Annotated in this window: 52 protein-coding genes (1 of these 52 only partly in view); 28 read left to right on the top strand and 24 right to left on the bottom strand. The window is 45.3% G+C overall.

Going from position 1 to position 57,671, the window contains the following annotated elements:
• Positions 1-247 precede the first annotated feature (247 nt).
• Positions 248-1,210 (bottom strand): hypothetical protein, encoded by a 963-nt coding sequence (locus AB4Z08_RS02990; protein ID WP_441572287.1) that lies wholly within the window; start codon positions 1,208-1,210, stop codon positions 248-250.
• A gap of 137 nt (positions 1,211-1,347) precedes the next feature.
• Here AB4Z08_RS02990 and AB4Z08_RS02985 point away from each other — a divergent pair, with 137 nt between their 5' ends.
• Genes AB4Z08_RS02985 through AB4Z08_RS02975 form a run of 3 tightly spaced genes read left to right on the top strand, consistent with a single transcriptional unit; the run spans position 1,348 to position 3,634 of the window.
• A complete protein-coding gene (locus AB4Z08_RS02985; RefSeq protein ID WP_441572286.1) occupies positions 1,348-2,037 on the top strand; it encodes a ribonuclease H-like domain-containing protein in 690 nt (229 codons plus the stop codon).
• A gap of 52 nt (positions 2,038-2,089) precedes the next feature.
• Entirely contained in the window at positions 2,090-3,085 is a 996-nt protein-coding gene (gene holA / locus AB4Z08_RS02980; RefSeq protein WP_441572285.1) for a DNA polymerase III subunit delta, read from the top strand.
• A gap of 30 nt (positions 3,086-3,115) precedes the next feature.
• Positions 3,116-3,634: a hypothetical protein gene (locus tag AB4Z08_RS02975; RefSeq protein WP_441572284.1), complete on the top strand. Its 519-nt coding sequence runs from the start codon at positions 3,116-3,118 to the stop codon at positions 3,632-3,634.
• Here AB4Z08_RS02975 and AB4Z08_RS02970 read toward each other — a convergent pair.
• Positions 3,631-4,572 (bottom strand): bifunctional riboflavin kinase/FAD synthetase, encoded by a 942-nt coding sequence (locus AB4Z08_RS02970; RefSeq protein ID WP_441572283.1) that lies wholly within the window; start codon positions 4,570-4,572, stop codon positions 3,631-3,633. The two genes, AB4Z08_RS02975 and AB4Z08_RS02970, sit on opposite strands and share 4 nt — an antisense overlap.
• 136 nt (positions 4,573-4,708) lie before the next feature.
• Here AB4Z08_RS02970 and AB4Z08_RS02965 point away from each other — a divergent pair, with 136 nt between their 5' ends.
• Positions 4,709-5,884: an AIR synthase related protein gene (locus AB4Z08_RS02965; protein ID WP_441572282.1), complete on the top strand. Its 1,176-nt coding sequence runs from the start codon at positions 4,709-4,711 to the stop codon at positions 5,882-5,884.
• A 48-nt stretch (positions 5,885-5,932) separates the two neighbouring features.
• Here the strand turns inward: AB4Z08_RS02965 and AB4Z08_RS02960 are convergent, their stop codons facing one another.
• The 3 genes from AB4Z08_RS02960 to AB4Z08_RS02950 are packed head-to-tail and all read right to left on the bottom strand — an operon-like array spanning position 5,933 to position 8,507.
• The gene (locus tag AB4Z08_RS02960) at positions 5,933-6,445 is read right to left on the bottom strand and encodes a TonB family protein (protein WP_441572281.1); all 513 of its coding nucleotides are present in this window, start codon (positions 6,443-6,445) and stop codon (positions 5,933-5,935) included.
• A 23-nt stretch (positions 6,446-6,468) separates the two neighbouring features.
• On the bottom strand, positions 6,469-8,139 hold the full coding sequence (locus AB4Z08_RS02955) for a TonB family protein (protein WP_441572280.1): 1,671 nt from the start codon (positions 8,137-8,139) through the stop codon (positions 6,469-6,471).
• The gene (locus AB4Z08_RS02950; protein WP_441572279.1) at positions 8,136-8,507 is read right to left on the bottom strand and encodes a BlaI/MecI/CopY family transcriptional regulator; all 372 of its coding nucleotides are present in this window, start codon (positions 8,505-8,507) and stop codon (positions 8,136-8,138) included. The genes AB4Z08_RS02955 and AB4Z08_RS02950 overlap by 4 nt, the downstream gene beginning before the upstream one ends.
• Positions 8,508-8,679: 172 nt before the next feature.
• Here AB4Z08_RS02950 and AB4Z08_RS02945 point away from each other — a divergent pair, with 172 nt between their 5' ends.
• The 3 genes from AB4Z08_RS02945 to AB4Z08_RS02935 all read left to right on the top strand — a co-directional run bounded on the left by AB4Z08_RS02945 (position 8,680) and on the right by AB4Z08_RS02935 (position 12,263).
• The gene (locus tag AB4Z08_RS02945) at positions 8,680-9,375 is read left to right on the top strand and encodes an ATP-binding cassette domain-containing protein (protein WP_133810138.1); all 696 of its coding nucleotides are present in this window, start codon (positions 8,680-8,682) and stop codon (positions 9,373-9,375) included.
• A gap of 94 nt (positions 9,376-9,469) precedes the next feature.
• Positions 9,470-9,796, top strand: a complete 327-nt coding sequence (gene rpsO / locus AB4Z08_RS02940; protein WP_441572278.1) for a 30S ribosomal protein S15 — start codon at positions 9,470-9,472, stop codon at positions 9,794-9,796.
• A 124-nt stretch (positions 9,797-9,920) separates the two neighbouring features.
• Complete coding sequence (locus AB4Z08_RS02935; protein WP_441572277.1) at positions 9,921-12,263, top strand: polyribonucleotide nucleotidyltransferase; 2,343 nt, start codon at positions 9,921-9,923, stop codon at positions 12,261-12,263.
• Positions 12,264-12,605: 342 nt separating this feature from the next.
• Here the strand turns inward: AB4Z08_RS02935 and AB4Z08_RS02930 are convergent, their stop codons facing one another.
• A complete protein-coding gene (locus AB4Z08_RS02930) occupies positions 12,606-13,178 on the bottom strand; it encodes a hypothetical protein (protein WP_441572276.1) in 573 nt (190 codons plus the stop codon).
• Positions 13,179-13,353: 175 nt separating this feature from the next.
• Between AB4Z08_RS02930 and prmA the strand changes: the two genes are divergently transcribed.
• From prmA to AB4Z08_RS02915, 3 genes are all read left to right on the top strand, one after another.
• A complete protein-coding gene (prmA, locus tag AB4Z08_RS02925; protein ID WP_441572275.1) occupies positions 13,354-14,178 on the top strand; it encodes a 50S ribosomal protein L11 methyltransferase in 825 nt (274 codons plus the stop codon).
• 118 nt (positions 14,179-14,296) lie between these two features.
• Positions 14,297-14,938, top strand: a complete 642-nt coding sequence (gene plsY, locus AB4Z08_RS02920; protein WP_441572274.1) for a glycerol-3-phosphate 1-O-acyltransferase PlsY — start codon at positions 14,297-14,299, stop codon at positions 14,936-14,938.
• A 107-nt stretch (positions 14,939-15,045) separates the two neighbouring features.
• Positions 15,046-15,849, top strand: coding sequence for a M48 family metallopeptidase (locus AB4Z08_RS02915; protein ID WP_441572273.1), 804 nt, complete (start codon positions 15,046-15,048; stop codon positions 15,847-15,849).
• Between the two features lie 96 nt (positions 15,850-15,945).
• Here AB4Z08_RS02915 and AB4Z08_RS02910 read toward each other — a convergent pair whose 3' ends face one another.
• Both AB4Z08_RS02910 and AB4Z08_RS02905 read right to left on the bottom strand, forming a co-directional pair.
• Entirely contained in the window at positions 15,946-16,896 is a 951-nt protein-coding gene (locus tag AB4Z08_RS02910) for a LysR substrate-binding domain-containing protein (RefSeq protein WP_441572272.1), read from the bottom strand.
• Between the two features lie 135 nt (positions 16,897-17,031).
• Positions 17,032-18,360, bottom strand: a complete 1,329-nt coding sequence (locus tag AB4Z08_RS02905) for a hypothetical protein (protein ID WP_441572271.1) — start codon at positions 18,358-18,360, stop codon at positions 17,032-17,034.
• A gap of 185 nt (positions 18,361-18,545) precedes the next feature.
• Here AB4Z08_RS02905 and AB4Z08_RS02900 point away from each other — a divergent pair, with 185 nt between their 5' ends.
• The 3 genes from AB4Z08_RS02900 to AB4Z08_RS02890 are packed head-to-tail and all read left to right on the top strand — an operon-like array spanning position 18,546 to position 20,925.
• Positions 18,546-19,283: a glycosyltransferase family 2 protein gene (locus AB4Z08_RS02900; protein WP_441572270.1), complete on the top strand. Its 738-nt coding sequence runs from the start codon at positions 18,546-18,548 to the stop codon at positions 19,281-19,283.
• 14 nt (positions 19,284-19,297) lie between these two features.
• Positions 19,298-20,095, top strand: coding sequence for an O-methyltransferase (locus AB4Z08_RS02895; protein WP_441572269.1), 798 nt, complete (start codon positions 19,298-19,300; stop codon positions 20,093-20,095).
• 35 nt (positions 20,096-20,130) lie between these two features.
• Positions 20,131-20,925 carry an alpha/beta hydrolase-fold protein gene (locus AB4Z08_RS02890; protein WP_441572268.1) on the top strand — a complete coding sequence of 265 codons (795 nt, stop codon included), beginning with the start codon at positions 20,131-20,133 and terminating at the stop codon, positions 20,923-20,925.
• A gap of 143 nt (positions 20,926-21,068) precedes the next feature.
• Here the strand turns inward: AB4Z08_RS02890 and AB4Z08_RS02885 are convergent, their stop codons facing one another.
• The 11 genes from AB4Z08_RS02885 to hemA form a co-directional block, all read right to left on the bottom strand.
• Complete coding sequence (locus AB4Z08_RS02885; RefSeq protein ID WP_441572267.1) at positions 21,069-22,499, bottom strand: efflux transporter outer membrane subunit; 1,431 nt, start codon at positions 22,497-22,499, stop codon at positions 21,069-21,071.
• Entirely contained in the window at positions 22,492-25,632 is a 3,141-nt protein-coding gene (locus tag AB4Z08_RS02880; RefSeq protein WP_441572266.1) for an efflux RND transporter permease subunit, read from the bottom strand. Before AB4Z08_RS02880 ends, AB4Z08_RS02885 begins: the two co-directional genes overlap by 8 nt.
• A gap of 33 nt (positions 25,633-25,665) precedes the next feature.
• Entirely contained in the window at positions 25,666-26,784 is a 1,119-nt protein-coding gene (locus AB4Z08_RS02875; protein ID WP_441572265.1) for an efflux RND transporter periplasmic adaptor subunit, read from the bottom strand.
• 129 nt (positions 26,785-26,913) lie between these two features.
• Complete coding sequence (locus AB4Z08_RS02870) at positions 26,914-27,336, bottom strand: hypothetical protein (RefSeq protein ID WP_441572264.1); 423 nt, start codon at positions 27,334-27,336, stop codon at positions 26,914-26,916.
• 143 nt (positions 27,337-27,479) lie between these two features.
• Complete coding sequence (gene hemL, locus AB4Z08_RS02865) at positions 27,480-28,766, bottom strand: glutamate-1-semialdehyde 2,1-aminomutase (RefSeq protein ID WP_441572263.1); 1,287 nt, start codon at positions 28,764-28,766, stop codon at positions 27,480-27,482.
• Between the two features lie 36 nt (positions 28,767-28,802).
• Positions 28,803-29,774, bottom strand: a complete 972-nt coding sequence (gene hemB, locus AB4Z08_RS02860; protein ID WP_441572262.1) for a porphobilinogen synthase — start codon at positions 29,772-29,774, stop codon at positions 28,803-28,805.
• 22 nt (positions 29,775-29,796) lie between these two features.
• A complete protein-coding gene (gene hemF, locus AB4Z08_RS02855) occupies positions 29,797-30,717 on the bottom strand; it encodes an oxygen-dependent coproporphyrinogen oxidase (protein ID WP_441572261.1) in 921 nt (306 codons plus the stop codon).
• A 6-nt stretch (positions 30,718-30,723) separates the two neighbouring features.
• A complete protein-coding gene (gene hemE, locus AB4Z08_RS02850; RefSeq protein WP_441572260.1) occupies positions 30,724-31,752 on the bottom strand; it encodes a uroporphyrinogen decarboxylase in 1,029 nt (342 codons plus the stop codon).
• Positions 31,749-32,531 carry a uroporphyrinogen-III synthase gene (locus tag AB4Z08_RS02845; RefSeq protein WP_441572259.1) on the bottom strand — a complete coding sequence of 261 codons (783 nt, stop codon included), beginning with the start codon at positions 32,529-32,531 and terminating at the stop codon, positions 31,749-31,751. Before AB4Z08_RS02845 ends, hemE begins: the two co-directional genes overlap by 4 nt.
• Positions 32,521-33,441 carry a hydroxymethylbilane synthase gene (gene hemC, locus AB4Z08_RS02840; protein ID WP_441572258.1) on the bottom strand — a complete coding sequence of 307 codons (921 nt, stop codon included), beginning with the start codon at positions 33,439-33,441 and terminating at the stop codon, positions 32,521-32,523. The genes AB4Z08_RS02845 and hemC overlap by 11 nt, the downstream gene beginning before the upstream one ends.
• A gap of 4 nt (positions 33,442-33,445) precedes the next feature.
• Complete coding sequence (gene hemA / locus AB4Z08_RS02835; protein WP_441572257.1) at positions 33,446-34,699, bottom strand: glutamyl-tRNA reductase; 1,254 nt, start codon at positions 34,697-34,699, stop codon at positions 33,446-33,448.
• A gap of 306 nt (positions 34,700-35,005) precedes the next feature.
• Here hemA and hemH point away from each other — a divergent pair, with 306 nt between their 5' ends.
• From hemH to AB4Z08_RS02800, 7 genes are all read left to right on the top strand, one after another.
• Complete coding sequence (gene hemH, locus AB4Z08_RS02830; protein WP_441572256.1) at positions 35,006-36,052, top strand: ferrochelatase; 1,047 nt, start codon at positions 35,006-35,008, stop codon at positions 36,050-36,052.
• Positions 36,053-36,061: 9 nt separating this feature from the next.
• Positions 36,062-37,408 (top strand): protoporphyrinogen oxidase, encoded by a 1,347-nt coding sequence (gene hemG, locus AB4Z08_RS02825; protein WP_441572255.1) that lies wholly within the window; start codon positions 36,062-36,064, stop codon positions 37,406-37,408.
• A 60-nt stretch (positions 37,409-37,468) separates the two neighbouring features.
• Positions 37,469-38,599, top strand: coding sequence for a Re/Si-specific NAD(P)(+) transhydrogenase subunit alpha (locus tag AB4Z08_RS02820; protein ID WP_441572254.1), 1,131 nt, complete (start codon positions 37,469-37,471; stop codon positions 38,597-38,599).
• 30 nt (positions 38,600-38,629) lie between these two features.
• Positions 38,630-38,941, top strand: a complete 312-nt coding sequence (locus AB4Z08_RS02815; protein WP_441572253.1) for an NAD(P) transhydrogenase subunit alpha — start codon at positions 38,630-38,632, stop codon at positions 38,939-38,941.
• A gap of 121 nt (positions 38,942-39,062) precedes the next feature.
• Positions 39,063-40,529 (top strand): NAD(P)(+) transhydrogenase (Re/Si-specific) subunit beta, encoded by a 1,467-nt coding sequence (locus AB4Z08_RS02810; protein ID WP_441572252.1) that lies wholly within the window; start codon positions 39,063-39,065, stop codon positions 40,527-40,529.
• A 64-nt stretch (positions 40,530-40,593) separates the two neighbouring features.
• Complete coding sequence (locus tag AB4Z08_RS02805) at positions 40,594-41,997, top strand: methyltransferase RsmF C-terminal domain-like protein (protein ID WP_441572251.1); 1,404 nt, start codon at positions 40,594-40,596, stop codon at positions 41,995-41,997.
• A 296-nt stretch (positions 41,998-42,293) separates the two neighbouring features.
• Complete coding sequence (locus AB4Z08_RS02800) at positions 42,294-43,268, top strand: LysM peptidoglycan-binding domain-containing protein (protein WP_441572250.1); 975 nt, start codon at positions 42,294-42,296, stop codon at positions 43,266-43,268.
• A 79-nt stretch (positions 43,269-43,347) separates the two neighbouring features.
• On the opposite strand, the gene fmt is transcribed toward AB4Z08_RS02800, so the two are convergent.
• Entirely contained in the window at positions 43,348-44,280 is a 933-nt protein-coding gene (fmt, locus tag AB4Z08_RS02795; RefSeq protein ID WP_441572249.1) for a methionyl-tRNA formyltransferase, read from the bottom strand.
• 133 nt (positions 44,281-44,413) lie between these two features.
• Complete coding sequence (locus tag AB4Z08_RS02790; protein WP_441572248.1) at positions 44,414-45,580, bottom strand: exo-beta-N-acetylmuramidase NamZ family protein; 1,167 nt, start codon at positions 45,578-45,580, stop codon at positions 44,414-44,416.
• Positions 45,581-45,684: 104 nt separating this feature from the next.
• Between AB4Z08_RS02790 and AB4Z08_RS02785 the strand changes: the two genes are divergently transcribed.
• The gene (locus tag AB4Z08_RS02785; protein WP_133810109.1) at positions 45,685-46,113 is read left to right on the top strand and encodes an FKBP-type peptidyl-prolyl cis-trans isomerase; all 429 of its coding nucleotides are present in this window, start codon (positions 45,685-45,687) and stop codon (positions 46,111-46,113) included.
• A 119-nt stretch (positions 46,114-46,232) separates the two neighbouring features.
• Here AB4Z08_RS02785 and AB4Z08_RS02780 read toward each other — a convergent pair whose 3' ends face one another.
• Positions 46,233-46,451: a cysteine-rich CWC family protein gene (locus tag AB4Z08_RS02780; protein WP_441572247.1), complete on the bottom strand. Its 219-nt coding sequence runs from the start codon at positions 46,449-46,451 to the stop codon at positions 46,233-46,235.
• Between the two features lie 103 nt (positions 46,452-46,554).
• Entirely contained in the window at positions 46,555-48,855 is a 2,301-nt protein-coding gene (gene metE / locus AB4Z08_RS02775) for a 5-methyltetrahydropteroyltriglutamate--homocysteine S-methyltransferase (RefSeq protein WP_441572246.1), read from the bottom strand.
• 194 nt (positions 48,856-49,049) lie between these two features.
• Between metE and pepT the strand changes: the two genes are divergently transcribed.
• The 3 genes from pepT to AB4Z08_RS02760 all read left to right on the top strand — a co-directional run bounded on the left by pepT (position 49,050) and on the right by AB4Z08_RS02760 (position 51,506).
• Positions 49,050-50,297 carry a peptidase T gene (pepT, locus tag AB4Z08_RS02770; RefSeq protein ID WP_441572245.1) on the top strand — a complete coding sequence of 416 codons (1,248 nt, stop codon included), beginning with the start codon at positions 49,050-49,052 and terminating at the stop codon, positions 50,295-50,297.
• Positions 50,298-50,382: 85 nt separating this feature from the next.
• Positions 50,383-51,099, top strand: a complete 717-nt coding sequence (locus AB4Z08_RS02765; RefSeq protein WP_441572244.1) for a MotA/TolQ/ExbB proton channel family protein — start codon at positions 50,383-50,385, stop codon at positions 51,097-51,099.
• A gap of 11 nt (positions 51,100-51,110) precedes the next feature.
• Complete coding sequence (locus tag AB4Z08_RS02760) at positions 51,111-51,506, top strand: ExbD/TolR family protein (protein WP_441572243.1); 396 nt, start codon at positions 51,111-51,113, stop codon at positions 51,504-51,506.
• A 100-nt stretch (positions 51,507-51,606) separates the two neighbouring features.
• Here AB4Z08_RS02760 and prmC read toward each other — a convergent pair whose 3' ends face one another.
• The gene (gene prmC / locus AB4Z08_RS02755) at positions 51,607-52,464 is read right to left on the bottom strand and encodes a peptide chain release factor N(5)-glutamine methyltransferase (RefSeq protein ID WP_441572242.1); all 858 of its coding nucleotides are present in this window, start codon (positions 52,462-52,464) and stop codon (positions 51,607-51,609) included.
• Between the two features lie 107 nt (positions 52,465-52,571).
• Between prmC and ribD the strand changes: the two genes are divergently transcribed.
• From ribD to AB4Z08_RS02735, 4 genes are all read left to right on the top strand, one after another.
• Positions 52,572-53,612 carry a bifunctional diaminohydroxyphosphoribosylaminopyrimidine deaminase/5-amino-6-(5-phosphoribosylamino)uracil reductase RibD gene (gene ribD / locus AB4Z08_RS02750; RefSeq protein WP_441572241.1) on the top strand — a complete coding sequence of 347 codons (1,041 nt, stop codon included), beginning with the start codon at positions 52,572-52,574 and terminating at the stop codon, positions 53,610-53,612.
• Positions 53,613-53,641: 29 nt separating this feature from the next.
• Positions 53,642-54,244 (top strand): IMPACT family protein, encoded by a 603-nt coding sequence (locus AB4Z08_RS02745; protein ID WP_441572240.1) that lies wholly within the window; start codon positions 53,642-53,644, stop codon positions 54,242-54,244.
• 331 nt (positions 54,245-54,575) lie between these two features.
• Positions 54,576-56,384 (top strand): type VI secretion system Vgr family protein, encoded by a 1,809-nt coding sequence (locus AB4Z08_RS02740; RefSeq protein ID WP_441572239.1) that lies wholly within the window; start codon positions 54,576-54,578, stop codon positions 56,382-56,384.
• Positions 56,385-56,401: 17 nt separating this feature from the next.
• Positions 56,402-57,671: the 5' portion of a hypothetical protein gene (locus AB4Z08_RS02735; protein ID WP_441572238.1), read on the top strand. 104 nt of this gene lie beyond the right edge of the window; only the first 1,270 of its 1,374 coding nucleotides appear in the window; it begins with the start codon at positions 56,402-56,404; its stop codon lies off the right edge, out of view.

Raw genomic sequence — 57,671 nt, 5'->3', positions numbered from 1 at the left:
CAGTGGCCTCCGGCTATCTTTAATTGTGGTAGCAAAGAACGTTAATTTAATTTTATTTTTATATATATCTTTTTGTCAATAACTAATCATTAACAAATTAGATAAGTGAAAAAAACATCAAGAAAGAGCGTAAAGCTGAAGGCATAAAGCAAAAAGCTATTAAAGCGAATGACCAGAGCGGACTGTTAATCCTTCCTCTGGTCATTCGCTTTAATAGCTTTTTGCTTTATGCTTTTCGCTTTATGCTCTAAAACAGACCACCTTTTTTCAAGGTCACTTTTCCCTGGCCAATTTTAAAGCCATTGTGATAGATCTCTACTGCATAATCGCCTGGTTTGAAATCAGAATTCTGTTTCCAGTCCATGCTGATAGTTTGTTTCTGACCAGTTACATAAGCCACTGTTTTCTTGGCAGTATATAACTTTTCAGTACCGTCTTCCAGTGTAAAACGGCCGGAACCCAGTGCTTCTACAGCTAATGGCGCACCATCAGGAGCAGTGATTGCTACAAAAATTTCTTTGTCGCCGGTTGGAGCAATACGGTTATCATCCAGGTCAAAGGTTACACGCATCATATCTGCACGTTTCGCTTTGCTGGTTTCTACTTCTTTGCCATTGTGCTTAACACGGATAGGCAGCAGCTTAATATTAGAAGCATGCAATACAGAACCCAGGTCTACTTTTTTATTCAGACTGTCCTTAACAGTAGACACAGAGTCACGTTCTTTACGTGCTACATCCCTTTCTCCTGCCAGTACAATTTTTTCACCTTCCAGGCGCTCAATTGTTTGCTGGTAGCCTTCGATATTGGTTTTCAGTTGCTCAATCAAACGACGGGCTTCTGCCAGCTGTGCCTGTGTAGCATTTTTGTTGGTCAGGATACTGGAGATCCTGGCTTTCATATCCTGTATTTCCTTATCTTTTGTTTTAACAAGACTATCCATCCGGGTGTTCTGTGAAATCAGATCATCCAAACGGGCATTGGCTGCATTATATTCCTGTTGTAAGGCATCACGTGAAGAAGAGATAGAATCTATCTGTGTGTTTTTTTGTACGATCTGATCGCTGGTTTTGTTCTTATCGTATAACATATATATCCACGTGCCGGCTAATGCTGCGATTAAAATACCGTAAATTAGACCATTGCGGCTACGTGGTTTTTCTGGTCCGGGTGAGCCCGGCGCAGGGGTGTTAAATGTGTTCTCCGTCATAGTTGTGAGTTTTATGTTTATTGTTATATGGTTAAAAATTGTTATTCAAAAGTACTTATAATATTCTTATTTTATAACAGATATAAAACAGTTTTCCAATCGTGCTTCCAAATATTGCGTTAGATCAATTATTACTGTTGGACATAGAAACAACCCCGGCTGCTCCTACCTTGGAGCAATTATCTGATGATATGCAACAACTCTGGCGGGACAAAATTGCAAAAACTGCGCCAGTTTCCGGAAATGAGGATTCGGCATACGCTGACAGGGCTGGCATCTACGCTGAATTCGGCAAAATCGTGTGCATTTCCGCCGGCTTCTTCAGCCTGGAGAATAACCGATATACTTTACGGCTGAAATCGTTTTATAATGATGATGAATCAGTTGTGCTATCTGGTTTTTTAGAATTAATTAATAAATTCTATGCGAAACACCCCCGGTTTCAGTTCGCCGGACATAATATTAAAGAATTTGATATTCCTTTTATTTGCAGGAGGTCTGTTATCCATCAATTATCTTTGCCGCAGCCTTTACAGCTGCATGGTTTCAAACCCTGGGAAATTCCCATGCTGGACACCCTGCATCTGTGGCGTTTCGGGGACTTTAAACATTATATCTCCCTGAAACTGCTGACGGCCGTTATGGGTATTGACACGCCTAAAGACGATATAGACGGCAGCATGGTCGCTAAAGTATACTGGGAACAGAAAGACCTGGAACGCATTGCCGCCTATTGCCAGAAAGATGTGCTGGCGGTGGCGCAACTGCTGCTGAAGTTTAAACGTGTACCGGTACTCAAAGAAGAAGATATAATTATCGTAAAATAAAAGCACCGGCTAAAAGCTACCAGCTAATAGCTAACTGCCAAAAGCTAAAGCAATGGATTACCAGGATATCATCAGGGATTGGAAACAACAGAAATTTAAGTCGCTATACTGGCTGGAAGGAGAGGAAGACTTTTTTATTGACCAGGTGACCAGTTACGCGGAACATGAACTGCTGCCGGAATCCGAAAGAGGATTCAACCTCACCGTGTTATACGGAAAAGACACCGACTGGAGCACCGTAATTAACGCCTGCCGCCGTTACCCGATGTTTGCAGAAAGACAGGTGGTACTGCTCAAAGAAGCACAGGCCATGCGAGACCTGCTCAAACTGGAAACCTATATCGATAACCCATTGACTTCTACCGTTTTTGTAGTAGCACACAAACAGGGCAAAATCGATGGCCGGAGTAAAATGGCCAAACTCATTAAAGACAAAGGGGTACTCCTGTCTACCAAAAAATTATATGACAACCAGCTGCCTGCCTGGGTAGAATCCTATGTGAGCAACCGGGGACTGGCGATCTCCCAAAAAGCTGCCATCCTGCTGGTAGATCATATCGGTAATGACCTGTCCCGTATTGCCAATGAAATAGATAAGCTGCTGGTCAACCTGCCCGCTCAGAAAAAGATCGATGAAGGTGATATTGAAAAGTATGTAGGGATCAGTAAAGAATATAACGTATTTGAATTACAGAATGCACTCGGGCAGAAGAATACCGCCAGGGTATTTAAGATCATCAGCTACTTTGCGGCCAACCCTAAAGCCGCGCCCATGCAAATGACCTTGCCCGCTCTCTATAATTTCTTCGCCAAAGTAAACCTCATTTTCAGCGTGAAAGGAGCTGAGAAGGATGTTGCCGCTGCATTGGGCGTACACCCCTTTTTCGTGAAGGACTATATGAGTGCAGCCAGACAATATGGCCCTGAAGGCACCGAGAAGGCAATCCTGCTGTTACATCAATACAATCTGCGGAGTATAGGCATTAACGATAGTGGAGCAGAAGATGGAGAATTGATGAAAGAACTGATGTACAAGGTGATGCATTAATACATTATTATTGCATTATAATTATTCCCTATGCAACGCCTCTATGCTGTACTGAAATGTATTTTAGCCTTTTTCTGCCTGCTGTTCAGTGTTATAATAGTCTTTACTATTGGTAAGACAGCATTTTTCACGGACTACTTTGAAAAAATGGATAGCCTGGCCAAAAAGATAGGCGGAGCATTCGTTTTATTAACTTTTCTGTGGCTTGCCTTTATCCTGTGCCGGTTTGGCTACCGCCTGTTTATGCGGGTGAAAGCCTCCGGGAATCTGCAACGTAAAACAAGTGTGTCGCTATGGGAAGGAATAATACGGACGATCGTATGTTCCTCTTTAGGTGCCGTACTGATGCTGAGTTTTCTCTTTAGACTGGGAACAGATCCTGCTGTATTTTATCGTACAGGGGAACATATGCTTACGTCTTCTGCCGTGGTCGACTTTTGGATAGCTATGACACTTAGCAGCATAAGTGGCTTTCTCCTGCTGAGAGCAGGTTACAGGATGTTGAACCAGGTGAAGAAAATAGTGGATGCAGAGGGAACAAAGATTTAGACTTCTTTCGCCAATATCTCTTTCGCCTGTGCGGAATCCTTATCCATCTGCACTATCAATGCATCTACATTATCAAACTTGAGATTGGAACGGATATACTCCACAAAGTATACGGTCAGCTCCTGCCCGTAAAGATCTTCATTAAAATCAAAGAGATGTACTTCGAGGCGGAGGTCTGTGCCATTGAAAGTAGGGCGGAAGCCTATGCTCATCACTGCCGGCAGCAACTCCTTATGGCCACTGAGTCCAACCCGAACCGCATAAATGCCTTCTGCCGGAATCAGTTTTCTTTCATCGCTTAAATGCAGATTAGCGGTGGGATAGCCCAGCTGACGGCCCATTTTGTCGCCATGCACTACGGTGCCGGTTAAAAAATAAGTATAGCCGAGTAGTTCGTTGGCCAGGCTGCAGCCGCCTTCCTGCAGGCTTTTACGGATTTTGGTAGAACTTACTGTGAGGTCATGTACTACCTGCTGCGGAATTTCTATGAGCTTAAACCCGTATTGCTGTTGCTCTGCTTCCAGCAGTTCCAGTCCGCCTTCCCGGTTATGACCAAAACGGTGATCATAGCCAATGATAATGGTGTGCGGCTTGAAACGTGCTACCAGGAAGTCTTCCAGGTAACCGCGGGCAGGCATTTCAGAAAATGCTTTGGTAAAAGGCACCACTACGAGGTGGTCTATACCGGCAAGTTCCAGTAAAGCTATCTTTTCGGGTAAAGTGGTGAGTAGCCTGATGTTATTGGGGCTGGGTAACAATACCTCCCGGGGATGCGGGTCAAAGGTAACGATCACGGTTTCCCCGCCACAATCAATGGCAGCCTGCTCCAGTTGCTGGATAATGAAGCTATGTCCTGCATGTACTCCATCGAAAGTGCCTATTGTGATAACAGCATTTCGGAATTCCGGTAAGTGGTCTAAGTCCCTGTGAACCTTCATATAATTCAATACTATCAAAAACGCCGTGCAAATCTAACACATTCGGCGGGCATTCTGCATGGAATCTGTTACTTTTGCAGCCTGAAGAGCATCTTTAGTTACTTTATTTTTTATTTACATATTTATTTATTTCCCGGTGGATAATAATATTTACGCCAAGCGCGGTGTTTCAGCAGGCAAGGAAGATGTGCATAATGCCATTAAAAACATTGATAAGGGTCTTTTCCCTAAAGCATTCTGCAAAATAGTACCCGATATTTTAGGGGGCGATGATGCATATTGTAATATTATGCACGCAGATGGTGCCGGCACCAAATCATCCCTGGCTTACATTTATTGGAAAGAAACCGGTGATCTGGGCGTATGGAGAGGCATCGCCCAGGATGCTATCATCATGAACATGGACGACCTGCTTTGTGTAGGCGCTACCGATAATATCCTGTTGTCTTCCACTATTGGCCGTAACAAACAGTTGCTGCCAGGTGAAGTAATAGCTGCCATCATTAATGGCACCGAAGAAATTCTTGCAGAACTGCGTAACCATGGTATCAGCATCTATTCCACCGGTGGTGAAACCGCCGATGTAGGGGACCTGGTACGTACCATCATCGTGGATTCTACGGTCACCTGCCGCATGAAACGTGAAGACGTTATTTCCAATGATCGTATTCAGGCGGGAGATGTAGTGGTTGGTCTGGCTTCTTACGGACAGGCTACCTATGAATCCGAATACAACGGTGGGATGGGCAGTAATGGTCTGACAAGCGCCCGTCATGATGTATTCAACAAAGCCATCGCGGAAAAATATCCGGAGAGCTTTGATCCCAAGATTCCTTTTGAACTGGTATTCAGCGGTAAGAAATCACTGACAGATAAAATAGATATTGAAGGTTTTGGTGCAGTAGATGCAGGTAAACTGGTATTATCTCCCACCCGTACCTATGCACCCGTGATCAAAAAAGTGCTGGAGCAATTCCGCCCGCAAATACACGGTATGGTGCATTGCAGCGGTGGCGCACAAACCAAAGTGCTGCATTTTATTGAGAAACTGCATGTGATCAAAGATAACCTGTTCCCGGTACCTCCTTTGTTCAGCCTGATCCAGGAACAATCAGGTACGCCGTGGAAAGAAATGTACCAGGTGTTTAACATGGGACACAGAATGGAATTGTATGTGCCGGCAGAAATTGCAGCAGATATCATCGCCATTTCCAAAAGCTTTAACATCGATGCACAGATCATAGGCAGGGTAGAAGCGGCAGAAGAGAAGAAAGTAACTGTCGTAGCGCCGGCTGGTACGTTTGTGTATTAATCAGAAAATTATAAAAGGAAGCAGTTCTCTTTAACGGGGACTGCTTTTTTATTTGGGTTTGTGTGGAGGGTATACAAAGCGGATAGGTAAATGAAGTAATACCTCTGAATACTTACCTACCATGTTAACGGGCTTCCATTTCGGCATCTTACTTACTACTCTTACAGCTTCTGCTTCCATGCCATATCCTTTGTAAGGCCCAATTGTACGGACGTTCCGGATAAGCCCTGTTTGGTCAACTATGAATTGCACAAAGATGGTTCCTCCCACCTGGGCTTTTAATGCGGCAGCTGGGTATTTTAAATTTTTTTTCAGGTAGGTAGCGAGTGCCTCCTCTCCACCAGGGAAAGTGGGGGCAGGTTCTTCCAGGAAACAAGGGATTATATCTTCTCTGTCGGAAACTACAGGCTTATCTGCTGCCGGTGTTTTCGCGGTATCTGCCGGAAAAGCAGTCATAACAGCCAGTAAACAGGAAAGGAGGAGCATAGTGGAACTTTTTATATAGACGTCCTCTCCGCTATAATCCATAAAAAAGTCCCGGTAAAAACCGGGACCCTCCATGATTGTTGATTGTTTTATAAGTGTTATTGCTGTAAACTAAATCGTATCGGCAAATTGAACTGCACATTTACTTCCCGGCCATTCTGTTTGCCGGCCTTCCATTTAGGCATATCTTTCGTTACTCTGATGGCTTCTTCTTCCAGGCCACCGCCCTTGAGGGCACCAACTGTTTTAACATCAGCGATGGTGCCGTCATTTCTTACCTGGAACTGTACAAACACAGTACCTTGAGTATTGTTTTTTTGCGCCTCTGCCGGATAGTGAATGGTTTTAGAAAGGTATTTGGCAAGGGCTTCTTCTCCGCCCGGGAAAACAGGGGGCTGTTCTACAAAGGTGAAGACTGCCTCACTGCGAGCCGGGGCAACTACTGCATCACCTTCGTCAAGGACAAAGCGAATCGGCAGATTAAATTGTACCGCTACATTTTTCTTGTTTTGCTGGCCTGGTATCCATTTAGGCATACCCTTTACTACCCGGATGGCTTCTTCTTCAAGACCACCGCCGCGTTCGGCGCCTATAATTTTAGGTTCTTTAATGGCACCGTCTTTATCTACTATAAATTGAACGAACACAGTGCCTTTAATACCATTTTCCTGGGCAACTCTCGGGTAGCGGATGTTACGTGACAGGTATCTGGACAGGGAATCTTCACCACCTTTAAACATAGGAGGTTGTTCTACAAAGGTGAATATCACATTGGCGTCTGGTTTAATCATTTTTGGCTTTCTGGTGGTATCACCTGGTGTGGCTGTGACGGCGGCTTCCGGATGAGGAGTAAAGGTGGCGTTGGCAGTGGTGGTAAGCACCCGAATGGCGGATGGGTGCTTATCAGCCACAAACGCCAGTGAACAAAAAATGAATGCGGCCAGCGGTAGTACGAGTATACGTCTGAGATAACTGAACCTGGGCGTGTGGAATTGTGTCAGCATAAGGATTCTTCGTTTTATTGGCGGATGGAAAAAATCGTTGGTAAAGCTGAATTGTTTGCTTTGAAAGGCCATCTGAAGAATGGTTTGGGCATAACCCGCTACTTCTTCTCCTGCGGCTTTTTTGTCGGCGAGGAATTCATGTACGAGCGCCAGTTCGCGTTTGATCAGATGAAAGAAGGGATTGATCCAGCAAACAGCGGTAACGACTTCCATAAATAGTTTATCCGTGCTGTGTTTTTCCTGGAGGTGTACGAGTTCATGTTTCAGGATCTGTTGTCCTTCCTGGCTGTTCAGCGAAGTATTGGGATCCCAGAAGATATATGTAAAGAAGGAAAAGGGCGCTTTGATGTCATCGTTTTTTACAAAACGGTAGGGTGGTACCTGTTGTACCTGGCTGCTGCGAATTAGTTTTTTAATCTTAAAGAGGCTCACCAGTATACGGGTCATCAATAGTGCGATGATCAGCATATATGCCAGGTTAATCAGCGTTCCGGAGCTGATCACAGGACTGGCTACCACCGGCATTACTGATTCCCGCAGGGTAATAATGCGGTTAGTGTAGGAGAGTACCGCAGAAGGTTCTGGCGTTTGCCCTGGCAAAGGTATTTTTAACAGGGGCGTGAGTAGGGACACGATGGTAATCAGTACCAGGTAATAGCGGTTCCATTGATGGAAGCGGTTATTGCGCAATGCTATATAATAATATGCATATAGTACAGCAGAGCATACGATTACTTTGGCCAGGTAGGTGAGCAGCACTGTCATTGTTTTGGTTTTTGCGCGTCTTTAATCTTTTGTACCAGTTTTTCTAACTCAGAGATGCTTAATTCCTTTTCTTTCACAAAAAAAGATACCATGTTACTAAAAGAACCATCGAAATATCCTTTTACGATATTGTTGACGGTTTTATGGCTATAGGCATCTTTGGTAACCAGGGCAAAATATTGGTGTGATTTGCCGTAGGCTTTATAATCCACAAAGCCTTTTTCTATCAGAATTTTGATGAGGGTAGATACCGTATTGTAATGTGGTTTTGGTTCCGGCATCACTTCTATCATATCTTTCACAAATGCAGGACCTGTTTCCCATAATGCCTGCATGATCTGCTCTTCGGCTTTGGTAAGCTGTTTCATATGTTTGTTTTAATCGCTGATTCTAAGGTATAACTAATTGTTTAGTTTTACGACTATTTTTTTAGTTTTGATAAGATGAACACCGGAGAGGATATTTGATATATTATCACAACGAGTTATTTTTTAATTAGTTATTTTTGTTCGTAACTGATCGTAAAAAAATAGAAAGGACATGACGCCTGAACAACCTATCATACAATTAACTAATGCCAGCATATACCAGGGGCAATCCTTGATTTTATCTGATGTGAATATCACGGTGAATAAGGGAGAATTCGTTTATCTCATTGGGAAAACCGGTACTGGTAAATCCAGTCTCTTAAAGACGTTGTATGGTGATTTGCCTTTAAACGATGGTACAGGTCAGGTAGTTGGTTTTGACCTGAAGAAGATGGATTGGAAAAAAGTGCCGTATCTTCGCCGGAATCTGGGTGTGGTGTTCCAGGATTTTCAGTTATTAACAGACCGCAATGTGCATGATAATCTGAAATTTGCGTTACGGGCTACCGGCTGGCAGGATCCAAAGGAGATGGAGAACAAGATTTCGGACGTATTGGACAAAGTGGGATTAGGGACCAAAGGGTTTAAGATGCCTTATGAGCTTTCAGGTGGAGAGCAGCAGCGTGTGGATATTGCCCGTGCCATGTTGAACTCGCCTAAGCTGATCCTGGCAGATGAGCCTACGGGTAACCTGGATCCGGAAACCTCCGATGGTATTATGCAGTTATTATTCCGTATTTGCCGGGAGGGAACTGCCATCGTAATGGCCACACATGATTATATTGTATTACAAAAATTCCCGTCAAGAGTACTACGTACGGAAAACGGGTATGTAACGGATAATGCCGCAGTGAATTTTTCTTCTTAGGAGTTGTTGAAGAAGAAATATTTACAAATGGTCATTATCACTCATTTATTATTAATTTCCTGTTAATTGGTAATTCCTATTTTTTAAATTACCTTTGCACCGGAAAAATAGCGACAAAAAACATTATTATTACTTATTATTTTTAAAGATGTCTTACTTAACTGTTGAAAAGAAAGCCAATATTTTTAAGGAATTTGGTGGAAGCGAAAAAAATACAGGCTCTTCGGAAGCACAAATTGCACTGCTGACTGAGCGTATCAACAGCATTTCCGGTCACCTGAAACAAAACAAAAAAGATTTTTCTACCCACCGTGGTTTGATGAAGATGGTTGGCCAGAGAAAGCGTTTGCTTTCCTATTTATCTAAAACCAACCTCACAGGCTACCGTGCCCTCATCGAGAAGTTAGGTATCAGAAAATAACCATGACTTATTTATAGCGCTATTCCCAACTTTTTAGGTTGGGAATAGTTTTTTTGTATGTATACCTTTTGTTATCCTTTAGCGATCAAAAAAGGATAACTTTATATTTAATCCTCACTTTATTATGAATCTGACACCTATTTCAGTGAAGTTCGATATAGGAGACGGTCGTATGGTGACCATCGAAACTGGCAAGTTGGCCCGTCAGGCTGACGGTGCTGTTACGGTGCGTTTAGGGAATGCCATTTTGCTGGCCACTGTGGTAGCAAATAAGGAGCCCAAACCAGGCCAGTCGTTCTTCCCCCTTACAGTTGATTACCAGGAAAAATTTGCTTCTGCCGGTCGTATACCCGGTTCCTTTTTCAAACGTGAAGGCCGGTTGTCTGATTCAGAGGTACTCATTTCCCGTCTGATTGACCGCGCTCTGCGTCCCCTGTTCCCCGATAACTACTTATGCGAAGTACAGGTATTAGTTTCCCTGATTTCTTCCGATCCTGAAGTAATGCCTGATGCACTGGCTTGTTTGGCTGCATCTGCTGCACTGGCCGTTTCTGACGTGCCTATCCAGGAAATTATTTCTGAAGCCCGTGTTGCCCGTATCGATGGCAAATACGTTATCAACCCTAACCGTACTGAGCTGGCTAAAGCTGATATGGACTTCATCATTGGTGCTACTGACAAGAACATCATGATGGTGGAAGGTGAAAGTAAAGAGTGCCAGGAAGAAGACCTGATCCTCGCTATTGAGGCAGCACACGCTGCTATCAAGGTGCAGGTGAAGGCGCAGGAACAACTGCGTGATCTGAAAGGTGTAACCGGTAAACGTGAATACACCCAGCCTCATCAGAATGAAGAACTGAAAGCGAAAATAGCAGCTTTTGCTACTCAAAAAATATACACAGTGGCTAAGTCAGCTTCTGCCAAGCACGATCGCAGCGATGCGTTTGCAGCTATCGGCGTAGAACTGAAAGAGCACCTGGGCGAATTGCCTGAAGAAGATCAACCGCTGGTAAAAGAATACCTGCATGATCTGGAAAAAGAAGTGATCCGCAACATGATCCTGGACGAATCTGTTCGTTTAGATGGTCGTGCGCTGGATCAGGTTCGTCCGCTGGCAATGGAAACAGACATTCTGCCTTCCCCGCATGGTTCTGCCCTGTTTACACGTGGCGAAACACAGTCCCTGACTACTGTTACCCTCGGTACACCGGAAGATGAACTGCTGGTAGAAAGTGCAGCTGTTTCCAACTACTCCAAATTCATTCTGCATTACAATTTCCCTCCATTCTCTACAGGTGAAGTGAAAATGATGCGCGGCCCTGGTCGTCGTGAAGTTGGACATGGTAACCTGGCGATGCGCTCCCTGAAGCAAATGATGCCAGGCAGCGATTACGCTTACACTGTGAGAGTAGTTTCTGATATCCTCGAATCTAATGGTTCTTCCTCCATGGCTACTGTTTGTGCTGGTTCACTGGCACTGATGGACGCAGGTGTGCCTTTGCCTAAACACGTATCTGGTGTGGCAATGGGTCTTATCTCCCGCGCTTCCGATGGTAAATGGGCGGTATTAACCGATATCCTTGGTGATGAAGATCACCTGGGTGATATGGACTTCAAAGTAACCGGTACCCGTGATGGTATTGTGGGTATACAGATGGACATTAAAGTAGATGGTTTAAGCATGGACGTTATGCGCTCCGCTCTGGCTCAGGCTAAGAAAGGTCGCTTACACATCGTGGAAGCCATGTACGAAGCATTCCCTGCTGCACGTCCTGAACCTAAACCACATGCACCACGCATGGAGAAGATTATCATCGACCGTGAATTTATCGGCGCTGTAATCGGACCCGGTGGTAAAATTATACAGGAGATTCAACGCGAAACCGGTACTACTATCAACATCGAAGAAGTTGGTGAAACCGGTGAAGTTAGCATCTTCTCTGCTCAGAAAGAAAGCCTGGATAAAGCAGTTGCATGGGTAAAAGGAATCATTGCTATACCTGAAGTAGGTGAAGTATATGAATCTGTTGTTAAATCCATCATGCCTTACGGTGCTTTTGTTGAGTTCATGCCTGGTAAACAAGGCTTACTCCACATCTCTGAAGTTTCCTGGAAACGCCTGGAAACAATGGAAGGTGTGCTGACAGAAGGCGAAAAAGTGAAAGTGAAGCTGACTGGTACTGATCCTAAAACCGGTAAGTTTAAGCTGAGCCGCAAAGTGCTCATGCCTAAACCAGAAGGTTATGTAGAAAGACCAGAACGCGAAGAGCGCGGCGAACGTGATTTCCGTGACGACAGACGTGGTGGTGGCGACAGACGCGGTCCCCGTGACGACAGACGTGGCGGTGATGACAGACGCGGTGGCGGCGGCGACAGACGTGATTTCAACCGCGATGGCAACCGTGGCGGCGGAGATTACAACTCCCGTCCGGAAAAACCACAGGAGCCTACCTTTGATGCCGAATAGGCGCTGTTATAGCTAGCAGATAACTGGAATTAAATACGAAGAAAAGCAGTCTCTACGGAGGCTGCTTTTTTAGCTTCAGGTAGTACCTGCTGGTATTAAAAAAGCAGGGAAAATGAAATCATCATTTCATCTTCCCTGCTTTTTTTAATACGGTAGTAAAAAATGGGTGAAATTTCCGTTTTTGCGCCATTTTTTACTTTTAGCCGGATTCCAGCTAAGGAATGGCTCAAAAATTCCTTTTTTCGGCATATACTTCCCTTTTCATCCAATTTATCCCGGTAATTGCCTGAAACTTCCGTTTTTGAGTATTTTTTCAGATTGATTGTTAGCTAAGTTTGCGCTTTATCGCTTTGTTAGCTGCTCTACCCGGAAGGTACTTTCACGGAAAATCTCCCGGCCGCTGTTTAAACGGAACACCCGGTAGTTGTTACCATCAATAGGCTCCGCAATCATTTTATAGGCGGGTTGCAATGCTTTCGTACTTCTGTCGATCACCCTTACGGTTCCTGCAGCCAGCAGATCCGGTAGTATTTCTTCTACGTATGGTAACATGATACCACCGTCTTCGGCCCATAACATGTTCATTCTGCCCGTACTATAGCTGAAGTCCTTATTGGTGGTATCTTCCAGGTAGCAATAAGCTTTACGGAAGTGATTACCCATATCGATGGCATTCAGGCGGGTAAACTGCACACTGTTGAACACTTTGTTGCTGTATTTGGCGTTACGGAGCGTAGTGTCCATACTTACCATATAATCGCGGAGATTGCTCCGTTCGAAGATCAGTGTTACATTCTCGGTTTGATACACAATAGAGTCGATGATCGGTTCTACAGGTTGTCTTACTTTGATAACCTGGGCCATTCCGGATATGGACAACGCCACGCCGGCCAGCAGGAGGAATAGTGCTTTCATAGGATATTTAATATTATTTATTAATCAAATATAATACTATTCACATTAATACGTATAAAGACAGTCCCTTTGTCGGGCGGAGACAGGCAAGCCGCCTATAAATTATCGTTATATCAACCGATTAGCTACCTGTTAACCGCTGAAAGCTAGCAGCTAATGGCTATCTTTGCCCTCTATGTCTTACATTGCTATTACGATGCGTGCAGGTGCAGAGCAGTCTGACCTGTTGATTGCGCAATTATCTGTGTTGAATTATGAGGGATTTGAAGAGCAAACGGATGCCCTCATCGCTTATATTCCGGAAACTGATTTTGATGAAGCAGCGTTGCAGGACATCCTGCAGCCTCAGGGTGTTACCTATACAAAAGAAACTATTTTACCTGCTAACTGGAATGCGTTATGGGAGAGTAATTTTGAGCCTGTGCAGGTAGATGATTTTTGCGGAATCCGGGCGGATTTTCATCCTCCTTTTGACCCGAAACCGGCCTACGAAATTGTGATTACACCTAAAATGGCCTTTGGTACGGGGCATCATGCCACTACTTCTTCCATGATAAAGCTGATGGAGGACATCGGTTTTGTGGGTAAAAAAGTATTTGATTTTGGCACGGGTACCGGTATACTGGCTATTCTGGCTGAAATGATGGGAGCGGCCACAGCAGATGCTATTGACTATGATGAATGGGCCGTAAACAATACGCTGGAGAATATTACCGCTAACCAGATGAGTAAAGTAAAAGTATGGCAAGCGGATCGGCTTGATGCCATTACCGAAAAATATGATATATTGCTGGCGAATATCAACTGTAACATCTTATTACAATTTATGGGGGATATGCACGGCCTGATTCAACCTGGTGGCAAATTACTGTTAAGTGGCATCTTACCTACCGATGAAGAAAATATTGTAGCCGCTGCTGTTTCACAGGGATTTGTAAAGGAAAAGCGGATCGAGAAAGATAATTGGCTCGCCCTGCAATTTGAAGTACCTGTACCATAATAGAGTAAAAGTTACATATAAAAAGTGTTGATAATCCAACTTTTGTGTTATAATCTTTTCTAATATTCTCTCTATTTTAACACAGAATTTGTTATCTTAGCATTCCTAACTTGTAGTGATGGTAGAAATTTTATTGCTTATTGGTGCTTATCTGATCGGATCTGTTCCCACAGCTGTCTGGGTAAGTAAAGGCGTTTTTGGTATGGATATCAGGGAGTATGGTAGCGGCAATGCCGGTGCTACCAATACTTTTAGGGTACTGGGTCCTAAGGCCGGTACTTTTGTAATGGTAGTTGACATGCTGAAAGGCGTGTTAGCAGTACGTTTAGCTTATCTGGCCCCTTATTATCAGGACCATGCTAATCTCACGCAGCTGGTGAATCTTCAGATCGGACTTGGTCTGGCTGCTGTAGTAGGTCATATTTTCCCAATCTGGGCAAATTTTAAGGGAGGCAAAGGTATTGCCACCCTGTTTGGCCTGGTACTGGCTATTCAGCCACTGGTTGCTTTATGCTGCGTAGGTGTTTTCTTAATGATCCTGTTTTTGACAAGATATGTATCTCTCAGTTCTATTATTGCCAGTATCGCATTTCCGATACTGATCCTTTATATTTTTAATGAGCCTGAGATATTTTATCGCATCTTCGCAATAGCTGTGGCGCTGATGGTAGTATTAACCCATCAGAAAAACATTACACGATTGTTGAAAGGAGTTGAGAGTAAAGTACCGTTATTTAAGAACAAAAAGGACAAAAACTAGTTATAGTTATATAGTAAAAGCATGAAGCAGGAAGCGATGGCCAATAAAATGTGCATGCTTTTTGCTTTGTGCTTTTTGCGTTTAACGCAATTTAAATTAATGCTCCCATGAAAAAGTATGTCTTGTTCTTTACTGCTAGCCTTGCATTAGCCGCGTGTTCGCGCGTTCCTATTACCGGCCGCAGTCAGCTGAACCTCCTTCCTGAAAGTACTATGCAGTCGATGGCGCTGCAGGAGTACCAGAGTTTTTTATCGTCCAACAAGGTGGTGGCTCAAACAACCAGTAAAGATGCTGAAATGGTAAAAAGAGTGGGGCAGCGTATTGCTGCCGCTGTTACCAGGTACATGACCCAAAACAATATGGGCAACGAAGTAGCCAGTTATAAATGGGAGTTTAACCTCGTAGATAATAAAGAAGTGAATGCCTGGTGTATGCCAGGTGGTAAAGTAGTAGTATATACCGGACTGCTACCCGTTACACAAAATGAAACGGCACTGGCCTGCGTAATGGGACATGAAATAGCACATGCTATTGCCCGTCACGGTAACGAGCGTATGAGCCAGGGACTGGTAGTGCAGGGTATTCAGGTTGCAGGTGCTGTGGCGCTGAATAAAAATCCCACTGCCGTAAACCTCTTTAACCAGGCTTTTGGTGTAGGTGGTAATATGGGCATGCTGGCGTTTTCACGTGCCAATGAACTGGAAGCCGATCACCTGGGTGTTATATTTATGGCGATGGCCGGATACAACCCACAGGAATCCATTCCTTTCTGGACACGCATGGCAAATATGAGCAAGGGACAGAAGCCACCTGAGTTTCTGAGTACGCATCCCAGCGATGCTACCCGCGTACAGAAATTGCAGCAGCTGATGCCGGAAGCAATGAAGTATTATACACCGGGAAAAGCGTAAGGCATAAAGGATAAAGCAAAAAGCTATTGAGGCGAATAATTAGAGCGGAACATATTCGCTTTAATTATTCGCCTCAATAGCTTTTTGCTTTATCCTTTATGCTTTCTCCGTAATAATATCTATTACTTTTTTATTCTTCTGTACTTTCATTTTCTCTGGTACGTGCGCCAGGATTTCTTTCTTGAAAGCCTCTATCAGCGCTTGTTTTATAAAGTGGCGGTGGGTAACGAGACTGATTTCCCGTACTGGTTCCGGCGCCTTAAAGTAGCGTACCATATTCAGTTGCCGGGTAGTAAGATCCTGTAAGGACAGCTCTGGCAAAATGGTATATCCTTCGTTCAGGTCCACCATTCTTTTCAGTGTTTCCACACTACCCGTATTGTATTCCAGGTTTTTGTTATCGCCCATGGTGAATTTATCTTTACAGATATTCAGCACCTGGTTGCGCATACAATGCCCTTCATTCAGCAGCCATACATCTTTGATGTCCAGCTCTTCTGCTTTCACTATTTTCTTCTCGTATAAAGCATTGCTTTTGGCAGTGTATACCACAAAGGACTCGTAGAACAGGGGATGTTCTTCCAGGTGAGGGTTGTGCAGGGGAGTGGCCAGTAAACCGCAATCCAGCAGTTCCTGTTTCAGCTGTTGCATAATCTGTTCCGTCGGGTATTCCCATATTTCCAGTTTTACCTTCGGATATTTTTTCATGAACCCGGTGAGAATGCGGGGCAGCAGATAGGGAGCCAGTGTAGGGATAATACCTACTTTCAGGTTGCCCTGTACTTCTTTTTTCTGGTCTGCAATGATTTCCCGGATGCGGGCATTTTCCTTGATAATAATCCTTGCCTGCGCTACCACAGAAATACCTATTTCAGTAGGGACTACCGGTAATTTGCTACGATCAAACAATTTAATGCCTAATTCATCCTCCAGTTTTTGTATCTGCATGCTTAGCGTTGGCTGGGTCACAAAGCATTTCTCTGCTGCCATGATAAAACTTCTGTAAGTATCTACCGCAACAATATACTCCAATTGAACTGTCGTCATTTTCCTCTAAATTGATCCCACGAAGGTATCAATAAAATCTATAGGAAGGGGAAAAGAATTACGGATTTGAGAGAAGACATCCTATGGGGCATCTTCTTACAAATCCGTAACATATTACCGGTATTATCCCGGATGCTAGAATATTCTGTATCTGTATTTGATCTTTTCTGTATTGCTATACAGTTCACGGATATTGATAGAGGCTTGGATTTCGCCCACCGCTTCTGTTTTCAGGTTTCTGAATTCAGCCTGTTTGGTGTCAATAATGCTCTTATCTGCCAGTCCGTTATCCTGGGCAATCTTCAGGGAGTTATTTACTTTGGTGTAGTAAGAATCCAGCAAAGTGAAATATTCATTATAAAGATTTTCGAATCTTTTGGTTTGCAGTACCAGGTCTTCCAGTTGGTTGTTGACTTCTTTCAGGGAAGAATTTTCACGCAGCAGGGATTCATAATCTATCCGCTTGCCTTTGGAATATTTTTCTTCCAGTTTATTGAAATAATCCACCACTTTTTCTTTTCTGAAATCAATGAAATATTCGTTCATTGTCTGGCTCAGGCTCTGATTGCCTTTTTGAGGGGCGGGGAACTTCATGGAAGTAGCCGTGAAGGACAGGTGATCAAATAAGTTGTCCTGCAGGAGACTTAACTGATCTTTATTAAAGTTGAGGCCATATTCGAATTTCTGGTTGGCATCATTTAATGCGGTGTAATACACTACATATTTGTTCAGCTCTTTTTCGAAATCCTGTAATGACTTCTGATTAATCTGTTTGTTGTTTACGCTCACACTGTGCAGGAAGTTCATCACCGAGTTGGCGATGGCCAACGGAGGTGTGAGGGAAGTAAAGCTTTGGAAAATAGGGCTGTTGATAATTGACTTGGTAGACTCTACGATTTTAGAATTCTTCTCGCTTTTATCCCCTTTATTTTTAAGAATAATTTTTTCTACCAGCTCAACAATGCGATCGCTCAGTGAAAACCCGAGTGCTTTACTTTCGGGGTTATTCAATGAAGTGATGAATACATCCAGGTTGTTGGTAGTGGTGCGGGACTTGAGATCAATTATTTTTTTGTTAAGCAGGTAATAAGTTTCGCTGGCATTGATAATATTATTTTTGATCAGGTCATATTTGGTCATATTATCGAAGTCCTTTCCCTGCAACAATGCCTGTATGGCATTGGAATTTTGCTTGTCATTATCCGTGATCCGCTGTACTTCTTCCAATAACTTACGGATAGTGGTATCCTGGGTTTTGATAACAGGAGCAACGGTTCCTTTCAGCTCCGGATCCTGTGCATACACCGTTTGAAAAGTAAAAAGTAAAACAAGAGGTGCTGGTATAAATTTAATCCATCCTGTAGTGAAGAATCTTTGGGCCAGGTGTACTAACGGTAATGACTCATCGGGCTTGGCAGTCAAGCGTTTATCATGCTTCATTTCCGTTGGTAGGTGTTTTAACATGTTGTTTTTGCTTTTTGTTAACAAAAATTTAAGAAAATATGATGCCAAAAACATCATCAGGCAAAGATAAATAATTAATAACAGTTAAAATTAAATCATGATAGGTGGTGAAATAATGCTTTTCCATATATATTTTGAATTATCGGCAGGTGACTTACCTTTGCGTCCAAATTTGATCCACTTTCATGCTTAATAACAAAAAGATTGTGGTTGTATTACCGGCCTACAACGCAGCGCTTACGCTGGAAAAAACATTCCGGGAAATCCCTTTTGAAATTGTTGATGATGTAGTACTGGTAGATGATGCCAGTAAAGATGAAACCCTGGAAGTAGGGCGACAGCTGGGTATTAAACACCTGATCCGTCATGATAACAACAAGGGTTATGGCGGTAACCAGAAATCCTGCTATAATAAAGCCCTTGAATTAGGTGCTGATATAGTAGTGATGCTGCATCCCGACTATCAATACACGCCCAAGCTCATTATGGCGATGTGTAGTATTATTGCCAATGACGTGTATCCGGTAGTATTTGGCTCCAGGATCCTTGGCAAAGGCGCCCTGAAGGGTGGGATGCCTATGTATAAGTATATATTTAATCGTTTCTTAACGTTGACACAAAACATCCTGATTGGTCAGAAGCTGAGTGAATATCATACCGGCTACCGGACATTTTCTGCGGAGGTACTGCGTAATATCAACTATATGGCTGATAATGACGATTTTGTGTTTGACAATGAAATGATTTCGCAGATATTTATGAAAGGATACGATATTGCAGAAGTAACCTGTCCTACCAAATATTTTGACGAAGCCTCCAGTATTAATTTCAAGCGCAGTGCTATTTACGGCCTGGGTGTATTGAGAGTATCCCTGCAGCATCGTTTGCATATGTGGGGCATGATGAAAGGAAAGATTTATTAAAATTAATATAGCCAGTGGGTTTAGCGCAACAGTATAATTTAGCCGGGAAATATCTCAAATATTATTTCACTTCAGGCAATCGCCACGATGTACATTCACCTTTTGTATATGCATTGATAGAAGATGTATTGCTGGATAAAAAGCAGCATGCCGCTTTTGGAGAAATAGAACAGTTGCGCAAACAACTACTGCAAAGTAATGAAACGCTACAGGTCACTGACCTGGGAGCGGGCTCACTGATATCAGCCGGTAATGAACGTCGGGTGCGGGACATTACCCGTTATGCGGCAAAACAGCCTAAATTCGGCCAGTTATTCTACCGGCTGATACAATACCTCCAGCCGGGGCGTATCCTGGAATTGGGGACTTCTATGGGCCTTTCTACGGCATATATGGCAAAAGCGGCTCCGCATGCCAAAATATTTACCATTGAGGGGTGCCCTAACATAGCGGCCCGTGCAGCCAAGAATTTTGAAGCCCTGCATATTAAGAACATTGAGCAGGTAACCGGTAATTTTGATACCGTTTTACCCGATGTATTAAAGCAGATGCAGCTGCCTGACTGGGTGTACATAGACGGTAATCACCGTAAAGAGCCTACACTGGCTTATTTTGAGCAGTGCCTTCAGTTTGCAGACGAGTATTCCGTTTTTATTTTTGATGATATCCACTGGACACCTGATATGGAAGCCGCCTGGCACACTATACAGGAGCATCCGCAAGTCACGATGACTATCGACCTGTTTTTCATAGGGTTGGTGTTTTTCCGGAAAGATTTTAAGATCAAACAGCACTTCACGCTGAAATACTGATTTTCCGGTAGTATATTGGGTATAAAATTCCCGATATGCGTTATATGAAAATCTTTCTCCTGGGCTGCCTGCTGATGACCGGTATGGTAGCGGCTGCACAGGACCTTTCGCAGTATACTTATCAATCGTTTAGCCGTAAAGGCGATACCCTCCGTTATCGTTTACTGTTGCCAGCCAACTACGATGCTCATAAAAAATACCCTCTGATTATTTTTTTACATGGAGCAGGGGAAAGAGGTGCTGATAATAATGCCCAGCTGCTGCATGGCGGTGATATGTTCCTGCGCGATAGTATCCGCACCAACTACCCCGCCTTTGTACTCTTTCCGCAATGTCCGCCCAATCAAACCTGGGCACCCATGAAATTTGACCGCGACAGCACCGGGAAAATCATCCGAGGTGATTTTCCGCTGAATGAGGGACCCACGCCACCTACAGCCTTACTTAATCCCTTACTGGACAGCCTGCTGGCCAGCGGGAAAATTGATACGAAACGCGTTTACATAGGCGGTCTCTCCCTGGGTGGTATGGGTACTTTTTATATGATCAGCACAAGGCCTAAATTATTTGCGGCTGCCTTTCCTATTTGTGGAGCAGGCAATGTAGCTGAAGCGGGCCGGTTTGCTAAAAAAGTACCGGTTTGGATCTTCCACGGTGGTGATGATAAAGTAGTGCCTGTAGAAGCTTCCAGAGCATATGATGCCAAACTGAAAGCACTGGGTGCGGAAGAAAAATATACAGAATATCCCGGGGTAGGACATAACAGCTGGGACAATGTATTTGTAGAACCAGGATTAATGACCTGGTTGTTTGAACATAAAAAGAAATAGCAATAGAGAATAGCGCTGCGAGTTGTTGTCTTACCCAGGATTATACTGATTTTGATGATTTTTCTTTTGATTTTAAGAAATCAAACAAAATCTGGCAAATCATCAAAATCAGTATAATCCTGGGTAAGACAAAATCCGCTGCATTACCCACCCCCAAGTGCACGGTATAATGATACCATCCCCTGGTATACATTCCGGCGGGTAGTCACCAACGCCAGTTCGGCTTCCAGTACACTTTTTTGAGCTGTAATGACTTCCAGGTAATTGGCATAACCGGTAGTAAATAATACATTGGCAGTAGATACTGCTTCCTGCAATACCAATACCTCTTTGTTTTTCAGCGTAAATGCCTGCTGCTGGTTTTCTACTTTGTTCAGTGCAGAAGCTACTTCCTGATAGCCATTTACAATGGCCTGCTGATAATCATAGAAAGCAGTAAACGCAGTGGCCGTGCTGATGTTGTATTGTGCCTTTATCTGTTTTTTATTGAAGACGGGGGCCATTAAGTTGCCTGCAGCGCCCCATGCGATGGAAGCAGGTGACTGGAACAACATTCCCGCTTTAAATGCATTGAAACCTACATAAGGCGTAATAGTTAATGAAGGCAGGAACGCAGCCCGCGCTGCTTTTACATCTGCTTTTGCGGCCAATAATTCCAGTTCTGCACGTTGTACATCCGGGCGTTGCAGCAGCAAACCGGCGGGGATACCATTTTTTACAGCACCGGGTAGGGCCTGCGCATCCTTTACAGTTGTGCGTACAATCGTTTGTGGTAGTCTGCCCAGGAGTGCATTGAGCTGGTTTTCGAGTGAAGCAATTTCCTGTTTTACGCCAAATTCCAATGCCTGTGTGCTCAGCAGCTGTGCGGTAAACTGTTGTACCGCCAGCTCTGTGGCGCGACCGCCGGCTTTTTGAATATGCACAGTGGCCACGGCAGTTTCCTGTAATTTGATGTTGCGTTGTATAATCGCCAGTTCATTATCCATGGCGGTGAGTTCGTAATATAAGCCGGTAACACCTGCGACTATCTGCGTCATTAGCAGCCGGCGTCCCTGCTTACTGCCAAGAAAGCGGGCATAGGCGGCCTGCCGCTGATTTTTTAATTTACCCCAGAGATCTATTTCCCAGCTGCTTCTCAGGCCGGCAAAATACTCCGGTGTAGGACCGGGGATGCGCTGATCTTTGCTGATATTGGGCGACAGGTTGGTGTCGTAGTTACCCACACCGTTCAGCGTATAGTCTGCATATTTATCCACCCCGACAGATAAAGCCACATTCAGCGTTGGCAGCCACGCATTTTTGGCCATCATCAGGTTGGCCTGTGCTGTGGTTACCCGTTGTGCAGCGGATAACAAATCGAAATTATTATGCAGGGCAGTATCAATGAGTGTACGCAAATACGGATCATTGAACACCTGGGTAAAGTTGCTTAATGACAGCGTATCACTGTTATTACCGGAGCTAACTGGTACGTTTATACGTTCGGGAAGTGATAATTCCTTTTGTGTGCTGCAGGCCATTGCAGTAGCGGCCAGGCAGGCGTATAATGTATATTGATAAATATGTTTATTCATTGGTGTAAGCTTTTAGTTCTACAGATTTTTTGGGGATCATGGAGGCAAACAGCACATATAATCCAGGTATGATCAATACCCCGAAAATGGTTCCGATCAGCATACCGCCCGCAGCGGCAGTACCAATGGAACGGTTACCCATAGCACCGGCTCCGGAGGCAATGCATAACGGAATCAGCCCGGCAATGAATGCGAAGGAGGTCATGAGAATAGGGCGCAACCTGGATACTGCGCCTTCTTTGGCAGCTGCGAGCACTGTAGCTCCATGTTTATTTTTCAGGATCGCAAATTCTACAATGAGGATCGCGTTTTTACCCAGCAATCCTATCAGCATCACCAGGGCTACCTGTGCATAGATATTATTTTCCAGTCCCAGTAACTTCAGGGACAGGAAGGCGCCGAAAATGCCTGCCGGTAGTGACAACAACACCGGTAGTGGAAGCAGGAAGCTTTCATATTGGGCTGCCAGCAACAGGTACACAAACACGAGTACAATCATGAAAATGTAGATAGCCTGGTTACCGGAAAGAATCTGTTCTCTCGTCATACCGCTCCACTCATAGCTATAACCCCTGGGTAATTCTTTGGCAGCTACTTCCTGTACTGCTGCAATTGCCTGACTACTGCTGAAGCCTGGCTTGGCATCTCCATTGATCATGGCAGCGGTATACATATTATAGCGGGTTAGTTGTTCGGGTCCGTATACGCGTTCCAGTTTCACGAAGTCGGAGTAGGATACCATTTCGCCCCGGTCGTTTTTAACGTACAGGCGTAACAGATCATCTGGCTTGGTGCGATAGTGGGGATCTGCCTGTACCATCACTTTATACATTTGCCCGAAGCGGATAAAATTGGAGGCGTAAAAGCTACCCATCAATGTTTGCAGATTGCTCATCGCATTTTCTATGCTCACACCTTTTTTGGCCGCCATGGCCTGATCCACATGAATGAGGTATTGTGGAAATTCTGCGTCAAAGCTGGTGAAGGCACTTCCTATCTCCGGTCTTTTTTTCAGTGCATCAATGAACTGATTGGTGATTTGAGCCGTTTGCCGTAAGTCACCACTGCCACTTTTATCCAGTAAACGCAATTCAAAGCCGCTGGAGTTACCAAATCCGGGAACAGTAGGAGGCGGGAAGAATTCAATGCTGGCATCTGCAATGCCGGCAGTTAGTTTTTGCAGTTGTTCAATGATATCCTGCACGGATGCTTTTCTCAGATCCCAGGGTTTGAGGTTTACCATGCCCATACCGTAGGAGGCACCGGCTACTTCATTCACGAGGCTGTATCCTGCCAGGGTAGATACGGATTCTACTTCGCCCAGCTGTGCAGCAATGGCTTGTACCTGGTCGAGTACTTCTTCCGTACGCTCCACAGTAGCACCCGGTGGTGTGGTAACATTCACGTAGATCATGCCCTGATCTTCTGTAGGAATAAAGCCGGAAGGTAGTATGGCACTAATGCCCCAGGTAGCGGCAAAAAAGAATACCAGTGCAGCCAGTGTGATAAGTCTTCTGCCGGCGATAAAGCTGATCAGCTTTGAATATTTGTTTTCTGTAGCATTGTAACCTTTGTTGAAGCCATTAAAGAAACGTTGTAGCAAATTATTTTTACGGGGCTTGCCATGTGTATCCTTCAGCATAATAGCACAGAGTGCAGGCGTTAACGTTACAGCGTTGATACCGGAAATCACAATGGAAATAGCCAGTGTCAGCGAAAACTGCCGGTAGAATACGCCCACCGGGCCGGATAAAAATGCCACTGGAATAAATACGGCCGACATCACCAGCGTAATGGCCACGAGTGCGCCGCTGATCTCTTTCATGGCAGCCAGCGTGGCTTCCATAGGAGGGAGATGTTCCTCACTCATTTTTACGTGAACGGCTTCTACTACTACAATGGCATTATCTACCACAATACCAATGGCCAGTACCAGGGCGAAAAGGGTCAGCAGGTTAATGGAAAAGCCCATCATCTGCATAAATGCCAGTGTACCTATCAGCGCCACTGGCACCGCCAGTGCGGGAATGAGTGTGGAACGGAAATCCTGCAGGAAAATAAATACCACGATGAATACCAGCAGGAATGCTTCAAACAGGGTGCGTACTACTTCATGAATAGACGCATCGAGGAAGCGGGATACATCATAGTTGAAATTGAAGGTCATGCCGGGAGGGAAGGAGGTATTTTTCATTTCTTCCATCTTCGACTTCACATTGTTAATAACTTCGCGGGCATTGGAGCCAGGACGCTGTTTGAGCATGATAGACGCAGAGGGCTTGCCATCTGTTTTTGATACCATGCTATATGTGAGGGAGCCGAATTCCACATCGGCTACATCTTTCAGATGGAGAACGGAACCATCCTGACCTGCACGCAACACGATCTGCTGGTATTGTTCCGGTTCGAAAAACTTGCCGGTGTAGCGCAATACATATTGCAGCATCAGTGGATTTTTATCGGAGCTTTCGCCTGTTTTACCGGGAGCAGCTTCAATATTCTGTTTGCGGATAGCCTGGATCACCTCTTCTGCGGATACATTGTAAGCCAGCATGCGATCGGGTTTTAGCCAAATACGCATGGCGTATTCTTTGGCGCCCATGATTTCTGCACGGCCTACCCCATCAATACGCTTCAGTTCCTGGAGTACGTTGATGTCTGCAAAGTTGTAGATGAATTGTTCGTTCAGGGTGGTGTCTTCACTCATCACGTTGAGGTAAAGCAACATACTGTTCACCTCTTTTTCTGTGGTTACCCCGGCTTTGATCACTTCTTCCGGCAGTTCATCAATGATGGTGGCTACGCGGTTTTGGACGTTTACCGCCGCCTGATCGGGATCTGTGCCTACCTGGAAAAATACCTGGATAACTGTGATGCCATCGTTGCTGGATACAGACGACATATATGTCATGCCCGGTACACCGTTGATGGCTCTTTCTAATGGTGTGGATACGGCTTTGGCAGATACTTCTGCATTGGCACCGGTATATTTAGCCGTTACTGTTACAGAAGGCGGCACGATATCCGGAAACTGTGTAACGGGTAGTGTAAACAGGGCCAGCAAGCCTACCAGGGTGATAATAAGCGATATGACCAGTGATAGCACTGGCCGTTTTATAAAAGTTTCAAACATTGGTTCCTTTATTTCAGCTGAAAAGCCGGGTGATTATAAACTCAGTAAACTATCCATGGGCAGGCTGCGTGGTGAAATTTCGATTCCATCGCGGATGTTGCGTACGCCTTCACATACAATTCGTTCGCCGGGTTGCAATCCGGATTTAACGATGTAGAAATGTGCGAAACGTGCCGCCGGAATAAAGTTTTTCATCTTTACTTTATTCGCTGCATCTACTACAAATACGTAGTTTTTGTCCTGCATTTCGAATACTGCTTTTTGCGGAATAATCACTGCGCTGTCCATTTCAGTGGTCAGTCTTACTTTGCCGCTGGCGCCATGTTTGAGTAGTTTGGAAGGGTTGGGGAAACGTGCACGGAAGGCGATGGAGCCTGTATTTTCTTCGAATTCGCCTTCTATGGTTTCTATTTGTCCGGTATGATGGTAGTCGGTACCATCCGCCAGTACCAGGGCTACCTGCCGGTAACTGTTGTCGCCTTTGGCGATGGCCTTATTGTATTGGAGGTATTCTGTTTCTGATACGTTGAAGTAAGCGTATATTTCACGTGTATCCGATACCGTAGTCAACAGGGATCCTTCGCTGATCAGGCTGCCTTTCTTTAAGGGGATACGGTCTATGATGCCATCAAATGGTGCACGGATGCTGGTGTAGGATAAATGCATTTCCGCGTTGGCAGCAGCAGAACGTGCTTCTTCAATTTTGGCTTGTGCTGCCGCCAGCTTTGCATTGGCTACTTCCAGTTCAGAAGGGGCCACTACTTTTTTATCCACCAGCATCGTAACACGATCCAGTTCCAGGGCAGCGGCCTTGCTTTCCGCTACCATGCTGCTGAGAATGGCTTTGGCTTTGGCCAGTTCTGCGCGGTATTCTGCATCACTGATACCAAAAAGTAACTGTCCTTTTTTTACTTCCTGGCCCTCATCGATATATATTTTATCAAGAAATCCGTTTACCCGTGCACGTATTTCCACATTTTGTACGGCTTGTATGTCTGTTACATAAGAGCGGTGCAGGATGGTATCTTTTGTAACCAGTACCGTTACTGGCAATGTTTTTAATTCGGCATTATCAGTGCTTTCTCCTTTGGTGGCACATCCGGCCATGAAAAGAACGATCAGCGATGTAAAGATCCCTGTATATTGACGCATAGCAATAAGATATTGATCCCGGTTTGTCCGGAATAAGTGAATACAACATAGTAAGATGCTATTCCGCTATGGTAGCAGAAAAGGTAGGCATCTCCCTGAAAAAAAATACAAACGAAAATGTTGCTGTACTCAGAAGGGGGTAAACCGGAAGAGGAAAGAATAGTACGCCGGCCGGAAGGATTTCTGCCGTTCGTATTCTCCGGTTTTGTTAACAGGAATATAAATACTACGTGCAGTATTATCTGCATCGAGGTATACAATACGTGTAGCGGTACTTACCTGTGGTGCAGTAGCGGAAAGATACCAGCGGGTTTTGCGGCGATGTTTGGTGATATGCCATACATCCGTTCCTTCATCATCTGCTTCCAGGTGCACCGGAATGTTATGAACGAGATTTTGCAGTCTGTTTGCCTGCGCCTGTTGTATATTGATATCATGCAGCGAAAAATGGCGATGTGCTGCAAACGTGGGCAGGGTAACGGTTACCAGCTGTAAGCACAGCAGGAAACAGACCATTGTCCAGCGTTTTAATATGTGTATACGTTCGTTCATTAAACCGCAAAATTAATCGTTTTAGAATTATTTATAGGTTAGTTTATTGTAAAGGAAATATTTTTGGATGGCCGGTAAAAAATAAAAGGCCGTCTCTTTTAAAGAGACAGCCTTTTCCACTCAGCACAGGATTGAATTGTTAACTATTTGATTGCCTGCATGGCAGATTTAGCGGCAGCTATTGTTTTGTCCAGGTCTTCGGTAGTGAGTGCATTACTCATAAACCAGCTTTCGAAGGCGGAAGGTGGCAGATATACACCACGTTCCAGCATGGCATGGAAGAAACGTTTAAATAATTCATTGTTGGCAGCAGAGGCAGCGGAGAAATCCACGATAGGATATTCTGTGAAATGTGCACTCAGCATAGATCCCATCTGGTTGATGCTGTGTACAACACCTGCGGCGCCAAATGCTTCTTTTAATCCGTTTACGAGGTAACTGGCTTTTTCTTCCAGTTGCTGGTAAATAACAGGATTGTCGTTGAGTGTTTGAAGCAGGGTATATCCGGCAATCATGGCGATAGGGTTACCGCTTAATGTGCCTGCCTGGTATACCTTTCCGGCCGGGGCCAGATTTTCCATGATTTCTTTCGGACCAGCTACAGCACCTACCGGCATACCGGCGCCGATGATTTTTCCGAAGGTCACCAGGTCGGCTTTGATACCCAGTAGTTCCTGTGCACCACCACGTGCCAGCCTGAAGCCGGTCATCACTTCATCAAAGATGAGGAGTATATTATTTTCATCGCAGATTTTGCGCAACCCGTCCAGGAATCCCGGTTGTGGCAGAATACAGCCCATGTTACCTGCTACCGGTTCTATAATAATAGCACAGATATCGGCACCATGTTCCGCTACGAGTTGTTCTACCGCAGGTAAATTATTATAGGGAGCAGTAAGTGTATCCTGTGCAACGGAGGCTGTTACACCAGGAACAGATTGTATTCCGAGGGTAGCTACACCGCTGCCGGCGCTTACCAGGAATGCATCGGCGTGACCATGGTAACAACCTTCAAATTTGATAAACTTGTTACGGCCGGTATAGCCTCTGGCCAGTCTCAACGCTGTCATACAGGCTTCGGTGCCGGAGTTCACCATGCGTACCATATCAATATTTGGCACCATGGAAACGATCAGTTCTGCGATCTTTATTTCCAGTTCAGTGGGCGCACCAAAAGAGGTGGAGTAAGTGGCATATTCCTGTATGGCTTTTATCACCGGTTCATAGGCATGACCGAGGATCATCGGGCCCCAGGAATTGATATAATCAATATACTGATTGCCATCTACATCGTACATGTAGGCGCCTTTTGCGCGTTCCATAAATACGGGTGTGCCGCCTACACTTTTAAATGCTCGTACGGGAGAGTTAACACCGCCGGGAATTACCTGCTTTGCTTTCCCGAATAACATTTCACTTTTGCTGTACATCTGTTGGTGGTTTATTATTTTACGCAATATAGGGAATTATGCATTCAGCAGTTTTACGGCATCTTTTGCAAAGTAGGTAGCAATCAGATCCGCACCCGCACGTTTCATGCTGGTCATGCTTTCCAGGATCGCTTTATTTTCATCCAGCCATCCTCTTTCTGCTGCTGCTTTAATCATCGCATATTCACCGCTTACATGATATGCACTAACGGGAACGGTAGTACGATCTTTAATGATGCGCATGATATCAAGATAAGCCATCGCTGGTTTTACCATTACAATGTCGGCGCCTTCTTCAATATCCATCAGTGTTTCCTTGATGGCTTCGCGGGAATTGGCGTAGTCCATCTGGTATGTTTTTTTATCGCCGAAGCCGGGAGCAGAATCCAGTGCATCCCGGAAAGGACCGTAAAAGCAGGACGCATATTTGGCACTGTAAGCCATGATACCTGTTTTGTCGAAACCATTTTCTTCCAGGATATTACGGATAGCGAGAATGCGGCCGTCCATCATATCGCTGGGGGCTACAAAATCGGCACCTGCCTGTGCATGGCTCAGACTCATGCGGGCGAGGACTTCCACAGTAGGATCGTTCACAATTTCAGTACCATCTACGATACCATCATGACCGTAAGAAGAGTAAGGGTCCAGGGCCACATCTGTCATCACAATCATGTCGGGGATGGCATTTTTGATGCCACGGATAGCACGTTGCATTAATCCGTCCGGATTAACGGCTTCAGTTCCTTTGTTATCTTTTACACTATCCAGTGCTTTTACAAACAGCAACACACTTTTAATACCCAGGCTCCAGAGTTCTTTGGCTTCCTTAATGGTAAGGTCCAGTGAATACCTGAAATAACCTGGCATAGAGCTGATCTCTTCCTTCACATTTTCTCCTTCGGTAACAAATAGCGGTGCGATGAAATCGCTGGGCCTTACAATTGTTTCCGCTACCATTGCACGGATGGCGGGAGATACTCTTAAAATTCTGTTTCTTCTGATCATCTTTATAAAAATTTTATTGTTTTTATATAGTGGGCTTTATCCAGTCACGTGGTTTTAAAAACTCCTGCAGTTGCGCTTCAGGACTTCCCGGTGTGGTATGAAAGTCATACTCCCAGCGGGCTACCGGCGGAAGGCTCATCAAAATTGACTCAGTGCGGCCATTGGTTTTTAAGCCAAAAAGTGTCCCTCTGTCGTGAATGAGATTGAATTCTACATAACGGCCACGTCTATATGCCTGCCAGCTTCTGTGTGCTTCTGTGTAGGGCAGGTTTTTAGTTTTTTCCACAATAGGGATGTAGGCTTCCAGGAAAGCGTTGCCATTGGCTTTGGAGAAGGCCAGCCTTTGGGCAGCCGTGGTGTTTTCATCGGGGCGCAGGTAGTCGAAAAATATACCACCTATGCCACGTGCTTCATTATTACGATGTTTATTGATAAAATATTCATCGCAGTGTTTTTTATATTTTGGATACAGGTCTGCGCCAAAAGGATCACAGGCATTTTTGAAGGTCTGGTGAAAATGAATACCATCTTCTTCGGCCAGGTAGTAGGGCGTAAGATCAGCGCCACCACCAAACCAGCTGTCTTTCAACGTTCCGTCCTGTTCATATAGCTCAAAGTAGCGGAAATTGGCATGTACTGTAGGCACAAAAGGATTCAGCGGATGAATCACCAGGGAGATACCGCAGGCCATAAACTGGCTGTTGGTAACACCAAACTGTTGTGCCATGGCTTCGGGTAATTCACCGTGTACGATAGAGGTGCTTACGCCACCTTTTTCAAATACGTTGCCGTTAGCGATTACACGTGATTTGCCGCCACCACCACCGGGGCGTTCCCACTGGTCTTCGCGGAAGGTAGCTTTACCATCTGCTTTTTCCAGTGCGGCACAGATATCGTCCTGCAAGCCGTGTATGAATGCGATGAAGTCGTTTTTAATGCTCATGGTAAATTATCCGTGTGCTTTAACTGTTTCCACAAATGCTCTGGCATGATCTACCGGTACATTTGGTAAAATGCCGTGACCGAGGTTAGCAATGTAACGTTGTCTGCCAAATCCTTTCAGCATTTCTTTCACGGCCTTTTCAATTTCCGGAATTGGTGCCAGTAATTTAGCCGGATCAAAATTGCCTTGCAGGGTGATGTTGCTGCCAGCAAACTGACGCGCCAGTTCAGGCTTAATGCACCAGTCTATGCCCAGGCCATGAGCGCCGGTAGCGGCCATATCTTCCAGGGCAAACCAGGCACCTTTGGCAAATACGATGGTAGGACAAACATCCTTCATCGCTGCCACTATCTGGCGGATATATTGTAAAGAGAATATTTCAAAATCCTGCGGACTGAGCAAGCCACCCCATGAGTCAAATACCTGTACAGTATCTGCGCCGGCCGCTACCTGTGCTTTCAGGTAAGCGATGGTAGTGTCGGTGATCATCTGCAACAGCTGATGTGCTACTGCAGGCTGCTGGTAGCAGAATGCTTTTGCTTCATCAAAAGTTTTGGAGCCTTTGCCCTGTACCATGTAGCAGAGTAAAGTCCAGGGGGCGCCACCAAAGCCAATCAAGGGCACACGACCGTCAAGTGTTTTTTTGGTGAGAGCCAGTGCTTCAAATACGTAGTGTAATCTTTCCTGTACATCGGGAACGCATAAACGCTGAAGATCCTGTGCGGTTTTAATAGGGGCAGGCAGTAAGGGGCCTATTTTTTCTACCAGCTGTACTTCCATGCCCATGGCTTGCGGAACTACAAGGATATCAGAAAAAATAATTGCAGCATCTACACCTACCTGGTCTACCGGCATGACTGTTATTTCTGTTGCCAGTTCCGGATTTTCGCAGCGTTCGAAAAAGGTATATTTATCACGCAGTTTAATATAATCCGGGAGATAGCGACCAGCCTGGCGCATCATCCATACGGGCGTGCGGGAAACAGTTTCACCTTTAAGGGCCTTCAGCAATAAATCGTTCTTCAATGCGCTCATTCGTAGCAGTTAATGTTGTTAAAATAAAATATAGCTGTTTGCACCATGGCATCTTCGCTGATGTCGGTGCTCATTATAATTTTGTTGTCTGTGTATTCCCTCAGTTCGGTGGCGGTTGTTCTGCCGATAGCGAAACAAACGGTTTTGCTATCCAGTCTGTTGGCGGACAGGTAACTTTTTACAGCGCTGGGGCTGAAAAAAAACAGGCCATCATAATCTGTTGCCGTGACGGCTGGGGCAGGAATATTTTCGTAGATAACATATTCGTTAACCTGGATTCCAGCCTGTTTTAATCCGGCAGGTAATTCATCCCGCCGCTGATTGCCGCAATAGAAATTTACTTCCATGATGTTTCCCCGTGCAATGATAGCGGTGGCGAGTTCACTTCCGTAGGATGACGACGCCAATATGTTGCAATCGGGAAATACCTCCATGGCTTTTTGCAGTGTTTTGCCGGAGATACAGCAGATATTGGCATTCCTGGTATTGAAAAAAGTATGGAGACCATTATTCCTGAAGCCGTTTATGCTGAAATAGTGTTGTTCCAATACTTTTACGGCATTGGCACTTGTAAAAACAGAGACATGAGGCGGCTGGAAAATATCAGATATACTGCTATTGTTCCAGCTTGGAGTACTTCCTTTCAATGCAGGAAGTGTGATTGGTTTTATCTGGATAAAATCTTTTACTTCTATGAAAATACCATTGTCACCAGCTACAGCGATAGAGCTGTCTGTTAAATGCCTGGTGCTTAATATGCGGTATTTATCATTTTGCATTTCTGATCTGTGCTACAATTTCAGCGCCACCCTGCGCCATAATCTCTTCCGCTGCTTCCTGGCCCAGGTGTTGTGCCTGTGTCAGTGGTACTTCGCGGGAGGTGCTGAAAAAGCCGGTCCCGTCGAGGCTGCAAAGTTCGCCGTTAAAATGTACGGTATTGTTTTGTATATAAGCGTATGCGCTGATAGGGGTGGTGCAACCGCCCATCAGGGTACGTAAAAATTCGCGTTCTATATGTGTGGCCAGGGCTGTTTCTTCGTGATTGAAAGCAGCGCAAGCTTCCAGGCAGAAGATATCATCTTCTCTGCATACGGCTACTACCGCGCCTTGTGCGGGAGCTGGCAGCATCCAATCGAGATCAATGGAAGTAGCAGGGCGTACATTAATTCTTTCCAGGCCTGCTACTGCGAAGATGGCGCCATCCCAGTTTTCGTTGGCCAGTTTCTGTAAGCGGGTGTTGACGTTGCCGCGCAGATTGTGCAGCTGATGTTGCGGATATTTGCGGAGCCACTGTGCTTTGCGGCGTACACTGCTGGTGGCAATGTTGGCAACATAGTCAGGTTGTTCCAGGAAATTCGTATTTGTTTTATATACCAGCAAATCCTTTACGGGGCCGCGTTTGAGTATGGCGGCATGTACGATTTGTTTAGGTAGCTGTGTGGGAACGTCTTTGAAGGAATGAACGGCTATGTCTATACGATTGTTGAGCAGTGCCAGGTCCAGGCTTTTTGTGAAGATGCCTTGTACGCCTATTTCGTAAAGGGGTGTGACCAGGTCAATATCGCCTTCGCTTTTGATGGGTACCAGTTCGGTGCGGTAGCCTTGTGCGGTGAGCAGATCATTTACCTGGTTTGCCTGCCACAAGGCCAGCTGACTTTCTCTTGTACCTATCCTGATAACTTTATCCATTTTTTTATTCCTGGTTAACTCCGGTCTCAAAAATATCGTTGATCATAGCAATGTACTGGTCACTCTTATCGGTTTCCTTACGTACTTTACCTGCCATGAGATTAATCATTTTCTGTATGATGCGGGAGGACACCAGTTCTATATCTTCTATTTTGTAGTGGCCTCCGTTTTTTTGCTGCATTATTTCGCGGGTATGTATTTCATGCAGCTTATCTTTCACTGCTTTCAATACCACTGCGTGCTTGCGCATTTTATACCAGTAGAGGAATTCCTCCATGTGTTCATCGATGATGGCGATGGCTTTTGGTACTTCACCGAGTCTGTTCTGCAGTGTTTCGTCCTGTACCTTGGAAAGTTCATCCACATTCACGAGGGTGATGTGGGAAAGCTCTCCTACAGCAGATTCTACGTTAAATGGAATAGAAAGATCCACAATCAGTTTGGGGGATGACGTTTGCAGATGATGCGCCAATACGGTGGGCTGTGGCGCATTAGAGGCTACCAGTATTACATCTGCCTGTTGCATTTCGCTGACCATATTTTCGTAGGGCGCGTATTTCAATCCGTGCTGACCTGCAAAATCTGCGGCTACCTGCATGGTGCGGTTAATGAGGGTCACTTCTTTTACACCAAGGTATTCGATCATGTTTTTGCAGGTGTTACGGCCTATTTTGCCAACACCCAGCAACACAATCTTTTTATCTTTTACATCAGGACAAATACGTTCCAGCATCCTTACGGTGGCAAAAGCCACAGATACGGTGCCTTTGCTGAGGCCTGTTTCTGTTTTAATGAGTTTGGAAACCTGCAATACGCTGTTCACTAGTCTTTCCAGGAAACTGCCCAGGCATTGGTGCGCCTTTGCAAACTTCGTGGCGTTGCGTATCTGACCTATGATTTCATAATCGCCAAGGATCTGGGAGTCCAGACCTGTACCTACCTGGTACAAATGCCTGATGGCATCTTCTCCTGACTTGATATAGGCTAATTCTTCCAGTTGGCTTTTGTCGCCGTTTGATTCCCTGCATAGCAAGTCTATCAGCTGCCCGGGATTGGCTGCAAATCCGTATATCTCCGTTCTGTTACAAGTGGATAGTACAAATAGATCGTCTAGTTGTACTGCCCTGGCATGCTCCAGGAGTTGTTGATACTGAGCCGGATTGATGGCGTATAATCCCCTGATAGCAGCGTCTGTTTTCTTATAGTTGATCCCAACAATATGAAAATTTGCTATTTCTTTTGAATGACTGACCTGCATGTTCTTGTATAAGCTTCCGGTTGCAAAAGTACTTTCATACGTCCCAAACAAACGGGTTTAGGCTGTCATTAGTGTGTCATTTCTACTACTGGTAATCAGCACCAGCAAAAAATGATTTTTATCAGCTTTTTTTCTTTACAATAGGATGACACGATGGCGCTAAAAGCTGAAAGCATAAAGCAGAAAGCACCTATAGCGAAGATAAGCTGGATTTTTCGATATCCGCTACAGTCTTATGTGGGCAGCTTTTTGCTTTCCGCTTTTTGCTTTCTGCTTTTTCCTTAGCTTTGCTGCAATTTATAAGAAATGGTATCGAAATCTGATGTTGGAATAGTATTGATGAACCTTGGATCGCCTGACTCTACAGCCGTGCCGGATGTAAAGCGTTATCTGAATGAGTTCCTGATGGACAAGCGTGTGATAGATTATCCATGGTTGTTTCGTAAGATATTAATCGAGGGTATCATCGTTCCAAAGCGCGCAGAGCAATCTGCCAAAGCTTATGCATCTATCTGGTGGGAAGAAGGATCCCCGCTGGTGGCACTTACAAGGCAATTACAGATGGCTGTGCAGAACGATATGGAAATTCCGGTGGAAATAGCTATGCGTTATGGTAACCCCAGTCCGGAAGTGGCTTACAACAACCTGTTGAAGCAAAATCCTGATCTGAAAGAAGTCGTACTGTTTCCGTTGTATCCGCATTATGCGATGTCTTCTTATGAAACAGCCGTAGAATATGCGCAGGAGATCTACCGGAAAAAGAAGTATAAATTCAAATTGTCCATCGTTCCGCCGTTTTATGATGAACCGGATTATATCAATGCATTAACGGAAAGTATGCGTCCATACCTGCAACAGGAATATGATTACGTACTTTTCAGTTATCATGGTTTACCGGAAAGGCATATGCGTAAAGCAGATCCTACCGGCGCCCATTGTATGAAAGTGAATGATTGTTGTCATGTTAAATCAGCTTCCCATCCTTTCTGTTATCGTCACCAGATTACCGTTACCACGGAACTGGTAGCGGAGCAACTGGGATTACCCCGTGAAAAATGGGGGATCTCTTTCCAGTCTCGACTGGGACGTGAAGAATGGTTGAAGCCTTATACGGCTGGTTTGCTGGAAACGTTGCCTGCAGAGGGAAAGAAAAAGCTGTTGATTGTATGTCCGGCTTTTGTGTCTGATTGCCTGGAAACGTTGGAAGAGATAGCGGTAGAAGGAAAGCATTCTTTCCTGAATAGTGGTGGTGAAACATTTACCATGATCCCCTGCCTGAATATCCATCCGATGTGGGTAAAAGCAGTGGTGAAATATTGTACGGAGATTATAGCACAAGAACAAGTAGTCTAATCTTTCCATATGTCTGAACAACCCGTATTGATTATCGGCGCCGGCATTGCCGGGCTGAGTATTGCGTATGAACTACAAAAGCAACAGGTGCCCTACCTGGTGCTGGAAGCATCCAGTCATACGGGTGGTGTAATGCAATCCTTCCGGGAGAATGGTTTTGAGTTGGACGCAGGCGCCAATACCATTGCCGCCTCGCCGGAAATATTAACGTTCTTCCGGGAACTGGGTCTGGAAGCAGATATACTGGAGGCTACTGCCGCCAGTAAACATCGTTTCCTTGTCAGAAACAATCAATTGCATGGCGTTTCTCCACATCCTTTTAAAATCATGGCTTCGGCTTATCTGAGTCGTAGCAGTAAGTGGCGTTTGTTTACCGAAAGTTTCCGGAAATCTTCACCTGTATCAACAGAGGAAACGGTGACCGACTTTGTTACCAGGAGATTTAATAAAGAGATAGCCGATTATGTATTTGACCCGGTATTATCGGGCATCTATGCCGGTAATCCTGACCGGATGAGTATAGCGGAAGTATTGCCTGCATTGCCGCGATGGGAGCAGGAATACGGAAGTGTTACCAAAGGATTGATGAAGAATAAAGCGGCCATGGGCGGCAGAAAAATCATCAGTTTCAAAGGAGGCAACCAGGCACTTACCAATCGTTTGCAGCAATTGCTCACAACGCCGGTACGCTTTAACTGCAAAGTGACTGGTATCATTGAAGCGGGCGGCGGGTATATGGTCAGTGCGGTGGAAAACGGTGTCTCTGCCAGTTTTGCGGCTACCAGAGTAGTGGTGACCAGCCCTGCTTACTGTACCGCAGAAACGATTGCTTCCCTGGATGCCGCTACTGCGGCATTGCTGCGAGGTATCCCTTATCCGCGTATGGGTGTATTGCACCTGGGTTTTGATGCGACAGCGCTGCCACAACCGCTGGATGGTTTTGGATTCCTGGTACCACATGCAGAAAATATGCATTTCCTGGGAGCTATCTGCAATTCCGCGATTTTTCCTGAGAAAGCCCCGGCAGGAAAAATACTGTTTACGGTGTTTATGGGCGGGGCCAGACAGGAGCAGCTGTTTGATCAGCTGGATGCTGGAACATGGCAACAACGTGTAGTAGAGGAGATTACTTCTTTGCTGCATTTATCTGCACCACCAGTGATGCAGCGGTTCAGTACCTGGGAAAAAGCCATTCCGCAACTGAATGTAGGGCATGTTAAGTTGCGTAGTGCGGTAGCAGATTTTGAAAAAAAATATCCTGGTATATATATCCGCGGTAATTACCTGCAAGGCGTGGCTATCCCGGCTTTACTGCAATATGCCGCTACTTTCGCCGCTTCGCTGAAGAAAAATTAATCAGAAAAATAGTTCGTTGTTGCCGTTTTTTCTTTAAATTCCATTATAAATTTCCACCAGATGATTGCAGGAATTTTAAAGGAAAAAAACGGCGAAACCAGGGTGTCTCTTGTCCCTGAGGTAGTAAAACAACTGCAACAAATGTCGGTGACCGTGTGGGTGGAGCAGGGAGCCGGCGACAATGCCTTCTATAACGATGACGCCTATATGCAGGCAGGAGCATTGATTAAAACCGCCGCAGATATTCTTTCCGGAGCAGACATTATTTTTACGCTGCAGCCCCCATCCCGGGAGCTGGCAGATCAGATACCCGCCGGTAAAATCATTGCAGGCATCTTACAACCACTCTATCGTGTAAACGAGGTAGAGTACTGGGCTTCCAGAAATATTACCGCTTTCAGTTTAGATACTATTCCCCGCACCACCCGTGCGCAGGTGATGGACGTACTCAGCTCTCAGGCTAATATTGCCGGTTATAAGGCAGTATTGCTCGCTGCGTATAGCTATTCACGTTATTTTCCGATGCTGATGACGGCAGCAGGTAGTATTGCTCCTGCCAAAGTACTGATACTGGGTGCAGGTGTGGCCGGATTGCAGGCCATTGCCACTGCCCGCCGCCTCGGGGCAGTAGTGGAAGTGTTTGATACCAGGCCGGCAGTGAAAGAAGAAGTGATGAGTCTGGGTGCAAAATTCATCGAAGTGGAAGGAGCAGCAGATGCTTCCTCAGCAGGTGGTTATGCGGTAGAACAAAGCGAAACTTATAAACAACAGCAACAGCAACGTATTGCAGAAAGCATTGCCAAAGCAGATATCGTGATTACTACTGCGCAGATTCCGGGCAAGGCAGCGCCTATACTCATCAGCAATGAAATGCTGGACCGTATGCGTGCCGGCGCTGTAATTGTAGATCTGGCAGCAGCTACAGGTGGCAATACCACTGTTACTAAAAACAATGAAACCGTGCATTATAATGGGGTTACCATCATAGGGAACTCTAATCTGCCAGCGACCATGCCTGCTGATGCCAGCAAGTTATATGCAAAAAATGTATTCAATTTCCTGAAATTGATTCTCACCAAAGAAGGAGCCCTGCACCTGGATTTCGGGGACGATATTGTAAAGGGAGCCTGTATCACACATAACGGAGAAATTGTGAATGAGCGTGTGAAAAGCATGATGCAACCTGCTTAGTAGTTAGGAATGTAAAAACACCCATTAAACATGGAATATATTTTCACTTTTCTTCACCAGCATATTGACCTGATTTACATCGTTATCCTGTCCATTTTCTTGGGGGTGGAAGTGATTTCAAGAGTGCCGTCTGTACTACATACCCCCCTGATGAGTGGAGCCAATGCTATCCACGGCGTAGTGATAATAGGCGCTATCATTGTGATGGGGAAGGCAGAGTCAGATAACTACCTGGCGCTGATCATCGGCTTTCTGGCAGTGATACTGGGCACGGTCAATGTAGTGGGCGGCTTTGTGGTGACAGACCGTATGCTGGAAATGTTCAAAGGAAAAAAGAAATAGAAAACCGAACCAGCTGTTAGCCATAGCTTCTAGTAAATGCAGCGAAGGTGATGTTATGTTATTCTTCGCTGCATTTACTAGAAGCTAAAAGCTAATGGCTAACAGCTAAAGCACTACTTATATGGGATCCAGCATTTTATCAATTATCTACCTGATCGGCTCTGTTACTTTTATCCTTGGACTAAAGATGTTAAGTAAACCGGATACTGCCCGCAAAGGCAATCTGATAGCGGCTGCCGGTATGTCGCTTGCTATTGCAGGCACTATCTTTCTCTATAAAGTAAATGAGGTTCCCCTGCACAATTATGGCTGGATATTTACGGGGCTGCTGATAGGTGGTGTCATTGGTGTATTGTCTGCCAAAAAAGTGAAGATGACAGCGATGCCGGAAATGGTGAGTATGTTTAACGGGATGGGGGGCGCTTGTGCGGCGTTGATTTCCATTGTAGAGTTTAACCATCTTCATGCACTGACAAAGAATTTATATGCACCTGTTACAGATGATCATTTGATGCTGCAGTTACTGGAGTCATCTGCTTCAAAAGGAACAGTGGTGATCATTTTACTGAGTCTGGTGATTGGTGCGGTGTCCTGTGCCGGCAGTATTGTTGCCTGGGGAAAGCTGACCGGGAAAATAAAAGATTTCTCCTTCCAGGGGCAGCACCTGCTGAACCTGGGCGTGCTGGCATTAATAGTGGGATTGTCGGTGTGGTTGCTGCTGGTGTTCGCTGTTTCAGCGGGTACCGGTCTCCTTATTTTCTATCTTATTTTCCTGCTGGCATTGTTCTACGGAGTACTTTTTGTGCTCCCGATCGGCGGAGCAGATATGCCGGTAGTCATCTCCCTGTTAAACTCCTTTACGGGGGTAGCCGCCGCCTGTGGTGGATTTTTATATGCCAATCCGGTGATGCTCACAGGTGGAATACTGGTAGGTTCTGCTGGTACTATTCTCACCATCCTGATGTGTAAGGCCATGAACCGCTCGCTTAAAAATGTGCTGATAGGTTCCTTTGGTGGCGGTGCTGTGGCATCGGCTGCTGGCGGCAAAGACCAGGGAAGTTATAAGGAAATCAGTTTAAGTGATGCTGCTGTAGTACTGGCATACGCCAATAAAGTAATCATTGTGCCGGGATATGGATTAGCCGTAGCGCAGGCCCAGCATGCCTGTCATGAGTTAGAGAAGATGCTGGAAGAAAAAGGGGTAGTGGTAAAATATGCCATCCATCCTGTAGCAGGCCGTATGCCGGGGCATATGAATGTGTTGCTGGCGGAGGCGGATGTACCTTATGAAAAATTGCTGGAGATGGAAGATGCCAACGCTGAATTTCCTACTACCGATGCGGTATTGATCTTAGGCGCCAATGATGTGGTTAACCCTGCTGCCAAAAACGATCCTGCCAGTCCCATTTACGGTATGCCTATACTGGAAGTGGAAAATGCCAAAGTGGTGATTGTGAACAAGCGCAGTATGAAGCCGGGATATGCCGGTATAGAAAACGATCTTTTCTTCCAACCTAAAACCTCTATGCTGTTTGGCGATGCGAAGAAAGTGCTGCAGGAGTTGCTGACGGCGATTAAGGAGGTATAATAACGAGTTTGGTTTACGGGAGAATAAAATCTGCATTTTCATTATTTTTGCGGAAAAAATTCCTTTGTCCAGTCATTTACCAGCGGCACTGCTTGATTCGTTAGCAGGACTTCCGGGTTATAACCGGGAAACATTTGAACGAGTACATGCTGCCGCAGAAAAAATTACCTCCCTGCGGTTGAATCCTACTAAAATTAAATCGCCGGAGAAAGCGCAGCAGGTGCTTCAATCCTTATCTGCTGCTGGTGTGAGCAAAGTACCCTGGAATAGTGAGGGATACTATTTACCGGCAAGACCTTCCTTTACTTTTGATCCTTTTTTTCATGCAGGTGCTTATTACGTGCAGGAAGCATCGTCGATGTTCCTGGAACAAGCCGTGCGTGCCACGGTAGATTTATCTGCTCCGCTGAAAGTCCTGGATCTGTGTGCGGCGCCGGGTGGCAAATCTACGTTGCTGCAGTCGCTGATTAGCCCTGACAGCTTATTGGTGGCCAATGAAGTGATAAAAGTGCGCGCTGCATTATTGGCAGATAATCTTACTAAATGGGGGGCACCCAATGTAGTGGTGAGTAACAATGATCCCCGGGATTTTTCCAGGCTACCTGGTTATTTTGACCTGGTGGTGGTGGATGCGCCGTGTTCCGGTTCGGGTTTGTTTCGCCGGGATCCGGAATTGGTGTCGGAGTGGTCACCGGAAAATGTAACCCTCTGTAGCCAGCGGCAACAGCGGATTCTGGCAGATGTATTACCTGCGGTGAAAGAAGATGGTATTGTTATTTATTCTACCTGTTCTTTTTCGGCCGAAGAAGATGAAGTGATCCTGGACTGGCTGGCAGACCATTTTGAGCTGGAGAATATTACGATACCGCTGGAAGAGCAATGGGAGATTATACCAACGGTAACGCATAAACGTAATTGTACCGGATATCGTTTTTATCCGGACCGGCTGAAAGGAGAAGGCTTTTTTATTGCCTGCTTCCGTAAGCGCAGCGGCGGTGCTGTCCGCAGACCAAAAGAGCAGAAACGGGTGGCGCTTACAGCGCGGCAACGGGATGTGATCACTCCCTGGTTAAATATTCCGCCATCTTACCAATACTTCCTGCATCAGGACGAAGTATTGATATTACCACCTTTATTGGCGGCGGAAATGCCATTGTTGCAGCAACAATTGTATATTCGCAAAGCAGGCGTAAAAGCAGGGCAGCCAGGACAGAAAGAATTGATTCCTGATCATCAGCTGGCAGCGAGTATGCTGGTATCTGACGATTTGCCGGCAGTTTCGCTGAATTTACAGCAGGCATTACAATATCTTCGCAAGGAAGATCCGGGTGTAACCACCGGGGTGCGTGGCTGGTCGCTGGTAAGGTATGAGGGAATGAATCTGGGCTGGGCTAAATTTTTACCCAACCGCATGAACAATTATTACCCCAAGGAATTGCGTATCCTGAAAGAAATTACCGGGGTGTAAAGAATAGGGGAGTGCGATCTGTGCCAACTTTGAAATGCGCTGCCAACGGCTATTTGCTGAGTATGTAGTGTCGTAGCTGTTTATGCCGGTTACCACAACAAAAGGAGGAATTTTTCGTTTGTTTTATTAAATAAAATTGTCAATTTTAACGCATATATTCGTTGCCCGAAATAGCAAATAAAAAATCCAGATTTTTTGGTGCTGCAATGGTATAATTAGGTTGTCGTTGGGTATCTTATACGAGAGCAAAAATATCCGGAGCAGCAGGCAGATTATCAATCATAAACAGAGTTAGTATGGTAAAATCGATTCTATCAATCGTCTTGTTTGGTTTTAGTGCAGGAGCGGTGCAGGCGCAGGACACGCTGCAGGTACAAGGTACCTCACCCGCCCTTTACATATCCCATGTTGTTAAGAAAGGAGAAAATTTTTATAGCCTCAGCCGTGCATACGGTTTGCCGCCAAAGGAAATAGCCGCTGCGAATAAAGTGACTATGGAACAGGGATTGCAACTGGGACATAACCTGCATATTCCGCTCACCGCCGCCAACTTCTCACAGAAGGCAGATGCAGCAGGTAAACCTGTATATCACAAAGTAACCGACAAAGAAACTTTATACCGGGTAAGTGTGAATTACAACAAAGTTCCTCTGGACAACATTCGTCAATGGAATAGTTTTTCAGGTGATGGATTGAAAAAAGATAGTTACGTGATCATTGGCTTTATGAAAGCTGGTGGCGCCGCTGGGGAAGTTGCTTCTAAAGTGGAGAAAGTGAAAGCGAAAGAGAAAGAAAAAGCTGCACCGGTACCAGAACCAGTGGAAACAGCTGTAGTAGCTCCACCAACACCTGCTCCAGCTCCGGTGAAAGAAACTGTTAAGAAAGAAACAGCACCCGCTCCTGAAGTAGCAGAAACACCTGCACCTGCTCCGGTTAAACCGGCAGCGGCCAACAGCAGCGCTGATTTTGAACAACTGTATGAGCAACAAACCAACAATGGTAAAAAAGCCGGCTCTGAAAAAGGCCCTGGTACCTGGTTTAAGAGCAATGCCGTTGGGAAATATTATGCTTTGCATAATACGGCTCCCCGTGGTACCATCATCAAAGTAACCAATCCGCTGAATGGTAAAGCGGTATATGCAAAAGTACTGGATGTAATTCCGCAGATGAAATCCAATGCAGGCCTGATTATCAAGTTGAGCGACAGTGCTATGCAGGCCCTGGGAAGTAATGAATCCCGCTTTTATTGCGAGCTGAATTACGAAAACTAAGTAACTATTTACATAAAAAAGGAGCGGAGATGCTGTATTGTACACATCTCCGCTCCTTTTTTATGGTGTCTGGCCAAGGCTAGGAACTAAACCTGTATCCCCGCAGGAACGCCTCAATATCCATTTTTTTCTTGCCTTCCAGCTGTATTTCGTCCAGGTACAAATAGCCATCGGGCGCAGCAATTTTCACATAGGTTTTCTGATCTGTATCAAAGTCTCCGGGTGCTTTTGAAGGTATTGTATGTTCTTTGTGTGCTTTGTATATTTTCAGATTTTTCCCCTGGAATGTAGTCCAGGCAGCAGGATAAGGACTCAACCCTCTTACATGATTGTAGATGTTGTCGAGTGGTTGCTGCCAGTTGATCTGGCAGGTTTCTTTAAATATCTTGGGTGCATGTTTTATTTCTGCAGCCGGAATATTGGCCTGAGGTGTTCCGGTGGCGTTGCCGGCAGCAATGGCCTGCACCGTTTTAAGCAGGAGGGTGGCACCTGTATGCATCAGTGCATCATGTAGTTCTCCGGCAGTTTCATCTTCCCGGATGGCTACTTTATCACTGAACAGGATATCACCGGTATCTATTTCATGTTGTAATTTAAACGTAGTAACACCGGATTCTTTTTCTCCGTTAATGATGGCCCAGTTGATAGGCGCAGCCCCCCGGTAGTTAGGTAACAGGGAGGCATGTACGTTGATAGTACCTTCCGGTGGCATATTCCAGACCATTTCCGGCAGCATCCGAAAAGCTACCACTACCTGCAGATCTGCTTTTAAAGCGGTTAATGCTGCAATGAAATCAGGGTTTTTCAGTTTTTCCGGTTGTAATACATGTAATCCCTTGCTGACAGCATATTGTTTCACTGCACTTTCCTGTAGCTGCAAGCCGCGGCCAGCCGGCTTATCCGGTGCCGTAATCACACCAACGATGTTGAAGCCATTTTGCACCAAAATATCCAGAGACGCCACTGCAAAATCAGGCGTACCCATAAAAATAATACGGAGATCTTTACTCATAGGATGCAAAAATAACGAGGATTGTTTAGCTTTTAGCCATTAGCTTTTAGCTTTTAGCAAAATGCAGCGGAGATTAACATACAACATGTTCTCCGCTGCATTTTGCTAAAAGCTAAAAGCTAATGGCTAAAAGCTAATACAGTAAATACTTCGCACGGATTACTTTAAATTTTGCCAGTCCTGGTTCCCAGCTTTTGCGGATATCTGCCTCAGAAACGCCTTTCACGATTTGTTGCTGCAGCGTTGTATTGCCTGCTACTTTGCTGAAGAATGGGATAAAGAATTTGTCTTTATCAGGGAATATCCGGTAGGCATCTAACAGCCATTTCAATTCAATTTTACGGCCTTTATGGGGTACGGTTTCCGGCACATTGCTCAGGTCATAGCCGTAGCACAGCTGGTCTTTCAACACCGGACTGGGATTGGAAGCACTGGCACGTGGGGTAAAAGAAAAGCCCTGTTTGGGAAACAGTGGCGATCCATATACCTGGAAAGGCTTGTCGGTACCACGTCCCAGACTGAGTACTGTTCCTTCAAAAAAGCAGGTAGAAGAATACAGATTGATGGCGGCCATATTGGGCAAATTAGGTGAAGGTTTGATGGGCACGCGATAGAAAGTCTGATGGCTATAGTTTTCGCAGGGGATCACTTTAATATCACATTGTACACCTTTGCTGAGCCAGCGTTCTCCATTCAGCATGCGGGCATATTCACCAACGGTCATTCCATGTACGATCGGAATGGGCTGCATACCTATAAAGGAACGGTAAGCGGTATCGAGGATGGGGCCGTCAACATAGTCTCCATTGGGATTGGGACGGTCCAGGATGATGAGCATCTTTTTATTTTCAGCAGCAGATTCCATGAGTTCCTGCAGGGAGGAGATGTAGGTGAAGAAGCGGGTACCTACGTCCTGTATATCAAAGATAAGGACGTCTATATCTTTCAGGTCCGCTGCAGTGGCTTTGCGGTGCTGTCCGTATAGCGACACAATGGGAATACCGGTAGCTGAGTCAATACTGTTGGCCACTTTCTCACCATGACCGGCATTGCCTCTGAAGCCATGTTCCGGGCTGAAAATCTTTTGGATTTTTATGTGGAGCTTCAGTAGAGAGTCCACCAGATGCGTTTTTTCAATGGTCGCGGTTTGGTTCACCATCATGGCTACCCGCTTATTTTTCAATAGCGGCAAATACCGGGAAGTCTGCGTGGCGCCTGGCAATACAAGGTCCGCATATTGAGCGGAGGTTTCAAAAAAGCACCCCGCCAGGAGGATGCAAATAAGTAGTATACGGTTCATACCGTTAAGATACGGCAAAGCTTTATTGGCTGCATCAAAAAGCGCGGATTATAGCAGCTTTTTGTATCTTGCGCGTAATTATTAACACTAAACAATTAATTTTTATGCAAGCTGTTAAAAACGGGGATACAGTGAAGGTGCATTACCATGGCCGTTTAACGAACGGAACTACCTTTGATTCTTCTGAAGGTAGACCGCCGCTCGAATTCAAGGTAGGTGCCGGTATGGTTATCAAAGGATTTGAGAATGGTGTGCTGGACATGAAAGTGGGCGACAAGAAAACCATTCATATCCCTGTTGATCAGGCATATGGTCCCAAAAGCGAAGAAATGATCATGGATTTTCCAAAAGAAAATATCCCGGCTGATCTGAATCCTGAAGTAGGCATGGAATTGCAGATGAGCAATCCCCAGGGCCAGGTATTCCAGGTGAAAGTAGCTGCTATCGGTGAAGAGTTCATTACCCTGGATGCTAACCACGCACTGGCTGGTGAAGACCTGGTTTTTGACCTGGAACTGGTAGAAATCGTATAATATTTAGGGATTTTTGATATCCGGATGTAGTGATCAACCGCATCCGGATATTCGGAAATCCCTAAATAATTGTTATCCCGATGAGTTGTTTGTTATTATTTATTTCTCCCCATGCACCATTAATGGCCTTCTCCCAATGGTGTTTCCGGCGCCTCAAAGGCTGATTTCATATCACGTAAACAATCTGCACAAAGACAACCACTAAACTTTTGCCGGATGAAGTATCGCTCTTCTTCCGACAAGGTTACATCCTGACATTGGCAGCGTAGAATAGTACCTACACGGCATTCGAAGCTGCGCTGACATCGCGGACAGGTTACTGTTTCATGATATGCCATGCATAAAAGTAGCTATTTTTTTGCATGAAAGCAGTTAGCTTTTAGCTTTTAGCAAATGCAGCGAAGATTAACATATCATGATCTTCGCTGCATTTGCTAAAAGCTAAAAGCTAACTGCTAACTGCTGTATCCTGGCATTCTTCGCAGCAGTCACCATATTGCGAAGCGCAGCTTCCGTTTCCGCCCATTTACGGGTTTTTAGTCCGCAGTCGGGATTTACCCAGATATTGCGGGCAGGCAACAGCTGTGCCGCTTTATGCAGCAATGCTTCCATTTCGGCTACTGTGGGCACTCTGGGAGAGTGAATATCATATACGCCGGGGCCAGTTTCATTGGGATACCGGAAATGTGCAAATGCTTCCAGCAGTTCCATTTGTGAGCGGGATGTTTCTATGGTTATCACATCCGCATCCATGGCGGCGATATGCTCAATAATATCGTTGAATTCCGCATAGCACATATGTGTATGGATCTGGGTGGCATCATCTACTGTACATACGGCAAGACGGAAGGCTTTTACCGCCTCTTCCAGGTATTCTGCATGCTGGGATTTGCGGAGTGGCAAGCCTTCGCGCAGGGCTGGTTCATCTACCTGTATCACTGTGATACCTGCATCTTCCAGGTCTTTTACCTCATCGCGGATCGCCAGTGCCAGCTGGAAAGCAGTTTGCATGCGGGGTTGATCGTTGCGCACAAATGACCATTGTAAGATAGTAATAGGGCCGGTAAGCATGCCTTTCACCGGTTTGCTGGTGAGTGATTGTGCATAGCGGCTCCAGGCTACGGTCATGGGTTCCGGACGTTGTACATCTCCGAAAATCACCGGTGGTTTTACACAACGGGTACCATAACTCTGCACCCAGCCGTTTTGTGTAAACACAAATCCATCGAGTTGTTCGCCAAAATATTCCACCATGTCATTTCGCTCAAACTCGCCATGTACCAATACATCGAGACCAAGATTCTCCTGGCGGTAAATGGTTTCGGTAATGGCATTGCGGATATCTGCATTGTATGTTTCCTGCGTAATAATTCCTTTTTTGAGGTCCGCACGCAGCTGTCTTATTTCCGTGGTTTGCGGGAAGGAGCCAATGGTGGTGGTAGGAAACAACGGTAGCTGTAAAACACTGTGCTGTAATACCTGCCGGTGCGGGAAAATGCTGTGGCGCTGGGTGTCAGCAGTAGTAATCTCTTTTATCCTGGCTTTTACTTCCGGAAGATGTATGCTACTGGCTGTTTTGCGGCTATTCATCACTTTTTCGTTTTCAGCCAGCAAGCTGTCATCACCGGCGGCGATTTGCTGCAGCGCTATTACTTCGGCTACTTTCTGTTTTGCAAAAGCCATCCATTGTTTTACTTCCGGGTCCAGTGCTGTTTCATCTTCCAGGTTATAGGGAACATGGAGCAGGGAACAGGAAGTGCCGAGCAGGAGCCGGTCTTCGCCAATTTGGGCGATTGCTTTTTTAATGAGACCCAGGGAAATGGCATAATCATTTTTCCAGATATTACGGCCGTCTACCACACCGAGGGATAGCAGTTTATCTTCCGGTAAAGCAGATAATACAGCATCCAGTTGTTCCGGAGCCCGTACCAGGTCGATATGCAGCGCCTGTACCGGCAGTTGCAGGGCCAGTGCAGTATTGTCTTCCAGGCTGCCGAAGTAGGTGGTCAGTAATATTTTTACCGCAGGCAACGCCTGTCTGATCGACGAATAGGCCGTATGATAAAGCTCTCTGACAGCGGGTTCGAGGTCTGTTACCAGTGATGGTTCATCGAGCTGAATCCATTCTGCGCCTGCCTCCTGTAAAGCAGCAAGTAGTTGAATGTATGCCGGCAGTAGCTTCTCCAGCAGCTGCGTATAGCCGACACCGGCGTCTTTTATTTTACCGCTTAAAATAAAGGTAACAGGCCCGATCAGTACTGGTTTGGTAGTAATACCCAGACTGAGCGCTTCTTTGAATTCCTGTACGCATTTGGGATGATGCAGTGCATATTGTTGACTGGCTTCAAATTCCGGTACCATGTAATGATAATTGGTATCAAACCATTTGGTCATTTCCAGGGCGGTGATATCAAAATTATTTTTCTGGTAGCCCCTTGCCATGGCGAAGTACAGCTCAGGGCAGGTAGGGTTGGCAAATGTTTGTTGGAGGCCCCGGAAGCGGGAGGGTATTACGCCCAGTGTTACACACATATCCAGTACCTGGTCGTAATAAGAGAAGTCGTTGGAGGGTATCAGGTCTATACCGGCATCCTGCAGCAATGTCCAGTTTTCTTTTCGTAGCTGCCTTGCCGTTAGCTCAAGTCTTTCCAGTGAAATTTTTCCGGCCCAGTAGTTTTCGCAGGCTTTTTTCAGTTCCCGCTGGCTGCCTATTCTAGGGTAGCCTGGAATGTTGGTAAGCATATATAGGATGTATTTTATTCTTCACAAACCTATTATTATTGATCATTTGTTCGATCATTTGTATGAAATTCAGTTTTTTGTCTTAAAAAGGTAGATAAAAAAAGAATAATTTACTTTTTGAGATATTGTGAGAGGTGGTAAAACAGAATAATCTACGGCAGGGGTGTATAGGTGATTTTCCTTAGGTTTGCAATATGTTTACAAATTACTCATATACGGTTGACAAACGCTTTATGCGTTATGTGCAAATAGATACGCAATCAGATCCGATGAGCAGCAGTTTTCCGACAACGGAAAAGCAGAAGGATCTGTCCCGCCTGCTGGTAGCGGAATTGCAGGAAATGGGCATTACGGATGCAGAGCTGGACGAACATGGCTATGTTTATGCAACGATCCCTGCAAATACGGACAAAAAAGTACCGGTGATTTGTTTCTGTTCTCACGTAGATACTTCTTCAGACAGTAGTGGTACAGGCGTAAAGCCCATTGTACACCAGCAATATGATGGTGGTGACATTGCTTTGCCGGACGATGAAACAGTGGTGATCAGTGCAAAGGAGCATCCTTACCTGGCCGGCAAAAAAGGTGATGACATCATTACTGCCAGCGGTACCACTTTGCTGGGAGCAGATGATAAAGCTGGTGTGGCAGAAATCATGGATGCGGCCAATTACCTGATGACGCATCCGGAAGTGAAGCACGGTGCTATCCGCATCCTGTTTACCCCGGATGAAGAAGTGGGTCGTGGCGTGGAAAAAGTGAATATGCAAAAGCTGGCAGCAGATTTTGGTTATACTATGGACGGTGGAGAACTGGGTTCCCTGGAAGATGAGAACTTTTCTGCCGATGGCGCCAGGATTACGGTGTATGGCGTGAGCGCGCATCCCGGTGCGGCGAAGGATAAGCTGATCAGTGCTATCAAAATAGCCGGTGAAATCGTAGATGCGTTACCGAAAGACAGCCTCTCTCCCGAAACGACAGATGACCGCGAAGGTTTTATTCACCCGGTGCGTATTCAGGGTACGGTAGAGAAAACGGAAATAGATTTTATTATCCGTGATTTTGAGACTGCTCACCTGGAAGCACATGAAACTTACCTGCGCCGTATTATGGACAAAGTATTGGATAAGCACCATGGTGCCAAGGCTACTTTAAAAGTAACGGAGCAATACCGTAATATGAAGGAAGTGCTGGTAAAACACCCGGAAGTAACTGCCCATGCTGCAGAGGCCATACGCCGTGCAGGTGTACAACCGCTGAGAATGAGCATCCGTGGTGGTACAGATGGTTCCCGTCTTTCTTTTATGGGATTACCCTGCCCGAATATTTTTACAGGGGAGATGGCCTTACATAGCAAGCATGAATATGTAAGCATACAGGATATGCGGAAAGCGGTGCAGACAATTGTATATCTGGCACAGGTTTGGGAAGAGAAGGCGTAAATTATGCGGAAAACTTTCGCAAATATTTTCTTACTTTAACCGTTTATAGTAGTGTTCTACTTATGCACCCGTTAAAATATAGTTCATGTTGTTAGGTTTTATTACATTATTACAGGATTCTTTATTACGTCCCAAAGCAGATACTGTGGCGCAGGGCATATCCGCTACCGCTGAGGCCACACCACAGATCCACCTGATAGACATGCTGATGAAAGGCGGTGTCCTGATGATTCCATTAGGTATCCTGTCGCTGATCGCAGTATATGTATTTGTGGAAAGGGCCATCACTATTGCAAAAGCCGGGACGCTGCCAGATAACTTTATGCCCATGATCCGTGATCAGATTACCACTGGTAATATGCAGTCTGCACGTTCATTGGCCAAAAATACTGCTGGACCCATTGCACGCATGATTGAAAAAGGGATTCAGCGCATAGGTAAGCCTATCGACAATATTGAGAAATCCATGGAAAATGTGGGTAAGCTGGAAATCTACCGGATGGAAAAGAACCTGGTAATCCTGTCTATTATTGCGGGAATTGCACCAATGTTCGGGTTTCTTGGTACGATTGCGGGTATGATCCAAACCTTTTTCAACATCTCTATTACGTCAGATATTACACTTGGCACCATTGCCGGTGGTATCTATGTAAAGATGATCACCTCTGCATCCGGGTTAATTATCGGTATCGTGGCCTTCATTGGCTATAGCTACCTGAATGCACAGATTGATAAGGTAGTAAATAAGATGGAAGGCGCTTCAGCTGAATTCATCGATATTTTGCAGGAACCAACCCGCTAAAACAAAAGATCATGAATTTACGCAGGCGAAATAAGAGACAGGTGGAAATGCACAACTCTGCACTGAATGACATCCTGTTCATTCTGCTGTTGTTCTTCCTTATTGTTTCCACACTGGCGAATCCGAATGTTATTAAGCTGTTGTTGCCCAAAGCCAAGAGCAACACCAAATCCAAGCAAACGGTAGTAGTAAGTATTAATGAGAAACGCGAGTTTTTTGTAGGTACCAACAAAGTCCCGTTTGATAACCTGAAACAAGCCCTGGCTCCATCTATCGGCAATGAGAAGATAGAGCCCACGATTGTAATCAATGCAGAGAAATCAGTTCCTGTAGAAGATGTCGTGAATGTGATGGAAGTGGCCAGGGAAATGGGGGCCAAGGTAGTATTGGCAACAGCACATAAATAGTGATTTAGCGGTTAGCTTTTAGCCATTGGCTTTTAGCAAAAATGCAGCGGAGATGAACATATACTATGTTCTCCGCTGCATTTTTGCTAAAAGCCAATGGCTAAAAGCTAACCGCTCCCTTCACCATTCTGTCTTTCCCGAACATATCCTGTTTCAGGTCTACGTCTTTGAATCCCAGTTCTTCCATAAGGGTCACCACTTCTTTACCCAATGCTTCATTGATTTCAAAGTAAAGCGCTCCGCCAGGGAGTAGTTTACTTTTTGCCATCACAGAAATATGGCGGTAAAACAACAGCGCATCGTTGTCGGGAACAAAAAGGGCCAGGGAGGGTTCAAAGCCCCAAACCAGCTCCTGCATTGTTTTTTGTTCGCTTTGTGTAATATAGGGTGGATTGCTGACGATCATATCAAATTCCGGCAATGTGGCCAGCTGCGTAGGATCCAGGGCATCCAGCAGCATAAAGTTGACATCCAGTTTTTGACGGGAAGCGTTGCTGCGGGCTATTTCCAGGGCGCCTTCACTTACATCTATTGCAGACACCTGTGCGTCAGGCAATGATTTTTTCAGGGCCAGGGGAATACATCCGCTGCCCGTGCCCACATCCAGCAGGTGCAGGCGATGGCGGTGTGCCGCATCCTGTACCATCCATTCTACCAGCTCTTCAGTTTCCGGGCGGGGAATGAGCACATTTTTATTTACCAGGAGTTCCATGCCATAAAACCAGCTGCTACCAGTAATATATTGCACCGGCTCGTGGCGCTGCAGTGCTTCAATAGCCGCTTTTAGTCGTTGATTCTGATCGGGGGAGAGGATTTTTGTTTTGTGAACAATGCGATCCAGTTTACTCATGCCCGTTAGGTATTCCATGATAATATGCGCTATATTGGCGGCTTCCCGCTCCTCATATAGTTCACTGATGGCACCAGTAATATAGGTAAAGGCCGTTTGTATAGTCAATATAAATAGTTTAAGGAATATAACCGGAAAAATGCAAACCTGGGGGAGCGGCATTTTCCACTGGCTAAAAACGATACATTTGCAAAAATATTACATCGCTGGCGATTATGAATAGCACGTTCAATGAATTTTTTATGCAGCGCTGCCTGGAGCTGGCCGCTATGGGAGCGGGCCAGGTGGCACCTAATCCAATGGTAGGAGCTGTACTGGTCCACCAGGGGCGCATCATAGGAGAGGGCTATCACCGGCAGTACGGGCAGGCCCATGCTGAGGTGAATTGTGTTAACAGCGTTGCCGCAGAAGATCAGTCACTGATCCCGCTGGCAACCATGTATGTAAGCCTGGAGCCTTGTGCTCATCACGGCAAAACACCGCCCTGTGCCGATCTGATCGTATCCCGGGGAATTAAGGAAGTGGTGATTGGCTGCATAGATACGTTTTCTGCCGTAGCAGGTAAAGGCATTGAGAAGCTGGAAAAAGCAGGGATAACAGTGCATACAGGCCTGCTCGAGGCAGAATGCCGGTATATCAACCGCCGTTTTTTTACTTTTCATGAAAAGAAACGCCCCTATATTGTACTGAAATGGGCGCAGGGCAGCAACGGCATTATGGCCGCTGCCGATGGAGCACCTGTAAAAATATCCAATCCTTATAGTGACCGGCTGGTGCATAAATGGCGCAGTGAGGAGATGGGTATCCTGGTAGGTACCCGAACCGCTATCCTGGATAATCCCAGGCTGAATAACCGGCTATGGACCGGTAAAGATCCGGTTCGTCTCATCATCGACCGGGAAGGGAAAGTTCCGCGCTCCCACCACGTATGGGATGGTAGCATTCCTACCATATTTATTACAGGTAGCCGTGCAGATACCCACGGGTTGACGGAAATCATGGAGCTGGATTTTACCGATATGCTGCCTGCGTTGCTGAAACAGCTGCACCAGCGGCATATTCAAAGCGTTTTGGTGGAAGGTGGTCCTCATCTGTTGCAACAGTTTATCGCAGCCGGGTTATGGGATGAGGCCCGCATTATAACTGGTACGGTTACACTGGCAGATGGATTGGCAGCACCAGTGCTCACCCGGGCAATAAGTGTAGATACGATGCAGGTGAACGGCGATCGTATTGATTTTTATAATCCTGCGTAGTTTTCATGTGCGCATTTTAAATGATATTGATGGAGGTTTATTTTACAATTGATAAAACAGCTGTAGCAGAGTTCAAGGACAGGGGCAGCAAATTTCTGGCATATGCTTTTCCTGTCAAAACCCCGGAAGAGGTAAAAGAAGCCCTCGGAGAAGTGAAAAAGGAACACCCCAAAGCTACACACCACTGTTATGCTTATCGCCTGGGTACGGCTGGTCTCCAGTTTCGAGCCAGTGATGACGGTGAGCCATCCGGGTCTGCCGGAAAGCCCATCCTGGGACAAATAGACAGTAAACAGATCACGGATGTACTCATTGTAGTAGTACGTTATTTCGGTGGCAGCCTCCTGGGTGTACCCGGACTTATCAACGCATATAAAATGAGCGCTGCAATGGTATTGCAGCTGATCCCGGTTATCCAGAAAAATATAGAAGCAAAATATCATCTCAGCTTTGATTACACTATCATGAATGATGTAATGATGGTGGTAAAACAAAACAACTGCACGGTGTTATCCCAGGATTTGCAGTTATTTTGTGAGATGGAAATAGGGGTACCTAAATCCGGCGAAGAGCTGTGCCTCCTGCGATTGAAAGATATTTACGGACTGGATATAAAAAAGCATAAAGCATAAAGCAAAAAGCTATCTGAGCGAATAATTAACTGCAAAATCGCTCTGATCATTCGCTCAGATAGCTTTTTGCCTTCCGCTTTATGCCTTCTGCTTAAAAGATAGGAATCCATACTTATCAGGATCATCCTACGAATATTTCTCTATCCTTATCTCCTGTGAAATATTTTTCCACGTTTACATAAAATTGCCCTCGTTTTATGTATTTTTTCTTAAATTTATTTTTGTTAACTAGCGTTTTTATTAGCCCGTTTTTAGTTTTTTTATAACAGTATCCATCAGTTTTATTCAGGATACATACAGGACCATATTAATATTAAAAGCCCCCTTGTTTATGTTACATACCATAACAACCGTATCTATTGCTGACAAACAATTTAAACAATTCCATTCCCTGCGCCTGGAGCAACAATTACAGGGGCATCATCATTTTGAGTTGAAGATTGGGTATGATTGGCTGCAGGAATTGGGCCCAGGCATTGTATCTGCCACCAAGGCTTTCCTGGGAAAAGAAGTGAGTATCACGATCCAGTCTTATGAAGCATTACAGCACTATGATCCGCTTATCTTTAATGGCATTGTGATGTCTGTCAGCTCCGGTAAGGAAAGCGATGGCACACATGGTTTTTGTGTGATCCGCGGATATAGTCCTACGATATTACTGAATAATGACCCACATGTGCAGGCATTCGAAAATCAGGACCTGTCAGCGATTGTGAACACCACCCTGAAAGCCTGCGGACCTTACATTTCGCGTCCATTGGTAGACCCGGCTACCAGTACTTCCCTGAAATATATTGTACAGTATAAAGAAACATCTTTCGACTTTCTGCACCGGATGTCTGAGCGGTTTGGTGAATGGTTTTTTTATAACGGTCAACAGGTTGTTTTTGGAAAATATCAACCAAGGGAAATATCATTGGTGCACCTGGTAGACTTAATGAGCTTTGACCTGGAAATGAAGGTGCAGCCTAATAATCAACAGCTGAACGGATACGACTACCGCAGTAATAAGGTAGTGGATAATTCCACATCCGCGCAGCCGGCAGGGAAAGTAAATGATTATACACAGCATGTGCAAGGGTTAAGTGAGAAGTTATACAGTAATCCTTCTCTGTACAAAATGACACATGCTTTTACCAGCAATGCAAAAGCAGAACTGGATACGCTGGTGACCCGGCAGAAAAAAGGCCGTATGGCAGCGATGGTGCAGCTGAAAGGTAGTAGCAGACATACTTCCCTGCGGGTAGGAGATCATATTGCCATCCAGGAAAATGTATATGCAAAAGATGATCATGGCAAATTCATGATCTGGGGATTAACACATCATGTTACCGGCAACGGTGATTACTATAATGAGTTTGAAGGTATTCCGGCTGATTCCGCCGCACCACCGGTAAACCTGGAAAATATGCCTTTCTCCGAGGCCCAGAGCGCTACTGTGGTAGATAACCATGATCCCAAAGACCTGGGCCGTGTAAGGGCCCGCTTTAAATGGCAACAGCAGGGAATGACGCCCTGGATGCGGGTGGTATCTCCTCATGGTGGTGGCAGCAAGGGCATGTATATGGTGCCTGAAAAAGGAGAGGAAGTAGTGGTAGACTTCGAAGGAGGTAACCCGGAACTGCCTTTTGTATTGGGTACTACTTATAACGGAGAAGGCAAGTCCGGCTTCGGTACTGCAGCCAATGACATGAAGGCCATCCGTACCCGCAGTGGTATTTCCATCTTGCTGAATGATGCTGATGGCAGTGTTACCATCACCGATCCTGGCGGTAACCGCATTTTTATGGATGGCAAGGAAAGTATTGCCATTTCTTCCAAAACAAAAATGGATATTTCTTCCAAAGAAATTCAAATCAGCGCAGAAAAATTCACCATTGCAGCATCAGACTCAGGTACTTTGACCGCAACGAAAGGCATTTATATGGAAGGGAAGGAATCAGTTGTTGTAAAAGGAAAAGATACCCTGGTTAAGGGAGATGCCTCCATTACCATGCTGACAAAGGAATTCTTTGCAAAGGGTAGCAGTACTGCAAATATTGCAGGCGATTCTGTTACCGTAAACGCCAAGAAAGATGTGTCAGTGAGCTGTACTGCCGACTTAGTAGTATCCGGCGGACTGGTGAAAATAAATTCCTGATTTCTTAATGCTAACTTATGACGACCTCACCATCCATTGGGCAGGAATTTTATAAAGTAAGGGACGCCTGGGCCGTTGCTGATCAGCAAAAACACTGGAAACTGGCCATCTGGCTGGTACAATATGCCGATGTAGATATTATTGATAAATTCCTGGAAATTGAACGTACTGCTGTAGGTGTTTTTAAAGAGATTTTTTTTCGTTTTGATGCGCCCTGGAACGGGGATCATGAAACGTGGGAGAAAGCGTTGTGGGAAGAGTATGTAAGCTGGTTTGAGCCGATACCCGATGCGAAGTATGATGTTTATGGCGCATTAAAAAAAGACAGGCTGCTGAAACAGGACTATCAGCCAGACCTGACGCTTGCACCATGTGTGCAGAGTATATGGAAAGAATTACTTCGTTTTAAATCCTATATCACTGGTCTGGAAAATATTGGCTGCTGTATTTATTTTCCGATGCTGAGACCGGATAGTCCGGATGCGGGAGACTGGTATGCCGATGTGCTGAAGAAGGGTTTGCCGGATGGCATTCGTCTCGTTACCATTGACATTGTAACAAACCCCAGGATTACTCTGGCCCAAAAAATATTAGCTGAACAGGTAACGTTGTTGCAGCCACAGCTGGATATGGTGGCTGCGGTAAAAAACGATATGGATAAAGGTGGCGGCAATTCTGATACTGTCAGCATCGATGCACGTTTCCGTAAACAGATCCGTAAAGTAATGGACTGCACCACACAACAGGATGCAGGCGTTCTTGATAGTGAAATAACGGTGCTGCTTTCTTTGTGCAAAAAGATGGGTGGTGTCACACATGCCGTAGCCGGCTTGATGATAGCGGCCCAGGCTTATTTTATGATCCGGGAACCCAATAAGAGCGCCGTTTACGCTGATAAAGCCATCATACAATCCAGGCAGCTCATGGATGCCAATGATCCGGCGGGGTATCCCACCTGGAAATCATGCGTCATGATAAAAGCAGCCATATTGGTAGGTAAAAAGAAACGTAAACAGGCCATCGTATTATACGAGGAGCTGGCACATGAAGCCGCGGAAAAGGGAGATGCTTTCATGATCATGGAAGGCTATCGGCTTAGCGGTCACCTATATTATGAACTGAGTCAACTGAATATTGCGTTTGAGAATCTTTTGCTTTCCCTTACAGGTGGTAGTTACCTGGAACAGGAAGTAAGGCGTCAGTCTACTTTTCTGCATGCCGCGAGCATGGCGGTTCACCTCTGTGAAAAAATCAGAGGACCGGAAGATCTGAAAATATTACAGGACC

This window comes from Chitinophaga sp. RAB17 (genome assembly GCF_052114225.1).
Lineage (GTDB): Bacteria > Bacteroidota > Bacteroidia > Chitinophagales > Chitinophagaceae > Chitinophaga.
Note: the sequence above shows the minus strand (reverse complement) of the source record. Positions and strands in the feature narration are given on the sequence as shown.

Coding starts and splice junctions, on each gene's coding strand:
- AB4Z08_RS02990 (WP_441572287.1), bottom strand. CDS start 1,210: ATGACGGAGAACACATTTAACACCCCTGCGCCGGGCTCACCCGGACCA.
- holA (WP_441572285.1), top strand. CDS start 2,090: ATGGATTACCAGGATATCATCAGGGATTGGAAACAACAGAAATTTAAG.
- AB4Z08_RS02975 (WP_441572284.1), top strand. CDS start 3,116: ATGCAACGCCTCTATGCTGTACTGAAATGTATTTTAGCCTTTTTCTGC.
- AB4Z08_RS02970 (WP_441572283.1), bottom strand. CDS start 4,572: ATGAAGGTTCACAGGGACTTAGACCACTTACCGGAATTCCGAAATGCT.
- AB4Z08_RS02960 (WP_441572281.1), bottom strand. CDS start 6,445: ATGGAGGGTCCCGGTTTTTACCGGGACTTTTTTATGGATTATAGCGGA.
- AB4Z08_RS02955 (WP_441572280.1), bottom strand. CDS start 8,139: ATGACAGTGCTGCTCACCTACCTGGCCAAAGTAATCGTATGCTCTGCT.
- AB4Z08_RS02950 (WP_441572279.1), bottom strand. CDS start 8,507: ATGAAACAGCTTACCAAAGCCGAAGAGCAGATCATGCAGGCATTATGG.
- AB4Z08_RS02945 (WP_133810138.1), top strand. CDS start 8,680: ATGACGCCTGAACAACCTATCATACAATTAACTAATGCCAGCATATAC.
- AB4Z08_RS02935 (WP_441572277.1), top strand. CDS start 9,921: ATGAATCTGACACCTATTTCAGTGAAGTTCGATATAGGAGACGGTCGT.
- AB4Z08_RS02930 (WP_441572276.1), bottom strand. CDS start 13,178: ATGAAAGCACTATTCCTCCTGCTGGCCGGCGTGGCGTTGTCCATATCC.
- prmA (WP_441572275.1), top strand. CDS start 13,354: ATGTCTTACATTGCTATTACGATGCGTGCAGGTGCAGAGCAGTCTGAC.
- plsY (WP_441572274.1), top strand. CDS start 14,297: ATGGTAGAAATTTTATTGCTTATTGGTGCTTATCTGATCGGATCTGTT.
- AB4Z08_RS02915 (WP_441572273.1), top strand. CDS start 15,046: ATGAAAAAGTATGTCTTGTTCTTTACTGCTAGCCTTGCATTAGCCGCG.
- AB4Z08_RS02910 (WP_441572272.1), bottom strand. CDS start 16,896: ATGACGACAGTTCAATTGGAGTATATTGTTGCGGTAGATACTTACAGA.
- AB4Z08_RS02905 (WP_441572271.1), bottom strand. CDS start 18,360: ATGTTAAAACACCTACCAACGGAAATGAAGCATGATAAACGCTTGACT.
- AB4Z08_RS02900 (WP_441572270.1), top strand. CDS start 18,546: ATGCTTAATAACAAAAAGATTGTGGTTGTATTACCGGCCTACAACGCA.
- AB4Z08_RS02890 (WP_441572268.1), top strand. CDS start 20,131: ATGCGTTATATGAAAATCTTTCTCCTGGGCTGCCTGCTGATGACCGGT.
- AB4Z08_RS02885 (WP_441572267.1), bottom strand. CDS start 22,499: ATGAATAAACATATTTATCAATATACATTATACGCCTGCCTGGCCGCT.
- AB4Z08_RS02880 (WP_441572266.1), bottom strand. CDS start 25,632: ATGTTTGAAACTTTTATAAAACGGCCAGTGCTATCACTGGTCATATCG.
- AB4Z08_RS02875 (WP_441572265.1), bottom strand. CDS start 26,784: ATGCGTCAATATACAGGGATCTTTACATCGCTGATCGTTCTTTTCATG.
- AB4Z08_RS02870 (WP_441572264.1), bottom strand. CDS start 27,336: ATGAACGAACGTATACACATATTAAAACGCTGGACAATGGTCTGTTTC.
- hemL (WP_441572263.1), bottom strand. CDS start 28,766: ATGTACAGCAAAAGTGAAATGTTATTCGGGAAAGCAAAGCAGGTAATT.
- hemB (WP_441572262.1), bottom strand. CDS start 29,774: ATGATCAGAAGAAACAGAATTTTAAGAGTATCTCCCGCCATCCGTGCA.
- hemF (WP_441572261.1), bottom strand. CDS start 30,717: ATGAGCATTAAAAACGACTTCATCGCATTCATACACGGCTTGCAGGAC.
- hemE (WP_441572260.1), bottom strand. CDS start 31,752: ATGAGCGCATTGAAGAACGATTTATTGCTGAAGGCCCTTAAAGGTGAA.
- AB4Z08_RS02845 (WP_441572259.1), bottom strand. CDS start 32,531: ATGCAAAATGATAAATACCGCATATTAAGCACCAGGCATTTAACAGAC.
- hemC (WP_441572258.1), bottom strand. CDS start 33,441: ATGGATAAAGTTATCAGGATAGGTACAAGAGAAAGTCAGCTGGCCTTG.
- hemA (WP_441572257.1), bottom strand. CDS start 34,699: ATGCAGGTCAGTCATTCAAAAGAAATAGCAAATTTTCATATTGTTGGG.
- hemH (WP_441572256.1), top strand. CDS start 35,006: ATGGTATCGAAATCTGATGTTGGAATAGTATTGATGAACCTTGGATCG.
- hemG (WP_441572255.1), top strand. CDS start 36,062: ATGTCTGAACAACCCGTATTGATTATCGGCGCCGGCATTGCCGGGCTG.
- AB4Z08_RS02820 (WP_441572254.1), top strand. CDS start 37,469: ATGATTGCAGGAATTTTAAAGGAAAAAAACGGCGAAACCAGGGTGTCT.
- AB4Z08_RS02815 (WP_441572253.1), top strand. CDS start 38,630: ATGGAATATATTTTCACTTTTCTTCACCAGCATATTGACCTGATTTAC.
- AB4Z08_RS02810 (WP_441572252.1), top strand. CDS start 39,063: ATGGGATCCAGCATTTTATCAATTATCTACCTGATCGGCTCTGTTACT.
- AB4Z08_RS02800 (WP_441572250.1), top strand. CDS start 42,294: ATGGTAAAATCGATTCTATCAATCGTCTTGTTTGGTTTTAGTGCAGGA.
- fmt (WP_441572249.1), bottom strand. CDS start 44,280: ATGAGTAAAGATCTCCGTATTATTTTTATGGGTACGCCTGATTTTGCA.
- AB4Z08_RS02790 (WP_441572248.1), bottom strand. CDS start 45,580: ATGAACCGTATACTACTTATTTGCATCCTCCTGGCGGGGTGCTTTTTT.
- AB4Z08_RS02785 (WP_133810109.1), top strand. CDS start 45,685: ATGCAAGCTGTTAAAAACGGGGATACAGTGAAGGTGCATTACCATGGC.
- AB4Z08_RS02780 (WP_441572247.1), bottom strand. CDS start 46,451: ATGGCATATCATGAAACAGTAACCTGTCCGCGATGTCAGCGCAGCTTC.
- metE (WP_441572246.1), bottom strand. CDS start 48,855: ATGCTTACCAACATTCCAGGCTACCCTAGAATAGGCAGCCAGCGGGAA.
- pepT (WP_441572245.1), top strand. CDS start 49,050: ATGTTTACAAATTACTCATATACGGTTGACAAACGCTTTATGCGTTAT.
- AB4Z08_RS02765 (WP_441572244.1), top strand. CDS start 50,383: ATGTTGTTAGGTTTTATTACATTATTACAGGATTCTTTATTACGTCCC.
- AB4Z08_RS02760 (WP_441572243.1), top strand. CDS start 51,111: ATGAATTTACGCAGGCGAAATAAGAGACAGGTGGAAATGCACAACTCT.
- ribD (WP_441572241.1), top strand. CDS start 52,572: ATGAATAGCACGTTCAATGAATTTTTTATGCAGCGCTGCCTGGAGCTG.
- AB4Z08_RS02745 (WP_441572240.1), top strand. CDS start 53,642: ATGGAGGTTTATTTTACAATTGATAAAACAGCTGTAGCAGAGTTCAAG.
- AB4Z08_RS02740 (WP_441572239.1), top strand. CDS start 54,576: ATGTTACATACCATAACAACCGTATCTATTGCTGACAAACAATTTAAA.